At 70.9% G+C, this 44,797-nt stretch carries 41 protein-coding genes and 1 pseudogene; 15 read left to right on the forward strand and 27 right to left on the reverse strand.

Annotation, left to right across the window (positions count from 1 at the left end; translation table 11 throughout):
- Positions 1-1,427, forward strand: a 1,427-nt coding sequence (locus GXP76_RS11105) for an MFS transporter (RefSeq protein WP_374360571.1), incomplete at its 5' end; no start/stop codon positions are given.
- Between the two features lie 250 nt (positions 1,428-1,677).
- Entirely contained in the window at positions 1,678-2,385 is a 708-nt protein-coding gene (locus GXP76_RS11110; RefSeq protein ID WP_374360574.1) for an alpha/beta hydrolase, read from the forward strand.
- Between the two features lie 99 nt (positions 2,386-2,484).
- On the opposite strand, the gene GXP76_RS11115 is transcribed toward GXP76_RS11110, so the two are convergent.
- Both GXP76_RS11115 and GXP76_RS11120 read right to left on the reverse strand, forming a co-directional pair.
- Positions 2,485-2,856, reverse strand: coding sequence for a VOC family protein (locus tag GXP76_RS11115; RefSeq protein ID WP_242571306.1), 372 nt, complete (start codon positions 2,854-2,856; stop codon positions 2,485-2,487).
- 139 nt (positions 2,857-2,995) lie between these two features.
- A complete protein-coding gene (locus GXP76_RS11120) occupies positions 2,996-3,253 on the reverse strand; it encodes a type B 50S ribosomal protein L31 (RefSeq protein ID WP_242571307.1) in 258 nt (85 codons plus the stop codon).
- A 177-nt stretch (positions 3,254-3,430) separates the two neighbouring features.
- Here GXP76_RS11120 and GXP76_RS11125 point away from each other — a divergent pair, with 177 nt between their 5' ends.
- On the forward strand, positions 3,431-4,024 hold the full coding sequence (locus GXP76_RS11125) for a GNAT family N-acetyltransferase (protein ID WP_242571308.1): 594 nt from the start codon (positions 3,431-3,433) through the stop codon (positions 4,022-4,024).
- Here GXP76_RS11125 and GXP76_RS11130 read toward each other — a convergent pair.
- From GXP76_RS11130 to GXP76_RS11140, 3 genes are all read right to left on the reverse strand, one after another.
- The gene (locus GXP76_RS11130; RefSeq protein WP_242571309.1) at positions 4,021-4,401 is read right to left on the reverse strand and encodes a DUF397 domain-containing protein; all 381 of its coding nucleotides are present in this window, start codon (positions 4,399-4,401) and stop codon (positions 4,021-4,023) included. The two genes, GXP76_RS11125 and GXP76_RS11130, sit on opposite strands and share 4 nt — an antisense overlap.
- Before the next feature lie 259 nt (positions 4,402-4,660).
- Complete coding sequence (locus tag GXP76_RS11135; RefSeq protein ID WP_242571310.1) at positions 4,661-5,050, reverse strand: hypothetical protein; 390 nt, start codon at positions 5,048-5,050, stop codon at positions 4,661-4,663.
- 162 nt (positions 5,051-5,212) lie between these two features.
- Positions 5,213-6,112: a helix-turn-helix transcriptional regulator gene (locus tag GXP76_RS11140; RefSeq protein ID WP_242571311.1), complete on the reverse strand. Its 900-nt coding sequence runs from the start codon at positions 6,110-6,112 to the stop codon at positions 5,213-5,215.
- 436 nt (positions 6,113-6,548) lie between these two features.
- On the opposite strand from GXP76_RS11140, the gene GXP76_RS11145 reads away from it, so the two are divergent.
- Entirely contained in the window at positions 6,549-7,676 is a 1,128-nt protein-coding gene (locus GXP76_RS11145; protein ID WP_242571312.1) for a lectin, read from the forward strand.
- An 87-nt stretch (positions 7,677-7,763) separates the two neighbouring features.
- The gene (locus tag GXP76_RS11150) at positions 7,764-8,723 is read left to right on the forward strand and encodes an aldo/keto reductase family oxidoreductase (protein ID WP_242571313.1); all 960 of its coding nucleotides are present in this window, start codon (positions 7,764-7,766) and stop codon (positions 8,721-8,723) included.
- 101 nt (positions 8,724-8,824) lie between these two features.
- Here GXP76_RS11150 and GXP76_RS11155 read toward each other — a convergent pair whose 3' ends face one another.
- A complete protein-coding gene (locus GXP76_RS11155; RefSeq protein ID WP_242571314.1) occupies positions 8,825-12,103 on the reverse strand; it encodes a LamG-like jellyroll fold domain-containing protein in 3,279 nt (1,092 codons plus the stop codon).
- A 178-nt stretch (positions 12,104-12,281) separates the two neighbouring features.
- Between GXP76_RS11155 and GXP76_RS11160 the strand changes: the two are divergent.
- The 7 genes and pseudogenes from GXP76_RS11160 to nhaA all read left to right on the forward strand — a co-directional run.
- Positions 12,282-12,839, forward strand: a pseudogene (locus tag GXP76_RS11160) (His/Gly/Thr/Pro-type tRNA ligase C-terminal domain-containing protein); the annotation flags it as partial.
- Positions 12,840-12,919: 80 nt separating this feature from the next.
- A complete protein-coding gene (locus GXP76_RS11165; RefSeq protein ID WP_242571315.1) occupies positions 12,920-13,336 on the forward strand; it encodes an ATP-binding protein in 417 nt (138 codons plus the stop codon).
- An 84-nt stretch (positions 13,337-13,420) separates the two neighbouring features.
- On the forward strand, positions 13,421-13,606 hold the full coding sequence (locus GXP76_RS11170; protein WP_242571316.1) for a hypothetical protein: 186 nt from the start codon (positions 13,421-13,423) through the stop codon (positions 13,604-13,606).
- A 63-nt stretch (positions 13,607-13,669) separates the two neighbouring features.
- A complete protein-coding gene (locus tag GXP76_RS11175) occupies positions 13,670-14,365 on the forward strand; it encodes an ABATE domain-containing protein (RefSeq protein ID WP_242571317.1) in 696 nt (231 codons plus the stop codon).
- Positions 14,366-14,430: 65 nt separating this feature from the next.
- Positions 14,431-15,306, forward strand: a complete 876-nt coding sequence (locus GXP76_RS11180; RefSeq protein ID WP_242571318.1) for an alpha/beta fold hydrolase — start codon at positions 14,431-14,433, stop codon at positions 15,304-15,306.
- Positions 15,307-15,444: 138 nt separating this feature from the next.
- Complete coding sequence (locus tag GXP76_RS11185; protein WP_242571319.1) at positions 15,445-16,176, forward strand: 2OG-Fe(II) oxygenase; 732 nt, start codon at positions 15,445-15,447, stop codon at positions 16,174-16,176.
- A gap of 154 nt (positions 16,177-16,330) precedes the next feature.
- Positions 16,331-18,226: a Na+/H+ antiporter NhaA gene (gene nhaA, locus GXP76_RS11190; protein ID WP_242571320.1), complete on the forward strand. Its 1,896-nt coding sequence runs from the start codon at positions 16,331-16,333 to the stop codon at positions 18,224-18,226.
- A gap of 82 nt (positions 18,227-18,308) precedes the next feature.
- On the opposite strand, the gene GXP76_RS11195 is transcribed toward nhaA, so the two are convergent.
- The 3 genes from GXP76_RS11195 to GXP76_RS11205 all read right to left on the reverse strand — a co-directional run bounded on the left by GXP76_RS11195 (position 18,309) and on the right by GXP76_RS11205 (position 20,758).
- A complete protein-coding gene (locus GXP76_RS11195; protein ID WP_242571321.1) occupies positions 18,309-19,355 on the reverse strand; it encodes a D-cysteine desulfhydrase family protein in 1,047 nt (348 codons plus the stop codon).
- Positions 19,356-19,451: 96 nt separating this feature from the next.
- Positions 19,452-19,901: a DNA-binding protein gene (locus GXP76_RS11200; RefSeq protein WP_242571322.1), complete on the reverse strand. Its 450-nt coding sequence runs from the start codon at positions 19,899-19,901 to the stop codon at positions 19,452-19,454.
- A gap of 80 nt (positions 19,902-19,981) precedes the next feature.
- Entirely contained in the window at positions 19,982-20,758 is a 777-nt protein-coding gene (locus GXP76_RS11205) for a polysaccharide deacetylase family protein (RefSeq protein ID WP_242571343.1), read from the reverse strand.
- 491 nt (positions 20,759-21,249) lie between these two features.
- On the opposite strand from GXP76_RS11205, the gene GXP76_RS11210 reads away from it, so the two are divergent.
- Complete coding sequence (locus GXP76_RS11210) at positions 21,250-21,597, forward strand: YkvA family protein (RefSeq protein ID WP_242571344.1); 348 nt, start codon at positions 21,250-21,252, stop codon at positions 21,595-21,597.
- Positions 21,598-21,619: 22 nt separating this feature from the next.
- Here GXP76_RS11210 and GXP76_RS11215 read toward each other — a convergent pair whose 3' ends face one another.
- The 15 genes from GXP76_RS11215 to GXP76_RS11285 all read right to left on the reverse strand — a co-directional run bounded on the left by GXP76_RS11215 (position 21,620) and on the right by GXP76_RS11285 (position 39,664).
- Positions 21,620-22,363 carry a carbonic anhydrase gene (locus tag GXP76_RS11215; RefSeq protein WP_242571345.1) on the reverse strand — a complete coding sequence of 248 codons (744 nt, stop codon included), beginning with the start codon at positions 22,361-22,363 and terminating at the stop codon, positions 21,620-21,622.
- A gap of 279 nt (positions 22,364-22,642) precedes the next feature.
- Positions 22,643-23,650 (reverse strand): 1-aminocyclopropane-1-carboxylate deaminase, encoded by a 1,008-nt coding sequence (locus GXP76_RS11220; RefSeq protein WP_242571323.1) that lies wholly within the window; start codon positions 23,648-23,650, stop codon positions 22,643-22,645.
- A 23-nt stretch (positions 23,651-23,673) separates the two neighbouring features.
- Positions 23,674-24,351 (reverse strand): GntR family transcriptional regulator, encoded by a 678-nt coding sequence (locus GXP76_RS11225; RefSeq protein ID WP_242571324.1) that lies wholly within the window; start codon positions 24,349-24,351, stop codon positions 23,674-23,676.
- 104 nt (positions 24,352-24,455) lie between these two features.
- The gene (locus GXP76_RS11230; RefSeq protein WP_242571325.1) at positions 24,456-25,097 is read right to left on the reverse strand and encodes an alpha-ketoglutarate-dependent dioxygenase AlkB; all 642 of its coding nucleotides are present in this window, start codon (positions 25,095-25,097) and stop codon (positions 24,456-24,458) included.
- Positions 25,098-25,177: 80 nt separating this feature from the next.
- Entirely contained in the window at positions 25,178-26,116 is a 939-nt protein-coding gene (locus GXP76_RS11235) for an ADP-ribosylglycohydrolase family protein (RefSeq protein WP_242571326.1), read from the reverse strand.
- A gap of 72 nt (positions 26,117-26,188) precedes the next feature.
- Entirely contained in the window at positions 26,189-27,142 is a 954-nt protein-coding gene (locus tag GXP76_RS11240) for a triacylglycerol lipase (protein WP_242571327.1), read from the reverse strand.
- Positions 27,143-27,348: 206 nt separating this feature from the next.
- Positions 27,349-28,632 carry an acyl-CoA dehydrogenase gene (locus tag GXP76_RS11245; protein WP_242571328.1) on the reverse strand — a complete coding sequence of 428 codons (1,284 nt, stop codon included), beginning with the start codon at positions 28,630-28,632 and terminating at the stop codon, positions 27,349-27,351.
- A 153-nt stretch (positions 28,633-28,785) separates the two neighbouring features.
- Positions 28,786-29,244, reverse strand: coding sequence for an Rrf2 family transcriptional regulator (locus GXP76_RS11250; RefSeq protein ID WP_242571329.1), 459 nt, complete (start codon positions 29,242-29,244; stop codon positions 28,786-28,788).
- An 82-nt stretch (positions 29,245-29,326) separates the two neighbouring features.
- A complete protein-coding gene (locus GXP76_RS11255) occupies positions 29,327-30,670 on the reverse strand; it encodes an LLM class flavin-dependent oxidoreductase (protein ID WP_242571330.1) in 1,344 nt (447 codons plus the stop codon).
- A gap of 66 nt (positions 30,671-30,736) precedes the next feature.
- A complete protein-coding gene (locus tag GXP76_RS11260; RefSeq protein WP_374360594.1) occupies positions 30,737-31,240 on the reverse strand; it encodes a flavin reductase family protein in 504 nt (167 codons plus the stop codon).
- Positions 31,241-31,532: 292 nt separating this feature from the next.
- Positions 31,533-32,807 (reverse strand): ROK family protein, encoded by a 1,275-nt coding sequence (locus GXP76_RS11265; protein WP_242571332.1) that lies wholly within the window; start codon positions 32,805-32,807, stop codon positions 31,533-31,535.
- Positions 32,808-33,036: 229 nt separating this feature from the next.
- Positions 33,037-36,072, reverse strand: coding sequence for a carbohydrate binding domain-containing protein (locus GXP76_RS11270; protein WP_242571333.1), 3,036 nt, complete (start codon positions 36,070-36,072; stop codon positions 33,037-33,039).
- A gap of 193 nt (positions 36,073-36,265) precedes the next feature.
- Positions 36,266-37,843: an SDR family oxidoreductase gene (locus tag GXP76_RS11275; protein WP_242571334.1), complete on the reverse strand. Its 1,578-nt coding sequence runs from the start codon at positions 37,841-37,843 to the stop codon at positions 36,266-36,268.
- 82 nt (positions 37,844-37,925) lie between these two features.
- Positions 37,926-38,495, reverse strand: coding sequence for a hypothetical protein (locus GXP76_RS11280; protein WP_242571335.1), 570 nt, complete (start codon positions 38,493-38,495; stop codon positions 37,926-37,928).
- 32 nt (positions 38,496-38,527) lie between these two features.
- Entirely contained in the window at positions 38,528-39,664 is a 1,137-nt protein-coding gene (locus tag GXP76_RS11285) for a DUF475 domain-containing protein (protein WP_242571336.1), read from the reverse strand.
- A gap of 214 nt (positions 39,665-39,878) precedes the next feature.
- On the opposite strand from GXP76_RS11285, the gene GXP76_RS11290 reads away from it, so the two are divergent.
- Entirely contained in the window at positions 39,879-40,748 is an 870-nt protein-coding gene (locus tag GXP76_RS11290) for an RNA polymerase sigma factor SigF (RefSeq protein WP_242571346.1), read from the forward strand.
- Positions 40,749-40,808: 60 nt separating this feature from the next.
- On the opposite strand, the gene GXP76_RS11295 is transcribed toward GXP76_RS11290, so the two are convergent.
- Positions 40,809-42,011: a PP2C family protein-serine/threonine phosphatase gene (locus tag GXP76_RS11295; protein ID WP_374360599.1), complete on the reverse strand. Its 1,203-nt coding sequence runs from the start codon at positions 42,009-42,011 to the stop codon at positions 40,809-40,811.
- Between the two features lie 135 nt (positions 42,012-42,146).
- On the opposite strand from GXP76_RS11295, the gene GXP76_RS11300 reads away from it, so the two are divergent.
- Positions 42,147-42,662 (forward strand): MarR family winged helix-turn-helix transcriptional regulator, encoded by a 516-nt coding sequence (locus GXP76_RS11300; protein ID WP_242571338.1) that lies wholly within the window; start codon positions 42,147-42,149, stop codon positions 42,660-42,662.
- Between the two features lie 102 nt (positions 42,663-42,764).
- On the opposite strand, the gene GXP76_RS11305 is transcribed toward GXP76_RS11300, so the two are convergent.
- Positions 42,765-43,214 (reverse strand): response regulator, encoded by a 450-nt coding sequence (locus GXP76_RS11305; protein ID WP_242571339.1) that lies wholly within the window; start codon positions 43,212-43,214, stop codon positions 42,765-42,767.
- Positions 43,211-44,797: ATP-binding protein (locus tag GXP76_RS11310; RefSeq protein WP_242571340.1), on the reverse strand; the 1,587-nt coding region annotated here is incomplete at its 5' end. The genes GXP76_RS11305 and GXP76_RS11310, both read right to left, overlap by 4 nt.

The raw sequence follows: 44,797 nt of genomic DNA on the forward strand, positions 1-44,797 counted from the left end.
AGGAGATTAGGAGTTACGGCATGAGCGCGAGCAACAGCGCACCCTCCCCGGCCGCCGCCACCGCTCAGGACGGCAGCCGCGGCAAGCTGAGGACCTCCCTCGGCGCCGCCGCGGGAACCTGTGTGGAGAACTACGACTTCGTCGCCTACGGCACGGCGTCCGCTCTCTACTTCGGTGATGTCTTCTTCCCCGAGTCCGACCCCGTCGTCGGCACCCTGCTGGCCTTCGTCACGCTCGGCGTCGGCTTCCTGATGCGCCCCATCGGCGGCGCCGTCGGCGGCCACCTCGGCGACAAGTACGGCCGCAAGCCCGTGCTGGTCACCGCCCTGCTGACGATGGGCATCGCCACGGTCCTGATCGGTGTGCTGCCCACCTACGCGCAGGCCGGCATCATCGCGCCGATCCTGCTGGTGCTGATCCGTATGGTGCAGGGCCTCGCGTTCGGTGCCGAGTGGGGCGGCGCGGTGATGATGGCGTACGAGCACGCGCCGCGCAGGCGGCGCGGTCTGTACGCGGCGATACCCCAGGCGGGCAATCCGCTGGGTATCGCGCTGGCCAACATCGTCTTCCTGCTGTCCGTGAACTTCGACAGCGACTGGGCATGGCGCGTGCCGTTCCTGGCCAGTTCGGTGCTGATCGTGGTCGGCCTGGTCGTCCGGGTGAAGCTGACGGAGTCGCCGGAGTTCGAGGAGACCAAGGCCAGCGGTGAGACCGTCAAGAACCCGCTCGCGACGGTGCTGCGCAACGACTGGCGCAACATCCTGCGGATCATCGCGCTGCGCGTCGTCGAGTCGTGCGCGTACTACCTGACGGCGACCTATCTGCTGTCGTACATCACCGACCGCGACGAGAACGACCGGGGCATCGCCCTCGCGGGCATCGTCATCGCGAGTCTTCTCGCGGTGGGCACGACGGTGCTGTCCGGTGCGCTGACCGACCGGATCGGCCGCCGGAAGCTGTATCTGGCCGGGTGTCTGATGGCGGTCGCCTTCGGCTTCCCGATGTTCCTGATGGCCAACACCGGCAATCCGCTGCTCGTCGTGCTGATCTATCTGATCGCGATCGGTGTGATCCACGCGGCGCTGACCGGTACGCAGGCCGCGTGGTTCGCCGAGCTGTTCAAGACCAACACCCGTACGTCCGGCGCCTCGCTGGGCTACCAGGTCGCGGCGTCGGTCGCCGGGTTCGCGCCGTTTCTGGCCGTGCTGCTGGCCGAGTCGTTCGACTGGGTGGGCCCGGCCGGTTTCTATGTGGTGATCGGACTGGTCGGACTGATCGGCGTGGCGACGACGAAGGAGACCTGGGGGGCGCGGGAGCGCGCGGCGGCCGAGGCCGCCGACAGGGCCGAGCAGTCGGAGGGACCCTCGCGGCCTCGCGGAACGAACGAGGCGGCGGCCGGGTCGGAGGGGACGGCTCGCCGGTCCTGAGTCCGCGCTCCCGGGAGTCCGCGCTCTCGGGGCGGGGGCGGTGGTGCGGTGAGGGTCCGGGGGCCGTCACCGCACCACCGCCCTTTCCGTGGCCGCGTGTTCGGGAATGTTCCGGCCCGTGCCACCCCGTTGCGAGATCGCGGAATCGTTACGTGCGACGGGCCATCCGCGACGGCGCCGGCGCCGAATATCTTCTGTGGTGGGTGGGGCCCCATTCACCACGGAAGACAGAAGAGAGGTCAGGCACCACGTGCCCGTCAGCGACCCCCGTGCCCCGGTCCCGCCCGCCCTCGCGCTCGACAGGTCGGCCGCGCGGCCCCGAGCCGCCGTGCTCCTGCTGCACGGCGGACGCTCGGAGGGCGTGGAGCCACCACCCCGGTTGGGTCTGGCCGCCGCGCGGATGCGGCCGTTCACACGGGCGGTGCTGCGCGCGACCGAGGGGCACGACGTCCTGGTGGGACGGGTCCGCTACCGGCACCGGGGGTGGAACGGCGCGCGTGCCGACGCCGCGGTGGACGCCCTGCGGGCGCTCGACGAGCTGGAACAGCTCGCCGGTTCGGTACGGGTGGTGCTGGTCGGTCATTCGATGGGCGGGCGCGCCGCGCTCGCCGTGGCCGGGCACGACCTGGTACGCGGCGTGGTGGGGCTCGCCCCGTGGTGCCCGACCGGGGAGCCGGTGGACCAGTTGCTGAACCGGCAGGTCGTCCTCGTGCACGGTGACCGGGACCGTACGACCGACCCGCGGGGCAGCCGCGATGTCGTGCGCCGCGCCCGTGCGGCGGGCGCCGACGCGTGCGCGGTGCTGATGACCGGCGGGGACCACGCGATGCTCCGGCGTGCCGGCGAGTGGCATTCACTCACCGCCGAGCTGGTCTCGGGTCTGCTCGGTCTCGCTCCGCTGCCCGGTCCGGTACGGCGCGCGTTCGACGAGGGCTGGGACCCGGCTACGAGAGACTGACACGGCGGCGGAGCCGCCCGGCAGCCGTCGCGCCGGTGATCAGGGCGACCGCGGTACGTGGTCGGACGCTCACCCGTGCGCCGTGCTCGCGGGTCGCACTCAGCCGCGGCCGGTGTCGATGACGCAGAAGCGGTTGCCTTCGGTGTCGGCGAGGACGACGAAGTCGGGGTCGTCGGGGTAGAGGTCCCAGTCCACGCGTTCGGCGCCGAGGGACATCAGGCGCGCCACTTCACCGGCCTGCTCGGCCGCGTCGCTCGCGTAGAGGTCGAGGTGGACACGGGGGTGCTCCTGCACCGGCGTCCCGCTGAGCCCGAGGGACAGCCCCGGCCCCGTACCGTCGGCGGGGACGAGGACGACCCAGTCGTCCGCCACCTCGCCGTCGCGGGGGACGTAGTCCAGCGCCCGGCTCCAGAATTCGGCCGCGCGCCGCACGTCGGAGGCGCCCATCACGATCGTCCCGATGCTGATCATCCGGCGATGGTGCCAGATCCGCCGGCGTTCGCGCGCGGGATATGCGCGGCGGCATACGGAAACCCCGGCGGCGTGATCCGTCGATCCCGCCTCCGGGGCTCCTGGTCTCCGTCTTCGCGCCGACGCTTCCCGGCGCCGCTCATCCGCGTTTCGGGGCGTCGCCGTAACGGCGCTCGAAGCGCTCCACACGGCCCGCGGTGTCAAGAACCTGCGAGTTACCGGTGTAGAAGGGGTGGCTCGCCGATGATGTCTCGACGTCGACGACGGGGTACCTCTTCCCGTCCTCCCACTCGATCGTCTTGTCCGACTCCGCGGTCGAGCGCGTCAGAAACGCGTAATCGGCTGCGCGGTCCCGGAAAACCACCGGACGGGATACGGGGTGTATACGAGGCTTCATATGTGATCCCTTCCTGTCGGCGCGCCCGGGGTCTTCTCGACCCCCGGTATGTCGTTCAACGGTGGGAGGGGGACGGTTATTCCACTGAATTCGACGGGTCCACGAGTGGCCGACGAACAGGCAGTTGGCCCCGTACCGGCCCCGACCGGTCAGGTGTTCCGGTGATATTCTCAATGTATGGCTGACCGAATACATCGGGTCGTTATCGAGGGCTCCCGGATCAGTACTCCCCGGTTGACCCTTCGACCGTGGGCACGAGGTGACGCCGAGGCCGCCCTGCTGGTCTACGGCGTGGACGAGGTGTCCCGATGGCTCGCGCCGGCTCTGGAGCCGGTGTCGGACCTGGCCGCGATGGAGCGCCTCGTCGAGCGGTGGGTGAGCGAGTCGGCCACGCTCGAACCGCCCCAGGGCCGGTGGGCCATTTCCCTGCGCGAGACCGGTGAGGTGGTCGGTGGGGTGGCTCTGCTGCCGCTCCCCCCGTTGGGCAGCGACCTGGAGATCGGCTGGCAGCTCGCTCCCGGCCTCTGGGGGCAGGGTCTGGCCGCGGAGGCGGGCCATGCGGTGGCGCATCAGGCCTTCGAGTCGGACGCCGGGGTCGAGGAGCTGTTCGCCGTGGTGCGCCCTCGGAACGTCCGGGGCGCCGCGACGGCACGGCGGGTCGGGATGGAGTGGGTCGGCGAGACGGAGAAGTATTACAACCTGCAGTTGCAGGTCTACCGTCTGCGCAAGGGCGATCTCGACGCGGGCGGTCCCACCGCGGCCTTTCCTTAGACCCTGTCCGGCGGATCGTCCGCCCGGGGGTGGGACGTGTGGCGGGTGTGGTCGAAGAAGGCTTTCCAGTGCGCACGGGAGAAGCCGAGTACGGCGCCGTGCGGAGAGCGCGAATCACGGATCATGACCCGGTCGGTGTCCCAGGCGAGTTCCACGCAATCGTCGGCGCCGGCATCGCTGAAGCTGCTCTTGCGCCATGCCCATGACTCAGTCACCCACGCCTCCTTGACGATGTGTGCGGAAAGCCTGGTTGGGGCAGCTCGCTGCGGCGGTGCGACTCCCGGCCCGACGAATTCGATCAAGTACGCGGAAACGTCGGCACGTTGCTTCAGGATAACAATCGCGCACGGGAAAACGAACATGCCGGATTCCGCCATGATCGCGGATGCTGCGTTCACGCCAGATGGCCGTGTGCGCGGCCTTGCGGCGTCGGGTGTGAGGGATACGCTGGCGGCGCAGACGTACCTCAAGGGGGATGACCGATGACGCGTTCGATGCTCTCGCGCTCACCTCGCACCACGGGCTGGTTCTGGTCCGGGTACGCCCTGTTGACGGGAATCCTCGCGTTCGGCGCCGGTTACGGCGCGGCAAGTGCCGCCGGTACGGCGGTGGTCGGCGTCGTCACGGCGCTGGTTCTCACGGCGGCGGCGGGCTGGTGGGCGCCTCCTCTTCTCCGGTCGGCTCGGCGGGTGCCGCCCCGGCCGGCCGGGTAAATCCGGCCCCGGCACCGGGCGTTGCCTCGGACGGACTGATCGCCCCGCGTCCGCCCGACATGAGGTTCAGCCGGGTCCGCAACCGGGCCACGAGCAGAACGCCCGCCCCGCAGCCCGCCACGCCGAACCAGCCCTGCGGGTTCGGGACCAGGACCGAGAAGACGATGTAGAAGGATCCGCCGAGCACCACCGGCGGGATCGTGACGACCCACAGGAGATGGACCGTCCGCGCCCGGAACGGCAGTACGTGGTGAATGATCTCGTTGCAGATGTGCACCCAGGTTTCGACACCGGGGCGTTTACGTCCTGGCATGCCCGTACCCCCGTACCCTCCACCGGCGGCGACGGACACCGCCGCCGGTGAGAGCCCCCGACCTGTTCATCAGCCACCTCGGTGATCACTCGTCAGAAACCGCGGCATCGGGCGTGGCCGCGGGTGGCGCGTCGCTCAGAGGTAGCGGATCGGTCCGGTCTTCTACGGCTCGCCGGCCTCGGCCGGGAGCGTCAGGTCCTCGCTCCCTTCACCGATGCGCTCGACGACCTGGCGCAGCACCCGCTCCATGTCGCCGCCGAGTGCCTGGTCCTCCAGTTCGTAGAAGGCTTCGATGTACTTTCCCGTCACCTCCGGGGCGCTGCTCGCGAACGAATCCCCGCGCGGGTTCTCCAGATAGACGGAGTCGGGCATGCCCTCCTCGGAGAATTCGAACAGGGTGAAGGGGCCGAGGATGCCCTGGTGCGCGCCCGCGCTGAACGGCATGACCTGGATGGTGATCCGGGGGTGGGCGGCCAGGTCCGCCAGCCGTTCGAGCTGAGCGCGCATCACGCCCGGTCCGCCGACCTGCCGGCGCAGGACCGACTCGTCGAGGACCATGAGCAGCTTCGGCCCTTCGTCGCCCTCCAGCAGGTCCTGCCTGGCGAGGCGTGCTTCGACGAGGCGGTCGAGCCGTTCGGGGGAGGTCGCCTGGGAGGTTCCCGCGACGAGCGCCCGCATGTACTCCTCCGTCTGGAAGAGACCGGGCACCACGAAGAAGTGGAAGCCCCGGATGATCGAGGCCGAGGACTCCAGGGCGAGGAAGGAGAGGAATTCCTTGCTGAACACGTCGCGGTACTCGCTGAAGGGCATTTTCCGGCTGCCCCGGGCCAATTCCAGCAGCCCTTCGGTCTTGCGTCGCTCTGTCACCCCGTATTCGGTCAGCAGCGCCTTGAGGTCGTTGACGGTGACCGCGACCTCGCCCGCCTCGATTCTGATGAGCTTCGACGGGCTCCATTCCATCTTGATGGCGACCTGACGCTGGGTCAGCCCCGCGTTGCCCCGGGCCCTGCGGAGCTCGGTCCGCAGGCGCAGTCGCTGCACGGCGGCACTCGGCGTGCTCACGATTGCCACCTCCCTGCCGCGATGGTCCCATATGCAAGGTAGCAGATAGTCATATTGCCGTAACAGACCTTACCGATAGATGGTTGTCGATCAAGAAATACCAGGTCAGCGCCCTGCCCTCGATGGAGCGGTACGCGGTACGCCAGGTTTGATGTGCGAACACGCAGATCGCCACCTGGCCGGCAGGTGGGAGGCGCGTCGCGGGATACCGTATCGGATCTCACACGGCGTCATATGCCGTTCGGTCACGCGTCGCCGGGAACGTGCCGAAGAGTCGGCGTGGCGCCCTGACACCCCGTTCGCCATGTGCTTGACAAGGTCTAGACCTTCCTTTTCAATCCAATCGACACACCACCCATGCGCATCTCCTCCTTGGCCCTGTCGGCGAACCGACAGGGCTCCGTGCGCCGTCGGCGCGAAGGGAAAAGATTCAGAGATGTTGAGCAGATCCGGCAGAGGCATTTCCCTCGTACGGTCCGCGATCCTCCTCGCGGTCGCAGCCCTCGTCGCTACTCTCTTCACCGCTCCGGCCGCCCAGGCGGCCGACGGCCAGATCACCGGTCTGGCCGGCAACTGCGTCGACGTCGCCGGGGCGAACAACGCCAACGGCACCCCCGTACAGCTCTACGACTGCAACGGCAGCAATGCCCAGCGCTGGTCCAACTCGGGCGACGGCACGCTGCGCGCGCTCGGCAAGTGTCTGGACGTCTCGGGCAACAGCACCGCCGACGGGGCGCTCGTCCATCTGTGGGACTGCACCGGCGGCGCCAACCAGCGCTGGGTGGTCTCCGGCGCGAACGACATCGTCAACCCACAGGCGAACAAGTGCCTGGACGTCCAGGACCGCAACTCGGCGAACGGCGCCCGGCTCCAGATATGGACCTGTTCGGGGCAGTCGAACCAGAAATGGAACGCGCCGCCGAGCGGTGGAGGCGGCAACCCGGGCGGATTCGTGGTCAGCGAGGCGCAGTTCAACCAGATGTTCCCGAGCCGCAACGGCTTCTACAGCTACAGCGGTCTCACCGCGGCCCTGAGCGCCTACCCGGCCTTCGCCACCACGGGCAGCGACACCGTCAAACGCCAGGAGGCCGCGGCCTTCCTCGCCAACGTCAGCCACGAGACCGGCGGACTGGTCCACATCGTGGAGCAGAACACGGCCAACTACCCGCACTACTGCGACACTTCGCAGTCCTACGGCTGCCCGGCCGGCCAGGCCGCCTACTACGGGCGCGGACCCATCCAGCTCAGCTGGAACTTCAACTACAAGGCGGCCGGTGACGCGCTCGGCATCAACCTGCTCGCCGACCCGTGGCGCGTGCAGAACGACTCGGCCGTCGCCTGGAAGACCGGCCTCTGGTACTGGAACACCCAGAACGGTCCCGGCACCATGACCCCGCACAACGCGATGGTCAACCAGGCCGGCTTCGGCCAGACGATCCGGTCCATCAACGGCTCGCTGGAGTGCGACGGGCGCAACCCCGCGACCGTCCAGAGCCGGATCAACAACTACCAGCGCTTCACCCAGATCCTGGGCGTCGCGCCCGGCGGCAACCTGTACTGCTGACCCGCCGCGGCGGGACGTACGGAGCCTGTGGCCCCGGGGACGCTTCCCCGGGGCCACACGCGATCAGGGCCGCCGTAGGGTGACCGCGTGACGAAAGAAGCGGAGACGAAGAACGCCGGCCGGCTGCTCTACGGCTGTATGGGGCTCGGCGGCGGCTGGGACACCACCCCCTACGGCCCGGCGGACATCGACGCCGCCGAGGCGGCGGTAGAGGCGGCGCTGGAGAGCGGGATCACCACGTTCGACCACGCCGACATCTACCGGCACGGCAAGTCCGAGGCCGTCTTCGGCGAGGTCCTCAGCCGCACCCCCGGGCTGCGGGAGCGCGTCGTCGTACAGACGAAGTGCGGGATCCGGCTCGCCGACGGCGACCGGCCCGGCATCTACGACCTGCGGGCCGCGAGCATCGTCCGGCGCGTCGAGGAGAGCCTGACCAGGCTGCGTACGGATGTCATCGATGTCCTGCTGCTGCACCGGCCCGACCCGCTCGCCGACCCGGACGACGTCGCGAGCGCTCTGACCTCGCTCCACCAGCAGGGCCTCGTACGGCGGTTCGGCGTGTCGAACATGGGCGGCGCGCAGATCGACACACTGCGGGCGGCGCTCGGACTCCCCCTGGTCGCCAACCAGTTGGAGATGAGCCTGGCACGCCGGGACTGGGTCGAGGCCGGAGTGCTGGTCAACACCCCGGAGGCGGCCGAAGGCGGCTATCCCGTCGGGACGACCGAGTACTGCCGCGCGAACGGGATCGGAATCCAGGCCTGGGGAGCGCTCGCGCAGGGCCGGTACACGGGCCGCCAGGAGACCCCGGACGAGCAGGCGACGGCGCGGCTCGTCGCCTCGCTGGCCGAGGCGAAGAACACCACACCGGAGACCGTGCTGCTGTGGTGGCTGCAACGGCACCCGGCCCGGATCGCGCCGGTCGTCGGCAGCGCGCGGCCGGAGCGCATCCGCGCCTGCGCCGACGCCGCCGTACGGGAGCCGGAACTCACCCACGAGGAGTGGTACGACCTGTGGCTGACGGCGCGTGGCGCGCCGCTGCCCTGACGGAGAGGGCCGTGCCCAGACGGAGAGGGCCGGCCCCGGAGCACGTGTGGTCCCCGGCGCGCCTCTCGGCTCGCCGGGGACCACATCACCGTGGGTCCGGGCTACCCGGGCTGGTCCTCCTCGTGCAGCTGCCGCACCTGACCGTCCGTCAGCGCCTTGTCGTAGACGCGTACCTGGTCGATCGACCCGTTCCAGAAGTCGCCCTTGGCGCCGTCGTACTTCGCGCGGCCGAGCGACAGCGGTCCGGTGCTCACATCGGCCGGTCCCGCGGCGACGGTGGCGGCCGGTGCGCCGTCGACGTACAGGGTGATGTCGTCCGAGGCCGAGTCACGGACCCCGACGAGGTGGTACCAGCGGTCCGTCTCGGGCCGGATCTCCAGGCGTGCGCGGTTTCCGCCGGGGGTGCTGAACGCGAACGCGCCCTGCCCGTACTGGAGATAGAACGGATTCTCCGTGCGCCGTCCGTCCTGGCTCACCGCCGTGGCGTAGTTGACGGGCAGTTCGCCGAGGGTGACCCACGCCGAAACCGAGTAGCTCCCGGTCGTGTCCACCACTGGTCCTTCGGTCTGCGCGTACTGGCCCTTGCCGTCGAAGGCGAGGGCCGTGCCGCTGACGCCCGGTGTCCAGCCGGCACCGCCGACGAGGCTCAGTGAGCTGCCGTTCGGGCCCTTGTCCGCGGCCGTGGTGCCCTTGCCCTCGTCCAGCGGCCAGTGCCCGCCGCCGCTCAGCTCGTCCCGTTCGCCGGCTTCCGCGCCGGCCTCGATGACCTTGCGGTTGATGGCGCGCACGGGTGCCGGGTCGACCTTGATCTGCCGGCGGTCGTAGGTGTAGAAGCCGTTGAGTTCGTTCTCCAGGTCACTGACCTGTGTGTACACGGAGCCGGAGAGTTCGGCGCCCGCCGCTTCGAGATAGAAGTCCGTGGTGTTCTGCACGTACTTCGCGGTGAGCGCGTCCTTGTCGGCCACTCCGCTGTAGATCGCGGCGGGCGGGCCGGGCCACATGTGTCCGGGGGTGCGGAGGGTGAAGCCGCCGTGCTCACCGTCCATCGCGGCGCGGTGGTCGGGGAAGGGCGCGTCGTTGTTGACGTAGTCGTGGTGGTCGATGATCTCGCCCTTGCCCGAGTCCCCCTTGGAGGAGCAGCAGTTGACACCGCTGTGGGCGTTGACGATGCGGGAGGGGTCGGTGGCCTTCACCGACTCGGCGATGCGGCCCGTCTCCTCGCGGTTCCACTCGCCCCAGCCCTCGTTGAAGACGATCCAGCCGATGATCGAGGGCGAGTTGTGCAGCTGCCGCATCATCCGCTTGCCCTCGTCGACGAAGGTCCGCTGTCCCGCCTCGGTGGTGATGTCGCTGGAGACGAAGTCCTGCCAGACGAGGAGACCGAGCTTGTCGGCGTGGTGATAGAAGCGGGCGGACTCGACCTTGATGTGTTTGCGTACGGCGTTGAAGCCGAGCTCCTTCTGGGCTTCGAGGTCGAACTTGAGCGCCGCGTCGCTGGGCTGGGTGTAGAGGCCGTCGGGCCAGAACCCCTGGTCCAGCATGGCGAGGGAGAAGACCGGCTTCCCGTTCAGCACGAGCTTCTGGTAGCCGCCGACCTTCTCGATTCCGACAGAGCGCATACCGAAGTAGCTGTCGACGCTGTCGGTGGAGCCGCCGTCGGTGAGGGTGACGTCCAGGTCGTAGAGGTAGGGGTCGTCCGGGGTCCAGAGCCGCTGGTTCTTGATCGGCAGGCGCAGTTCGGTGCCGGGGCGGCCGCTGACCGCCGAGACGATCCGGCCCCTGTCGTCGCGGGCGACGGCCCTGACCTTGGCGTCGGGTGTGGCCTTGGCGGAGTTGACGGTGACGGCCAGGGTGCCGGAGTCGATGTCGGGCGTGGTGACGAGTTCGTCGACGGCCGCCGTCGCGACGGGCTCCATCCAGACGGTCTGCCAGATGCCCGACGACTGGGTGTAGACGATGCCGCCGGGGTCGGTGGACTGCTTGCCCATCGGCTGGTCGGGACCGTTGGTGTCGGTGACGGCGACGACGATCTCCTGGGGGCCCTTGCCGCCGTTCTTGAGCGCGTCGGTGATGTCGGCGCCGAACGCCGTGTAGCCGCCGGTGTGTTCGGTGACCTGGGTGCCGTTGACCCAGACGCGGGTCGCGTAGTCGACGGCGTCGAAGTTGAGCTTCAGCCGCTTGCCGCTGCCGACCTTCCAGTCCTGGGGCACGGTGACGAGCTTGCGGTAGAACATGTGGTCCTCGTGGCGTTCGAGGCCGGAGAGCTGGGACTCCACCGGGAACGGCACGATGATCTTCTCGTCGAGGTCCCTGCCGAAGACGGGACGTTCGTCCTTCTCGGCGCCCGCGAACTGCCAAGGACCGTTGAGGTTCTTCCAGTTGTCGCGCACCTGCTGCGGGCGGGGGTACTCGGGCAGCGGGTTGTCCGGGTCGAGCCTGTCGCCCCACTCGGTGGTGAGGCGGTGCGTGGAGTCGTTGGCCGCGGTGCGCATGATCTCCGGCACCGTCTCGCCGCCGGCCTGGAGGCCGCCCTCGCCGTCGTATCGGAAGCCGACCCGCTGGTCCTTCTGGACCGGCGCCTTCAGCGTGACGGTCAGGGAGTAGGGGTCGCCGGGTGTGCGGGCGACGGAGGAGACCGGCATCGGCGTGGTGTCGACCTCGATCCTCAGATGGTCCCTGAGCTCCGCGACCGTGCCGCCGACCTTCTCCTCGAACGTCGCGCGGAGCCGGCGGCCGTCCTCGCCGACCGTCAGCGAGACCGGATAGATCTCGAAGTCGGCGGGCGGGGTGAACGCGGACTCGGGGACGATCTGCTTCTCGGTCCCCGCGCCCGACCAGCGCAGGAACATGTTCGCTCCGCCGGTGTCCTGGAACATCTCGACCCGGACGTCCCTTGGCTCGCCGGCGGTCAGCGCGACCGGTTCACTGGTCTGTTCCTTGTCCCAGTCCGGCTCCCAGTGGTCGATGACCACCTTGTCGCCGATCCACACCCGGAAGCCGTTGTCGCCGGTCGCGTAGAAGGTGTAGTCGCCGCTCGCCGGGGCCTCGATCCGGCCCGTCCAGCGGGCGGTGGTGTGCTCGGTACGGCCGGTCATGGACTCGAACGTCGAGGCCAGGCCCGGGAATTCGATCTGCGGGTCGAGGGCCACTCCCCCGAGGTCGGCGAAGTCGCGCGCACCCGGCGCGGACATGCTGAAGTACTCGCCCTTGAGACCGTGCACGTCGTCCGCGGCCGGGGCGGCGGCGGACCGGGCATCGGCGGACGCGGTGTCGGCGGCCGTCGCGGCCGGGACGAAACCGCTCGCCGGCAGCAACAGGGCGACGGCGAGCAGCAGCGACCGGAGCAGTGGTCGGGAGCGGGTGGCGGGCTTTCGTCTCATGGTTGTCCTCGGTGTCCTCGCGCGGGCGGGGGCGGAACGAGCGGGAGCGGAAGGTTCCGTCCCTGGCATTACAACGTTGGAAAAGGTGCGCAGCGGAATGACAGCACGCCCGCTCGGCGGGTGTCCAGAGTTACGACAGAAGGTATTCGCGGGCGCGGAGCGGAAATGGCGTTGCCCCGGGCGCGGGTCGACCCTGTCGACCGTCCAGGTCGACTTCCACCAGCCCGAACAGTTCGATCTGCGCTACGTCGGCGCCGACGGCGCCAGGCACCGGCCGGTGATGATCCACCGCAGCGTCATCGGGAGTGTGGAGCGGGCGGTCGCGCATCTCGCGGAGCGGCACGGCGGCGCCTTTCCCGGCTGGCTCGCGCCCACCCAGCTCATGGTCCTGCCCGTCTCCGGCGCCGAACTCCCGCAGGCGCGAGCACTCGTGGAGCGATGCGCGGCGCGAGGACTGCGGGCCGCGGTCTCGGGGCCGGAGCAGGGCACCCTGGGCGCCCGTGTCAGGGCGGCGAGGCTCGTGCCGTACCAGGCGGTGATCGGAGCGAGGGAGGCCGCAGGGGACCGCGTCGCGCTGCGCCTGCGGGACGGCCGGCGCGTAAACGGCCTGCCGGCCGCCGAACTCCTGGACCGCGTCGGGGCACTTGCCGGCGCGCACAGCACCCGTCTCTGGGACGAGGGCAAGGCCCGGGACGAGGACAGGGAGGGGCCGCAAGGGGCTGGAGGACACGGCTGAATCCGCTGGGCCTGAAGTCGGACCGAGCGGGAACGCTTGCCCTGAAAGCGGTACAAGCGATGCACGTGAGGTGAACACGCATGAACGGCACGAGGATCACCGACGTGATGCCCGAACCGGGCGTGGTGCGGGGCGACAGCCCGGCCGGGATCCACGAGGCCCGCGACACCGCCAGGGCCTTCACCGGCGGCCTCACTCCGGCACCGGGCTCCGGCGCGGTCGACACCATCGTCCTGGTGGTGTCCGAGCTGGTCACCAACGCCCTGCGGCACGGCGGCGGCAGGTACACGCTCGAACTGTCCGCGGCGCCCGACTCGGTGACCGTGGCCGTCAGCGACCCGAACCCGGCGCCGCCACGCGAGCGTGCCCCCGATCTCGACGGCGGGGGCGGCGGGTTCGGCTGGCACATGGTCCGCAGGCTGGCCGCCCGGCTGGCGATCGCGCCCGGTCCGGGGCCCGGTCCCGGAAAGACGATCTACGCGGTGCTCCCCCGGTAGCGGACGCCGGGGCTCTCCCGCCGCTTCCCGGGGCCGGGTGCGGCCGTCGCGTGTCCGGCTCATGATCTTGGGTATCCGGGTCTCATGTTGAAACACCGACGTATCCGGATCCTGGTGGTTCTGCTCGTGAGTTGGGCCGCGACGGCCGGAGTGGAGCGGTTCGGCGGGGAGCTGTCCTGGCCGTCGGCCGCCGGGCAGGCGCTGCTGTGGGCGGTGCTGGTCGCGTTCGTCTGGTGGTTCGCCGAGTGGACCCAGGTGCGACGACGCTGACATCCTCAATTCACATGCTTACTCCGGTCGACAACCATTAGATCCAGTATTACGGTTGCCGGTATGGAGAGCACTGAGGACGGCCCGCCCGCGGCCCCGACAGCGGCTCCGCTGCTGGGGGAGCCGCTGCCCGTCGAGTTCATGAACACCATCTGGGCCGGCCGGGACGGCGTGCACGACGAGCTCGCACGTCCCGGGGGCCTCGCGGCCTGGCTGCGGGGCATCCGGCCGCGCCTGCCGCGGGCGGAGGGTCTGTCTCTCGCACGGCTGCCCGAACCGTCCGCGGACGAGGTCCTGCGGTTTTGCCGACTGCGCGACGCGTTGCGCCATCTCGCGGCCGTCACGACCGGTGGCGCGGGGGACACACGCGACACGGGGGAATCGCGCGACACCGTTTCCGGGTCCGCGTCCGAAGCCGACGCCCTCGCGGCGGCGGTCGCCGCCGTCAACGAGTCCTGCGCGCGGGCACCCTCCTGGTCCATGCTGGAGTGGACCGGGGAGAGCGGCCCGGCCCGCACGGCCGCCACCGACGGCACCCCGACCGATTGGATCCTGTCGCAGCTCGCGGAGGAGGGTGTACGCCTCCTCACCGGGCCCGGCAGGAGCGGGCTGCGGGCCTGCCACGGTCCCCGCTGCGTGCTGTACTTCGTGCGCTCCCACCCACGCCGGGAGTGGTGTTCCGCGGACTGCGGGAACCGCGCCCGCGTCGCCCGCCACTACCGGCGCCACCGCGACGCCGCCGAATCGGCGAAGGCGTGAGCCCCCGGCCCACCGGGCCGGTGCGGGGCAACCAGAGACTCGGGGCCCGAGACAAGGAGACCGCCATGGTCGACGTCCATCACCGCTACGCGACCGTTCAGGGCCGACAGCTCTTCTACCGGGAGGCGGGACCGGCCGGCGCGCCCGTACTCGTCCTGCTGCACGGCTTTCCCACCAGCTCGTTCATGTTCCGCCACCTCATCCCGGAACTGGCGGACCGCTATCACGTCATCGCCCCCGACCACCTGGGCTTCGGCCTCTCCGACGCGCCGCCCGTCGGGGAGTTCGACTACACCTTCGACGCCCTCGCCGACCTCACCCGGCAGCTTCTCGCCGGGCTCGGGGTGTCCCGGTACGCCATGTACGTCCAGGACTACGGCGCCCCGGTCGGCTGGCGCCTGGCGCTGCGGGACCCGGACGCGATCACGGCGATCATCACCCAGAACGGGAACGGCTACGAGGCGGGGCTCGTCGAGAGTTTCTGGGCGCCCGCCCGCGCGTACTGGCACGAGCAGACCCCCGAGACGGTGGGCGCCATCCGCGAGGCCTTCAGCCTGGACGCGATCAAGTGGCAGTATCTGCACGGCGTGGCTGACCCCAGCCTGGTCAGCCCCGACACCTGGCTCCACGACCACGCCCTCGTCTCGCGCCCCGGTAACGACCGCGTACAGCTGAAACTGCTGCTCGACTACGCGAGCAATCTGCCGCTCTACCCGCCCCTGCACGCCTACCTGCGGGACCGCCGGCCTCCCCTGCTGGCCGTCTGGGGCGAGAACGACGAGATCTTCGGCCCGGACGGCGCCCGCGCGTTCGCCGACGACGTACCCGACGCGCGGGTGCGCCTTCTCGACGGAGGTCACTTCCTGCTCGAAAGCGCGCTGGACGAGGTCGCCGAGCTGATCCGCGAGTTCCTCGCGAAGGCGGATCTGCCCGCCGGATAGCCGTTCGGCCGCCAGGCCGGGGCGCGGACGCCTGCGTCACGCCCCGGCCTGGCGCGATGTCCGAATCCCGCCAGCGGGAGGGTTCTCGGGGCGGCACTCTCGACAGTGCACCGAGAGCGACCGAGAGGCGGAGAGACGATGCGGACCATCGGCACGGCGGACAGGATCGGTGACCGCGTCCGCGCGCAGGACTGGGACGCGATCACCGGCGACCTGGACACATACGGCAACGCCCTCACCGCAGAGCCGCTCCTCTCCCCCGCCGAATGCCGCGCGCTCAGCGCGCTGTACGGCGACGGAGAGCGGTTCCGGACGACGGTCGACATGGCCCGCCACCGGTTCGGGTCCGGACAGTACCGCTACTTCACCCATGAACTCCCCGATCCCGTAAGGGAGTTGCGGGCAGCGCTCTATCCGCGTCTGCTGCCCGTCGCCCGCGACTGGGCGGAGAAGCTGGGCAAGGACGCGCCCTGGCCGGACACGCTGGACGAGTGGCTGACGAGGTGTCATGAGGCGGGGCAGTCCAAGTCCGCGCAGATCCTGCTGCGTTACGGCGCCGGCGACTGGAACGCCCTGCACCGGGACGTGTTCGGCGAGATGGTCTTCCCGCTCCAGGTCGTCGTCGGCCTGGACGTACCGGGAACGGACTTCGACGGCGGGGAATTCATCATGACCGAGCAGCGTCCGCGCGCCCAGTCACGGGGCTCGTCGGCCACCGTCCCGCAGGGGCACGGGCTGGTCTTCACCACTCGCGACCGGCCGGTGCGCTCCGCGCGGGGCTGGTCGAACGCGCCCATGCGGCACGGGGTCAGCACGGTGCGCACCGGCCGCCGGCACACTCTCGGGCTCGTCTTCCACGACGCCGCGTGAGCCTTCCCGGCCACCGACGGCGGCAGGCGGGTCCCGGCGGTCCTCGCGGTGCCGGTGGTCGCGGCCTTGCTCGCGCGGTGGCGTACGGGAAGAGCGGCGTCCGACACACTCCTCGCTGCGGGATCCACCCGCCCGGCGAGTGGAGAATCCGGTAATGACCGATTCCTCCCCGGACGCCGGCTACCTCGGGCAGACACGGAGCGGTGAGCGTGCGCGCACACCCTGGCGGGAGTTCCTGCGTACCGAGACGGGCAGTGCGGCCGTCCTGCTGGTCGCCGTGATCGCCGCGCTCGCCTGGGCGAACGCCGACCTCTCGTCGTACGAGCGCTTCTGGCGGACGCATGTGGGGCTGTCCTTCGGGTCGCGGAGCCTGTCCCTCGAAGTGCGGGAGTGGGTCAACAGCGGCCTGATGGCGGTGTTCTTCTTCGTCGTCGGCCTCGAAGCGCGCCGCGAGCGGGACATGGGCGAGCTGCGCGACGGACGGCGTATCGCCCTGCCCGTCTTCGTCGGGGTCAGCGGCATGCTCGTACCCGTCGCGATCTATCTGCTGGTCAACGCCGGGAACGGCACGGCGTACGGCTGGGGCGCCGCGATGTCCACGGACACGGCCTTCGCGCTGGGCATGCTCGCGCTGCTCGGCAGGCGCCTGCCCACCGGACTGCGTACGTTCATCCTGGCCGTGACCGTCGTCGACGACTTCGTGGCACTCGCCGTCATCACCTTCGCCTACAGCGAGAGCGTCGCGCCCCTCGCGCTGCTGGTGGCCCTCGGCGTCCTCGGCGTGATCATGGTGCTGCGCCGGGAGGGTGTGCGCCGGGGCGCCTGGTACGTGGCGCCGGCCGTCGCGGCATGGGTGGCGATGCTGGAGTCCGGTGTGGATCCTGTTGTCGTCGGGCTGGTGATGGGGCTGCTCACGTCCGCGTACCCCGCCGCCCGCGGTGATCTGGAGCGCGCCACCGGCCTGTTCCGCCGGTTCAGGGAACAGCCGACTCCGGAGCTCGAACGCTCCGCGCGGCTCGGACTGGCGTCGGCGATCTCGCCCAACGACCGGCTCCTGCGGATGTACCACCCGTGGTCCAGTTATGTGATCGTGCCGGTGTTCGCGCTGGCCAACGCGGGGATCAGCACCTCCCCCGACGAGCTGTCCGAGGCCTTCACCTCTCCCGTCACGCTGGGCATCGTGGGCGCCTTCGTCGTGGGCAAGCCGATCGCGGTACTCACCGCCTCGTGGCTCACCCACCGCTTCAGCCACGGCCGGCTGCGTCCCCCGGTCGGCTGGGGCGCCGTCGCCGCCGGCGGGACGATCGCGGGTGCCGGGTTCACCGTGTCGCTGCTGATCGCCACCCTGGCCTTCGACGGCGATCATCTGGAGGAGGCGAAGATCGGCACGCTCACGGCGCTGCTCTGTTCGTTCGCGGTGACCTGGGCCGTCAGCGCGGTGATCGGGCTGCTGCCGAGGCGGCGCCGCAACCGGGCCCTGCTGGGCACCGCCGAATCGATCGTCGACCTCGCGGTCCCCGTCGACTCCGAACGGGACAAGATCCGCGGCCCGTTGGAGGCGCCGGTGACGGTCGTGGAGTACGGCGACTTCGACTGCCCGTACTGCGGGAAGGCCGAGCCGGTCATCCGGGAGCTGCTGGCCGACTTCGGGGACGTCCGCTACGTATGGCGGCACATGCCGCTGACCGATGTGCACCCCGGGGCGATGCTCGGCGCCGAGGCGTCGGAGGCCGCGTACGACCAGGGTGCGTTCTGGGAGATGCACGATCTCCTGCTCGCGCACGAGGGCACGCTGCGGTTCGCCGACGTGCTCCGGTTCGCCGCCGATCTCGGTCTGGACACCGAGCGCTTCGAGCGGCATCTGCGGCGCCACAGGGGCGCGGCGTATGTCGCCGACGACGTGGACTCGGCCGATCTGAGCGGGGTGTCGGGGACGCCGACCTTCTTCGTCAACGGGCGGCGCCACCACGGGGCGTACGACATCGGCAATCTCTCGGCGGCGGTGCGCACGGCCCGGCAGCAGGTCGCGCTCGCCGAGCCGGATGCGTGACCCGGGCCGACTCGTCGCCTCGGACGAACCGTCACCTCCGCCGGTCCGTCATTCCCGCCGGTCTGTCATTTCCGCCGGTCTGTCATTCCCGCCGGTCCGTCACCTCCGGCGAGGGCTCCCAGGTACTCAACGGGTCGCCGTCCACGGCCAGTTCGGCCGCCGCCCGTTCGAGGGCCGGCCGGTGGCCGAAGAGGCCGGGCAGGCCGCCCGAGTGCAGGAAGACCGTGCGCCGGCCGACTGTGATCTCACCGGCCTCGACCGCGGCCGCCAGCCCGGCCATCGCGCGGCCGGTGTAGACCGGGTCGAGCACCATGCCCTCGGTGCGGGCCGCCAGCGTGAGGGCGGTCATGACGGGTTCGGTGAGCGCCGAGTAGCCGGATCCGACCTGGTCGAGGCGGATCCGCAGGGACTCCGGCGGGCAGTGCGTGCCGGAGACACCGGAGACCAGGCGCGACACGACACGGCCGGGATCGGCGACGGCTCCGACGTCGACGCCCAGTACCCGCTCGGGTCCCAGTGCCGCGACCAGTCCGGCCATGGTGCCGCCGGAGCCGAGGGCGACCACCACGGTCGCCAGGTCGGCCGCCTGGGTGAGGAGTTCCTGCCCGCATTCGACATAACCACGGGCGCCGAGCACGCTGGATCCGCCGAAGGGGATCAGCGCGGGCACGGCGCCCCGGTCCTTCAGTGTGCCCGCCACATGCCGGGCGATGGAGGCGAGTTCCTCCTTGCCGACGCCGCCCGCCCACACCACCCGCGCGCCGAACAGACCGTCGAGCGTGAGATTGCCCGACTCGGAGGATCCGGGTTCGCCGGCCAGGACGAGCACGACGTCGAGCCCCAGGCGGGCGCCCGCCGCCGCGGTGAGCCGCGCGTGGTTGCTCTGCGGCGCCCCGGTCGTCACCAGGACGGTGGCGCCGTCGGCCAGCGCCGCCCCGCAGGTCCATTCCAGTTTGCGCACCTTGTTGCCACCGCCGCCGAGACCGGTGAGGTCGTCGCGCTTGACCCAGAGGTCGTCGTCGCCGAGGCCGAGCGCGCGGGCCAGCCGCGGCATCGGTTCGAGCGGGGTCGGCCAACTGCCGAGAAGAGTGCGGGACGGCTGCCCGTCACCCGGAGAAGTGGTCACCATGGCTCCACTCTGCCTGCCGGCCCGCCGGCTCGCCGCACGGGACGTGCCGTCGGAAGGCTCCAGGCGACCACCTCGTGCGGCCGCCGCCCCGCCGCCCTACTCGGCGTCCTGGTCGCCGGCCGTACGGCCGACCAGCCGTTCGTAGCGCTGGCGGGCGGCCTGCGGGGTGCCGAGTCCGAGCCCGAAGGCGACCTCCTGCCAGGTCATGCCCCGGCCGCGCGCCATCTGGAGGAGTCCCGCCTCCAGTTCGTCCATGTCCCCGCGGGCGCGCGGCACGAGGCTCAGTGCGGCGGTGATGTCGGCCCGGTCCACCTCGGGCTCCCCCGCTTCCGGCTTCGCCGCCCCGCTGAGCAGGAACGCCACGAGCCTGACGGCTTCGTGCGGTGCGATGACGGACGGATGGGCCTGCCGCCGGCGCTGCGCCTCCGTGGCCGCGTGCCGCTCGGCGATACGGAACAGGGACGCGTGCACGCGGTGCGCACGGGCCTGGTCCGGGTGAGGTGGGGTGAAGGGGTCGGAGGAGTCCTGGCCGGAGGTCGATGACATGTGCACCAGCATGATCCGACACACAGACCGATGTCAACAGTTCATGTTGAACACTTTGTTCACCTCTGCCGTCCGGCTCCTCAGGGGCGGTACACCTCGCCGGGCTTCGGGACCGCCGGCGCGAAGAGCTGCGGAACGGTGACGAAGGTGTAGCCGCGCTCCTTGAGCCGCTTGATGATCCCGGGCACGGCGGGGACCGTCCCGTCGTAGATGTCGTGGAGCAGGATGATCCCGTCGGCGGACGCGTCGTCGACGATGCGCTTCTCGATGAGGCCGGAGTCGGTCGTGGAGTAGTCCTTGGCCGTGGCGCTCCAGAGGATCTGCGAGAGGCCGAGTTCGCGCGAGATGTCCGTGACGTCGCCGTTGGTACGCCCCTGGGGCGGGCGCATCAGCGTGGGCTCGCTTCCGGTGATCTCCGCGATGGCGTCCTGGGTGCGGGAGAGTTCCTCGCGTATCCCGGCCCGGTCGAGATCGGTCAGTATCCGGTGGCTCCAGGTGTGGTTGGCGACCTCGTGCCCCTCGTCGGCGATACGGCGGACGGTGCCCGGACGGGCCAGGACGTGATTCCTGCCCAGCAGGAAGAACGTCGCCGGCACCTTCTCCTCCTTGAGTATGTCCAGCAGCCGGGGCGTGTCCTCGCCGGGCCCGGCGTCGAAGGTGAGGGCGATGCACTTGGCCTCGGCGCAGTCGACGGCGCCGAGGCGCCCCTCGCCGTCACCTCCGGCGTCCGCCCTGACCGAGGCGGGCGAGAGGGTCTGCGTGCCGCAGCCGGTGAGGGCCAGGGCGAGGGCCGCGACAGCGGCGAGTGCGGTGGTGGCCGTACGGCGCACACGTCCGGTCGGGGCGTTTTCGGGCATGGCGGAGCGGGGTGTGGCGATTGCGGGCATGACGGTGCTCTCTCTGTGCTCGCGGGGCGCGTTCGGCGCTCGGCGTCGGCCGCTCGGCGCCTACCGGCCACCGGCTCGCGGGTGTGCGGGCACGACGGGGCCCGCCCCGGGCCTCGCGGCGGTGCGTGCGAGCGGGGTCGTACGGAAGGTGGGGTCGCGCCGTGTCGCGCGGAGACGGCCCCCGGAAGGGCGGGGTCTTACATCCGGTACCCGTCACCGCGAGCGGGCGCGGGATCGGCCGGGCGGAGCCGGGCAGGGCGGAACATGCCAGGCCAGGCGGGGTTCCATGACATGCCAGCCACTATACACGCGATGTATACGCGGAGTGTATAGAGGTTCGGGGGCCGGCCCCGGCGGGGAGGCACCACGGTGAAGCCGCTCGATTCGTCCGCTGGAGCGCCCCGTTACGGGAACACGCTCCGGGACAGACAAGGCCCGCGCCGCAGGAGGCCATGGAAACGATGGACGCCAACCTCACGGTCGCCCTGATCGTCGCCGCCGTCGCGGTGGTCGCGATGCTCGCCACGACGATCGTTCTGTTCGTCAAGGTCTTCCGGACGCGTGCGCTGCTGCGTGAGGCCGGGGTGCCGCTGAGCAACCGCGCCGCGTACTGGGGCGCCCTCATCTATGTGGTGAGCCCCGTGGACCTGCTGCCCGACCCCGTCTACCTCGACGACATCGGCGTCCTGCTGCTCGCCCTGCGGTCCCTGCACGCGGCGTCGGCCGGTGCGAAAGGCCGCGCCCGGGGCCGTGAACGCGAAGAATCGCGGACGAGAAGCACTCGTCCGCGATCCCTCCGTGCCCCGTGAGAGCCCGTGGGCTCCGACCGGGTCAGCTGATCCGGTGGACCAGCTGGGTGTTCAGTTCGTAGCGCGCGCCGATGATCTCCAGCTCACCCGCGGCCACCTTCGCCGCGAGGTCGGGCTCGGCCGACAGACGGGAACGGACCAGGTTGACCTGGGCGCTGACCGTGGCGTCGACCCGCGCGTCGCCCTGCTGCGAGTGGTCGATCGCGGGCTTGATCTGGTCGGCTATGTACTGGAGGGAGGCGGGCAGGTGCGCGCCCGTCTCGTCCGCGTGGACGGCGGCGGCCACGGCGCCGCACGACTGGTGCCCGAGGACCACGATCAGCGGGACGCCGAGTTCCAGGACGCCGTAGGTGGCGCTGCCGAGCACGGCGTCGTCCAGGACCTCACCGGCGGAGCGGACGGTCATGAGGTCGCCGAGCCCCTGGTCGAAGGCCAGCTCCGGCGGAACGCGGGAGTCGATGCAGCCGAGTATCACGGCGAAGGGGGCCTGGCCGGACACGAGCGACTGCCGCACGCTCTGAGACTCGTGCGGGTGCTGCTGGTTGAAGGTGCGCCACCGGCGGTTACCGGCGGAGAGCTCCGCCAGCGCCGCGGCGGGGGTGCTGGGCCTGGGACGTGTCGTGGGCTTCCGGGTGGCGGCCCCCACCGGCGTGGCGCCGGCGATGAGTCCGCTTCCGGCCGCTGTGGCGACCGCCGCGGTGGCGACGGAGGCGCGGAGCAGTGCGCGGCGGCTGGTCGCCACCGGCATCTGAGCATGCGTGGTCATTTTCACGCACGGACGTTAACTCTCGCATTATTAAAGAACTTTCATACATACGAAGTCTTGGCGGCGCCTTGAATATCCCTTGGCCATAGATGAGCCGAGCGTGACCATCGCCGATCACTTCGCGACGTCCAGTGATGACCGCCGAGCACTCCCGGGACTGGTGTGCGGGATGGTACGAACGACCCGAACTGCGCTGCTGACAACGGGAGTTCACGCCCGCTTCAGCCACCGTTCACCTGATCCGCGCACACCGTTGCGCGCCTGGTCCCCGCATCCCGATCAGCGGAAGACACCGCTGTAGGCGTTGAGAGCGGGCTGGCCGCCGAGATGGGCGTACAGCACGTTGGAGGTCGCGGGGATGTCCCCGCCGCGTACGAGATCGATCAGCCCGGCCATCGACTTCCCCTCGTACACCGGGTCGATGATCATGCCCTCCAGCCGGCCCGTGAGACGGATGGCGTCGAGCGTCGACTCCACGGGGATGCCGTACTCGTCCCCGGCCCAGCCTTTCAGGACCGTGATCTCGTCCTCCCTCAGATCCCTTCCGAGACCGATGAGTTCGGCGGTGGCGCGGGCGATCCTCCCGACCTGCGCGCGGGTCTCGCCGATCTTGGCGGAGGCGTCGATGCCCAGGACCCTGCGGGGCCGGTCCTGTCCGGCGAAGCCCGCGATCATGCCCGCGTGTGTGCTGCCGGTGACGCTGCACACCACGATCGTGTCGAAGAAGACGCCCAGTTCCCGCTCCTGACGCGCCACCTCCCGGGCCCAGTTGGCGAAGCCGAGTCCGCCGAGCGGATGGTCCGAGGCCCCTGCCGGGATCGCGTACGGGGTGCCGCCGCCGGCCTCGACATCGGCCAGGGCCTGGTGCCAGCTGTCCTTCGCCCCGATGCCGAACCCCGCCTCGACCAGGCGTATTTCGGCGCCCATGACACGGGACAGCAGGATGTTGCCGACCTTGTCGTTGACCGCGTCGGGCCAGTCGACCCAGCTCTCCTGGACGAGGACCGCCTTCAGCCCGAGCCGGGCGGCGACGGCCGCGACCTGCCGTGTGTGGTTGGACTGGATGCCGCCGATGGTGACCAGGGTGTCCGCTCCCCGCGCGAGGGCGTCGGGGACCAGATACTCCAGCTTGCGGGTCTTGTTCCCGCCGTACGCGAGACCGCTGTTGCAGTCCTCGCGCTTGGCCCAGATACGGGCGCCGCCGAGATGGCCGGAGAGACGGTCCAGCGGATGGACGGGGCTGGGACCGAAGAGGAGGGGGTGGCGCGGAAAGCTGTCGAGGGACATCTCGGGCTCCTTGGGATTCAGGGTCAGTCGTCGCTGTCGCCGTCGGCCAGCGCGTCGAGAAGCGGGGCGAGCGTCTGCCAGTTGGCGCGGGTGGCTGCCGCGGCTCCCTCCACGTCACCGGCGGCGCACAGCTCGATGATCCGGTCGTGCTGGGCGACCGAGCCCCGGCCGCTCAGCGAGGAGAAGCGCACCCGTTCGACACGGCGCAGCACCGGCGTGAACTGTTCGAGCACGGCGCGCAGCGCCTGGTTCGCGGCGGCGGTGACGGCGACGCCGTGGAAGGCGTCGTCGGCGGCGAGCGCGGCGTCCACGTCGTTGCCGACCAGCGCGTCGGCGAAGCGGGCGTTGGCGGCGCGCATGGCGTCGAGTTCGGCGGCGGAGAGGTTGGGGAGGGCTTCGCGTACGGCCAGTTCGTGCATGGCGGCGGTGACGGACTGCGCGCCGCGGGCCGCCCTGAGATCGAGCGGGCTGACGATCGTGTAGCGGCCGGGCTTGGTCCGTACGAGACCGGTCTGCTCCAGACGCCCCAGCGCCTCGCGGATGGGTGTGCGGCTGATGCCCAGCCATTCCACGAGGTCACTGTCGTTGAGCCGCTCCCCCGGCGTGAGCGTGCCGTCGACGATCGCGTCCCTGAGCGCCTGGTAGGCGTTCTCCCGCAGGAGCGATCTGGAGACGAGCCCTCGGCTCCGGGGTACCGGCATGCAATATATTGCACATCGCCGCAGTGGGTCCGTCAAGGCCGGGTGCCGGATCCCGGTGCAGTGCGGGCACGGGTTTGCTCGGCGCACGCCCTCGGCGCACTCCCTCAGCGCACGCCGCGCGGCCGGAACTGGACGCTGATGCGCGCGCCCACGGACCGCGCCGTCTTGGGGACGGCGTGCTCCCAGGTGCGCTGGCAGGAGCCGCCCATCACGATGAGGTCGCCGTGCCCGAGCGGTCTGCGGACGGTGGAGCCGTGCCGCTCCCGCGGCCGTAGCAGCAGATCCCGCGGGGCACCGACCGACAGGATCGCGACCATGGTGTCCTCGCGGGAACCCCGGCCGATGCGGTCGCCGTGCCAGGCGACCCCGTCGCGGCCGTCCCGGTAGTAGCAGAGTCCTGCGGTGGCGAACGGCTCGCCCAGTTCGGCGGCGTAGTGGGCGCTCAGCGCGTCGCGCGCCTCGTCCAGGACGGGGTGCGGGAGGGTGTCCGGCGTCCCGTCGCGCTCTCCGTAGAAGGCGAGCAGTCTCGGCACGGCCACCTCCCGCTCGTACATCCGCCGGCGCTCGGCACGCCACGGCACGCCGGAGGCCAGCTCCTCGTACAGGGCGTCGGCGCCGCCGAGCCAGCCCGGGAGCAGATCGATCCACGCCCCGTCGCCGAGCTCGGTCCGCCGGACACCGGTGAGCGGACCGAGCCGGATCTCGTCGGTCTGGTCGAAGAGGGAGCCCTGCGCGTGTGCTGCCATGCGTTCAGCATAACCACATATTCGAACGCTTGAACGATTACGTGTGCGGGGCCTCACGGGCAGGCGTGCCCTGCGGGCTCTCAGCCCAGTGGCTCCCGCCGGTCCAGCCACTCGCGCGGGACGCCGTCCACTCCCGTACGCGCGCCCACGACGCCGCCCGTGATGGCACAGGTCGTGTCCACGTCGCCGAAGGCCTCGGCCGTCGCCCACAGCGCGGCCTCCAGGTCGTCCTGGTGCCGGACCGCGGTCCAGAGGGCGAACGGCACCGTGTCGTCGGCCCGGATGCGCTGTCCGTTGCCGAGGATGTCCGACGCCTTCCACGGCTCGGTGTCGAAAGGGACGTCCACCGCCCGCGCGAGGCCGTCGCGTACCGGCCCCGGCGGAGTCGCCTCCGCGACCGCCGCGAGCGACAGTTCGCCGCGGACCGAGAGCGCCGCCGCGACTGCGACGGCCACCGCCCCCGCGATGCCCTGCGGATGGGCGTGGGTCACCTCGGCGGACAACGCGGCCTGTTCCACCACGCGTTCGAGGTCGTCGGCGAACCAGGCGCCGAGCGGCGCGACGCGCATCGCCGCCCCGTTGCCGAGACTGCCACCTTCGAAGAGGGTGGGCGCGAGGGTCCGCCAACTCGCCGGTTCCGCGAGGAGTCGGGGCAGCAGGATGTGCATGCCGTGCCCGTAACCGCGCCCCTGGTCGGCGTCGAAGGTGAGCGCGAAGCAGCCGGCGAGGCGGTCCTGATCGATGGTGCCGCACTGGTCGAGGACGCGCCGGACGGCCAGCGCCATCGCCGTGTCGTCGGTCCAGTGCCACTGCGGCTCTCGGGGCGTGACGCGGGCCCTGATCTCCGCGTACGCCCGCGACCGGTCGCGGAAGAGCGGGAACCAGCGCTCGCCGAAGGCGTCGCCGAGCGCGAGCCCTTCGAGACTCGCGCGCGCGGCGGTGGCGGAGCGAGCCGATGGTGCGGGGGTTCCGGACGGGGCGGTACCGGACCGGGCCGGAGGTCGCGTCGGTGAGGTCATGCGCCCCATGGTGCCGCCGACGTCCTCCGGCCGTACATCCGTTTTGCGCGCCCTCCCGGCCGGTGACCGCACTCAGCTGAGGCAGTTCGCGGGGCTGGTGTTCGCCGGGTCGAGGGCGTTGAGGACCAGCCGGTACATGACCGGGCTGTAGGCGATGCCCAGATGGGCGCTCATGTCCACCGGACACGCGTCCTGGAGGTCAAGATTGTCCACCGGGGCGTCGGTGCCCGCCTTCAGGTACTGCTGGCGGTAGGGGGTGACCACCTCGTCGGTGCGCGTGACGACGGTCGTGTAGCGGACGCCGGGCACGGTGTCGCCGCCGGCGTCCAGCCGGGCGTTGACGTCGGAGCCGATCGTCTGGTCCTTCGCCGCCAGCCCGGCCATCTGCGCCGCCGTGTCCAGCACACGCAGCGACCTGGCGAGGGACGCCATGCCCGACGCCGTGGTGCCGTGGTTACTCGGGGCGATGCCGACGAGGCGGTGGGTCTTCGCCGCGCCGCCTTCGAACTTCAGGTACCAGCGCGGCAGCAGCCCGCCGCCCTGCGAGTGCCCGACGAGATCGGCCTTGTCGGCGCCGGTGGCGTCCAGGACCTTGTCGACGAAGGCGGCCACCTCCTTGGCGGACTCGGGGACATGGCCCCTCCCCTTGAACACGTCGCCGTCGGGTGCGCCGAAGTTGAGGGCGAAGACGCAGTAACCGGCCCGCTTCAGGACGGGCGACAGCCCCGACCAGTTGGCGTAGGCGTTCGCCCAGGTGCCATGGATCAGCACGACGGGCCGCGGATGCGCGGCGCCGGGCTCGCACGCCCAGTCGTTGGCGCCGGGCGGCGACATCTCGGGGGCGGCCTGCGAACGGGCGAACGCGGCGGAGAACTGCGCCAGACCGGCGTTGGGGGCGAGGGCCGCGGTACGGACGGAGTCCGCCGTGACGGAGATGGACGCAGACGACGAGGACGAGGGCGCCGCCGCCGCGACGGCGATCGCTACGGATCCGACCAGTGCGGCGGCGGCATGTCTGAGCTTCAACGGGACTCCCGTGTGTGTGAGTCCCCCGCCCGTACGTGTCCCGGCCCCGGCTCCGGAGTCCAGGGACGCCACGCCGGCGACGGGGGGCGTCTGTCGATGACGCCCGCCATCCGACCCCATGCGGACCCGCACCGGCGGGATTGCCCCATCGGTGGGCGCGGAGCGCGGGCCCGGCCGTGCGCCCGCCGGGGATCGCGGGGCGGTCCTCAGGGACGGGCCGTGAACGGCGGGTGCGTTCCGTTGAGGTAGTGGTCGCCGATGTCGCGCAGGCGGTGGGTGGGTGAGCTCCGCGCGGTCAGCGCGCGGGCGTTGCGCCAGAACCTGTCGAGCGCCGGTCCGCCGTCGAACGACGTGGCCGCTTCGGTGAGTTCGAGGATGCGGGTGGTGATGTCGACCGCGGACCTGGTGGTGACGGCCTCGGCCGCCGCGACCCGGACGGCGATCTCGGCCCGCTCGTCCATGCCGAGATCGCGCCCGGTGGCCAGGCCCTGTTCCAGTGCGTCCGTCGCGCGTTCCACGACGGCGGCGGCGGTCTGCGCGGTGGTCGCCAACTCCCCGTACGCGAGCAGGAGATACGGGTCGCCGCTGGGCCGTACGGCGTAGGTGGTGGCACCCGCGGCCCCGGAGCGCGGTGCGGGCGGCACCGCTCTGCTGACGTCGCGGGCCTCGCCGAGGGCGCCCTCGGCGATGCCCAGGGCGACGTGGCTCAGGACGAGCCGCAGGGCGAGCGGCGCGAGCGCGGTGAACGCCGAGACCGCGTGTTCGTCGCGTGTCGTCGCGCCGAGGATCTGGCCCGCGTCCACGGGCACGTTGTCGAAATCGACGCTGCCCGCGCCGGTGAGCCGCTGGCCGAGACGGTCGTTGTCGGTGCTCGCGAGTACGCCGGGGTGGGCCGGGTTCACCAGTGCGATCAGCAGGTCGCCCGTGTGGGTGGAGGTCGCGCCGACGACGAGCAGGTCGGCGACGGTGACACCGGTGGCCACGGTCCTGCGGCCGTTGAGGAGATGGCCCGGGCCTGCCGGGGAGAGGGTGAGGCCGGGGCCGCTCTCGGGGTCCGGCAGGTCGGTGCCGCCGCCGAGGAGCGGACCGGCGGCGAGGGCGGGGACCTCGTGCCCGGCCGCGTCGTCGGACGCGCCGAAGAGGCGGCTGCTCCAGGACAGCACGTAGTGCCGGGCGACGAGTTCGCCGATGGAACCGTCGGCCGCCGCGATCTCCCGGATCACGGCGGTGGCGGTGCGCCAGTCGGCGCCGCCGCTGCCGGAAGCCGTACCGGCCCGGCCGGGGGGTGCGGGTGGTGTCAGGAGCGCGGGCAGTCCGGCTTCGCGCAGCCGTGCCACCTCGTCGTACGGCGGCTTGCCCGCCCGGTCGCGGGCGATCGCGTCGGCGGCGAGGTCGTCGGCCACCTCCCGCGTGACACGTGGCCACATCGCGTCGTCGACCACGGGGGGCTTGAGCGGGGCAGCGGTTCGGACCACGGGTTTCGTCGGCACGGTGCCGGCCACCTCCAACATCCCTATGTTTCCCACTGGATTGGTAGGAATATTGGCACGCACTCATCCCCGCCCCAAGTGCGTGTTCATATGGTGGACTCGCGTTCCGGCCGGCGGAACCGGTGGGCCGGCGCCCGGGCCGCCCCCGCCGGGTCAGGGGTTCGTCCAGGCCTCCGGGTCGGCCGCGAGGGCGGACACGTCGTCCGGCAGCCCGGCCGAGGCCACGTCCGCCAGCGTCACCACGTCCAGGATCTGGCGGACGTTCGCCCGCACCGCGATCCACAGCGGCAGCAGCGACTCGGCGGGTCCGGTGTAGGAGAGCTCCGGCGGGCGGACCCCGCGCACCGAGACGAGGGGTCCGTCCACCGCCCGGATGACGTCGGCGACCGTGATGGCGTCCGCGGGCCTGGCCAGCCGGTATCCGCCGTTGCCGCCGCGCCGGCTCACCACGAGCCCGCCACGGCGCATGTCGTTGAGGATGCCTTCGAGGAACTTGTGAGGGATGTCCTGGGCGGCGGCGATCGCCTCCGCCTTCGACGGGGCGTCGTCGGGCGACACGGCGAGCTCCAGCGCGGCCCGTACCGCATAGTCCGCCCTGGCTGAAATGCGCATGTGCGCAGTATCGCGTACGGCTCCGGCCCCCGTCGTGCCCGAGGAGTTCCGGCCTCCGCCGGTGGGCCGTCCCGCCTCCTGGTCAGCCGCCCACCGGGTCGAACAGCCGGTTGGCCGGGCGCGCCAGGCCGTAGTGCTCGCGCAGCGTCGTCCCCGTGTACTCGGTGCGGAACAGGCCACGCTCCTGGAGGATCGGCACGACCTGGTCGACGAAGACCTCCAGACCGGAGGGAAGCAGCGCGGGCATGATGTTGAACCCGTCGGCCGCGCCGCTGTCGTACCAGTGCCCGATGGTGTCGGCGACCTGCTCGGCGGTCCCGGCGAAGGTGCGGTGCCCGCGGCCGCCGCCGAGTCTGCCGATGAGTTGACGTACCGTCAGGTGCTCGCGCCTGCCCAGCTCGACGATCAGGGTGAAGCGGCTCTTGGCCCCCTGGATCTCGTCCTCGGTGGGGATGTCGTCGGGCAGTTCCTGGTCGAGGGCCAGCCGTTCGGCGGGGACGCCGAGGAAGTTCGCCAGTTGGCGTCTGGCGTACTCGGGGACGATGTGCCGGTCGAGCTCCGCGTCGAGTTCCAGGGCGTCGGCCTCCGTGTCGCCGATGACGGGCACGATCCCCGGCAGGATCTTGATGCCGTCCGGGTCGCGCCCGAGGCTGGCCGCGCGCTGCTTGACGTCCTTGTAGAAGGCGACGCCCTCCTCCAGGGTCTGCTGTGCGGTGAAGACGGCCTCCGCGTAGCGCGCCGCGAAGTCCTTGCCGTCCTCGCTGGATCCGGCCTGCACGAGGAGGGGGTGGCCCTGCGGGGAGCGGCGTACGTTCAGGGGCCCGTCGACCCGGAAGTGGGGGCCGCGGTGGTCGATCCTGCGGACGCGTTCGGCGAGCGCGTGCACACCGCGCGCCTTGTCGGCCACCACCGCGTCGTCGGCCCAGCTGTCCCACAGCTTCGTGGCCACGTCGATGAACTCGGCCGCCCGCAGATAGCGCTCGTGGTGGGGCGGGGTGTCGTCCAGACCGAAGTTGCGGGCGGCGTCGGCGCCCGCCGTGGTGACGATGTTCCAGCCGGCGCGACCGCCCGACACGTGGTCGAGGGAGGCGAACCTGCGCGCGAGGTTGTACGGCTCGTTGTAGCTGGTGGACGCGGTGGCGATGAGGCCGATCCGGCTGGTGACGCCGGCCAGGGCGGTGAGCAGCACGGTGGGTTCCAGAATGCTGGCGGGCCTGCGGCCCGGGTCGCCGTGCAGGGCGGGGCCGTCGGCGAGGAAGAGCGAGTCGAGTCTGCCGCGCTCGGCGATGCGGGCCAGGTTCTTGTAGTGCTCGACGTCCGTGCCGTCCTCGGGGCTCCGCGGGAGCCGCCAGGCGGCCTCGTGGTGGCCGGCGGTCATCAGGAAGGCGTTGAGGTGCAGGGGTTGGCGGTCCGGATCGCGTGACATGGGTCTTCTTCTCCTGGGCGGGGTGACGGGTGCTCGGGGTGACGGGCGCCGGGGTGTTCGCGACGCTCAGAGCGCGAGGTAGCGGCCGTCGTGGAACAGCAGTGGGCTCCGGGCGTCGTCGTGCGCGGCGTCCTCGACGCGTCCCACGACGATCCGGTGGTCACCGGCGGGAACGATCTGCTGGATGCTCAGCCGCAGCCAGCCGGCGACGCCGTCGAGCACGGGCTCCCCCTCCGGCAGCCGCCCCCAGTCCGTCGGCGCGGCGAACCTGTCGATGCCGCTGGTGGCGAACGTCCTTGCCAGCGGCTCCTGTTCGGCACCGAGGAAGTTGACGACGGCCGAGGACGCGCGCTCGATCGTCGGCCAGGACGAGCCCGTGAGGGCGATCCCGAACGACACGAGCGGTGGGGAGAGGGAGAGGGACGTGAGTGAGGTGGCGGTGAAACCGACCGGACCGTGGCCGGCCTCGGCGGTGACCACGACCACTCCCGCCGGATATCGGCGGAATACTTTCCTGAAGCGCTCCGGGGCGATACCCGGAGCGAGATGCGACGACACGGTGACAGTCAACGTCTCCCCCAGAAAGAGAGGTGGAAAGAACGGGAAAAGGGCATGCGGTGGCGGCATACGGAGCCGTGGGACGAGCGGGGACTACATGGTCCGGGGCGCGCGGGGCGGGCCGGACGCGATCGCCGGTGAATTCATCGGCGGACCGTGGCGCGAGGAGAATTCAGGCGCGACAACAGGGGCAGGGCACGTGACGCGGAATCCGCTGCCGAATGGTCATGAATTGATTGTCCTGCGCGTGCACGGACCTGGTCAACAATGCAACTTCCTGAATTAACTCGGAACAACTCACCGGTCAGGACGCGTCAGTCAGCGCGGGCCAGGGCCCCAGCGGGTCCCCGTACAGCGCGCCCAGCGCGACGGCCGCTCCCGCAGTGGAGAGCACACTGCCGGTGAAACTGCTTGCCACGACGGCCTGTTCGGGGTCGTCGCAGACGAGGGAGCGGGCCGCGACCTCGCTCCGCAGATCGTCCAGGCAGTGCGGGAACAGCCCGGTGCCCGGCTCGACCACCACCACGACCTCGGGGTCGAACATGTCCATCAGCAGTGCCACGGCCCGGCCCACGAGCCGGGCCCTGCGGCGGAACAGCTCCCGTGCCCGGGGCTCCCCCGCCACGGCGCGTTCCAGCAGGGCGGGGAACGACGGTACGGGAGCGCCCTGTTCGGCCGCGAGCCGCACCATGGCCTGTTCGGAGACCTCCGATTCGAGGCTGGCGTCACCGCCGACCGGCAGATGCGCGATGCTTCCCGCGCCGTGCCGGGGCCCGAGGTGCACCTCGCCGCCGGTGGCGAACGCGGCGTCCACCACGGCGCCGACGAACAGCAGGACGGCGCTCCCGCGCGTGGACGCCTCGCCGATCAGCTGCTCGGCCCGCGCCAGTGCCCGTGCGTGGCTGTCCACATGGACCGGCAGCCCGGTCGCGTCGGAGAGATGGTCCCGTACGGCCACGTTCCGCCAGCCCAGTTGCGGGTGACGCACGATCACCCCGGCGCCGGGGTCGACCCGGTGGCCGGTGGCCACGCCGAGGGCCAGGACCGAACGGCCGCCCGCGTGGGCGGACACCAGCCGGGGCAGCCGCTCGGCGAGAGAGTCCAGCACGGTGCCCGGCCAGGGACGGATGTCCGGGTGCGGTCGCCGGTCCTCGGCGACGATCCGGCCGCGCAGATCCATCAGGGACAGCGTCGAGTTGGTGACGGCGATGTGCGCGCCGGCGACGAGATGGCGGCCGGTGTCGATGTCCACGGGGACATGGGGCCGGCCGAGACCGCGCGGCCCGGTGGTCTCCGGGCTCTCCCGGATCAGCCCGCGGGCGAGCAGGTGCGCGCTGTGCCCGGTGACGGACGCCGGGGACAGCCCAGTGAGGCGTGCCACGGTGCTGCGGGCGACCGGGCCGTGGTCGAGGACGGCGTTCAGCACGGTCTTCGTGCCGGGCGCGCGGCGTGGTGGTGCGGTGGCCGGCGGGATGTCCGCGCGGCGTAGCGGTGTGGGTCGGCGAGGGGCGGGCACCGGCGGCTTCTTCACGGGTGTCTTCCAGATCCTGGACGGCAGCGGCGGCGGCCTCGGGGACATGTCCCGACGAGGGCCCGGCCGGTCGCGTGGGCGCTGTGACGTCAGCCCTGGTGACACGCCGCGGAGCACACACGCTTGAGGTCGATGTGACCTCGCGTCGTCAGGTGTGCGGATCGCTGCATGCGGGGCAACGTAACCGCGGTGGCCGAACCGGGTCAATGACCGGCCGCATCCTGGACGGGCGCGGTGTGCCCGGGCGGGCCGTGTCCGCGCCGCCCGGGCATGACGCTCACTTCAGATACGGACCGGGAGTACCGATCCTGCCGGGCGCCGCGTTCTTCCCGCCGAGGTCGAGGACGTACACCCGCAGATTGCCCTTTCCGGGTGCCGGCACGTCGAGCCTGCCGCCGGTCACCGTGCGGGTGTCGCCCGTGACGGCGTCCCGGTAGGTGCCGTTGGGGATCCCGGTGTACGTCGCCGCGCCGGTGACCGTGACGAGGGCGAAGCTGTCGGTTCCCGAGGCGGCGTCGGTGTAGCGGCGTTTGAAGGCCATCTGGCCGGTGATGCCGTCGGTCGAGTACTGGCCCATCTGGAGGGCCGGCACGCCGCGCCTGATGTCGCCGAGGCGCTGGAGGTGCTTGACTAGCGGCTTGGCCAGGGTCGTGGCGACCTCGCCGGTGGCGGAGTCGGCCTTGCCGAATTCGGATGCCCTGACGTCACCGGCCAGATGGCCGCCGAAGTAGGCGCGGCCGGTGGTCGCCAGCGGGCAGGAGGGCCCGCAGTCGATCCGCTGGCCCTTCTGGAACTCGATCTCCGATCCGTAGTAGAGGGTGGGGATGCCGCGGAAGGTCCACATCAGGGACATGTTCTCGGCCCAGGCGTCCGTGCCGCCGGTGTAGCGTTCGGCGCTCTTGTTGGGCCCGTAGTCGTGGCTGTCCACATAGACGACGTTGTAGGTCGCGTCGTTGGTGGAGTCGTCGGAGTCCTTGCCGTTGTGGAAGGCGTTGGCGGCGTCCCCGAAGTTCATGTGCATGCGCATGTCGATGATGTTCATGCCGGAGAACCGGCTGCGGTCGGGGGTGTGGTACGCGTTGCCGTCGAGGAACGCGTTGGTGGAGGTGGGCTGTGCGGCGACGCCGGCCTGGTTCTCGTACTCGTACATCTCTAGTGCGGCCTTCGCGTCGTCCGCGGCGTACTCCTTGCGTTCCTTCCAGGTGAAGAACTGCGCGGAGTGGTTGACCGAGCCGCGGTTCCACTTGTCGTTGACGAACGCGCCGACCTCGCCGAAGACGAAGAAGTTCCTGGCGGCCTCGGCGCCGTGCCTGCGTGTGACGCGCTCCTGGATGGCGGGCAGGAAGCGGCGGTTGAAGGTGGTGCGCGGGATGTGTACGGCGGTGTCGACGCGGAAGCCGTCCACGCCCATGTCGATGTACTTGTCGTAGGCGCCGATCAGATAGTTCTGGACGGGCGCGGACTCGGTGTTGAGGTCGGCGAGGTCGTCGTGCAGCCAGCAGGAGCGGGAGTCCTCGCCCTCCCAGTTCCCGAGCCAGCAGTTGTGGTAGTACGCCTTCGGGAACATGCCCGAAGTGGGGCTGGGCCACTGGCAGTTGTAGATGCGGTAGCCCTCGGGCGAGGTGTGCTGCGTGGGCTTGCCCCAGTCGACGCACGTGTTGCCGGACGGTTCGGCCGTCGACCACAGGTCGCCGTTGTAGTAGGACTTCCCCGACTTGGGCTCGACGGTCAGGCCGTCGTACTCGAACCCGTCGCTCCTCTCGTCGTAGTACCAGGACCAGTCCTGGTCCCGGACTCCGTACACGGTCGGGGTGTACAGGCCCTTGGCGCCCCAGCGCGAGGAGTGGTTGTAGACGACGTCCTGGTAGATCTTCATGCCCTTGGCGTGGGCCGCGTTGATGAGGTCCTGGTAGGAGGCACCGGCGGACTCCAGTCGCGGGTCGACCCGGTAGAAGTCGTATCCGTGGTAGCCGTGGTAGTCGTAGTCGGACCGGTTGAGGACGACGGGGGTGATCCAGATCGCGGACATGCCGAGGGCCTTGATGTAGTCGAGTTTGTCGACGAGCCCTCTGAAGTCACCCCGGAACATGGGGTCGTTGTTGGCGGCGTTGCCTGACTTCACGTGCTGGCTGCCGCCCCGGTTGTTGCTCGCGTCGCCGTCGTTGAAGCGGGCGGTGAGGACGAAGTAGATGGGGTCCTTGCGCGGGTCGGTGCCCAGTGGCCTGCCGGGATCGGCGGCGGGTGGCCTGTTCCCTGTGGTGGCCTCGGCCGCCGTGGACGCCGCCGAGATGTTGCCGGCGGCGTCGGCCGCCCTGACGGTGTAGCGGTAGGTGGTCCGCTCCTCCAGGTTCGCGTCGGAGAGCACCGTGGACCCGACGTCGGTGACGACCGTGCCCTTCGTGCCGCCGGTGCGGATGACCTGATACTTCGTCACTCCCCGGTCGTCGTCGGACGGTTCCCAGGTGACGACGACCGCGACGCCGTCCGCCTTGGCGGTCACCTTCGCCGGTACGGTCGGGGCCCGGGTGTCCGGGGTCTCGGCGGCGCAGGGGTCGTCGGCGTCCTGGGTGACGGTGCCGTTCCTGACGGTGCTCAGCCCGGCCGGGACGGTGTAGTTCCTCCCGTTGTTGTTGTCCCAGACGCCGTTGCCGTTGTTGAACGTGGCCAGCATCCCGGTGGCGGCGCCGAGATCCACGGTCCTGCGCACCCAGCCGGTGCAGGCCGGCTCCATGCCGACGCCCGGGACCTGCGTCCAGGCGCCGCCGTCCGGCCGGTAGTGCAGGTTGGTGGTGGTCCAGCCGACGCCTCCGGTCGCGTAGTAGACATCGGCGGTGTTTCCTCCGCCGGGGTCGGGGTCCGGATCCGGGCCGGTGTCGGCGCACGGGTCGCTGTGAGCCACCACGCCGTCCTTGACGGTGATGTTCCCGCTGCCCAGGTCGTAGTTCTTCCCGGCGTTGTTGTCCCAGACGCCGGCTCCGTCGTTGAAGGTCGCCTTCAGACCGGGCGCGGCGCCGAGGGTGACGGTCTTCTTCACCCAGTCCGTGCAGGCGGCCTCCATCCGGACACCCGGTACGGCCGTCCAGGCGCCGCCGTCCGGGGCGTAATGAAGGTAGTACGCCGACCAGTTCTTGGTCTTCGTGTAGTAGAAGACCGTCGCCGTGGTCTCGGCGGCGGCGACGGGCGCCGATGCCGTGTCCGCGGTGTCGGGTACGGCGGCGAGAAGCCCCAGCAGACCGGCGGTGGCGGTCGCCGCGGCCAAGGGGCGTCCGAGTCGATGGGATCGGGGGTGCAGCGGGTACGGGTCGCGCGTCATCCAGGACTCCTGGGGAGAGATGCCACGGTCACCACCGCGGCGGCCGGGACCCTGACGCGCCTCAGGGGTCGGCTGAACAGCTCTGTCCGGCATGGAAGTTGTGCCGGAATGTTGCTGCAAGCTCTTGCGGGAAGGAAGTTACCGCCGTGCGGCGGACCCGTAAAGCCTTCGCGCACGGGCGAGATGGGGCCGCCTACCGGGCCGGACGGACCCCGCCCGCGGCCTGCGCGATGTTGCGCGCCATCCCGCCGAACACGACGGCGTGGAACGGCGCGACGCTCCACCAGTACGCGTGTCCCAGCAGCCCGCGCGGATGGAACACGGCGCGCTGCCGGTAGCGGGTACGGCCGCCCTCCCCCCGCTCGACGCGCATCTCCAGCCAGGCGAGTCCCGGCAGCCGCATCTCCGCCCGCAGCCGCAGCAGCCGGCCCGGTTCGATCTCCTCGACGCGCCAGAAGTCCAGCGAGTCGCCGACCCGCAGCCGTGCGGCGTCCCGGCGGCCCCGGCGCAGCCCGACGCCCCCGACGAGCCGGTCCAGCCAGCCGCGCACGGCCCAGGCCGGCGGGAAGGAGTACCAGCCGTTCTCACCGCCGATGCCTTCGATGACCCGCCACAGGGCCTCGGGGCTCGCGTCGAGGTCAAGTTCGCGGTTGTCTGTGTAGAGGCTGCCGCCCGCCCAGTCGGGGTCCGTCGGCAGCGGGTCGCTCGGCGCCCCGGGGACGGCGGCGGAGGACCAGCGGGTCGTCACCTGGGCGTCCTGGATCCGTTTGAGGGCCAGGCGCAGCGCCTCCTCGAAGCCGATGGGCCGGCCGGGCAGGTCGGGCACATGACGTGCGATGTCGTGCTCGTGGCAGACCACTTCATGACGCAGCGACTCCGCGAGCGGCCGGGCGATCGAGCGGGGTACGGGGGTGACCAGGCCGATCCAGTGGCTGGAGAGGGTCGGTGTCAGGACGGGCACGGGCACGATCAGCCGGTGCCGCAGCCCGGCGACGGCGGCGTACGTGTGCATCATGTCGAGGTAGGTGAGGACGTCGGGGCCGCCGATGTCGAAGGAGCGGTTGACGTCGGCGGGCATCCGGGCGGCGCCGACGAGGTAGCGCAGGACGTCCCGGACGGCGATCGGCTGGATACGGCTGCGCACCCAGCTCGGTGTGACCATCACCGGCAGGCGTTCGGTGAGGTAGCGCAGCATCTCGAAGGACGCCGAGCCCGACCCGATGATGACGGCGGCGCGCAGCACGGTGGTGGGGACCCGCGAGTCGAGCAGGATGTGTCCGACCTCGGCGCGCGAGCGCAGATGGGGTGAGAGGTCCCGTTCGGGTACGCCGGCCGGGGTGAGACCGCCGAGATAGACGATGCGCCGGACGCCCGCGGCGTGGGCCTGTTCGGCGAAGATCCGGGCGGCCTCGCGGTCGGTGCGCTCGAAGCCCGATCCGGTGCCGAGCGCGTGGACGAGGTAGAAGGCGACGTCGATGCCGCGCATCGCCTCGCCGACGGACTCCGCGTCGGTGACGTCGCCGCGTACGGCCTCGGCCCGGTCGGCCCAGGTGTGGTCGCGCAGTTTCCCGGGCGTACGGGCGAGGCAGCGCACCCGGTGCCCGGCGTCCAGCAGCTCCGGTACGAGCCGGCCGCCGATGTAGCCGGTGGCGCCGGTGACCAGACAGTGGAGCGGGGGTGTCGCGTCCGTGCCGTTCGCCGGAATCGGGTCCTTCGCCGCGCCCGTGCCGTCCGCGGGACTCGTGCCGTTCGCCGCGTCGCCGTTCGTCATGGAATCCTCCGTCGGCCGTGTGCGTAGCGTCCACCTTGCCCCGGCGGGAGCACTTGTGCCCGTTCGGTGGCCGGGACAGCCCCTACAGCGGCAGGAACGCGGCCGCCGTCGCCGCGCCGAGCGAGGCGCCCGCCGCCGTCTGGGCGATGGAGTGGTAGCCGAGCCGTACCCGCGACCAGCACACGGCGCCGACGAGGCCGTACGCCGCGAGCCACCACGGGTCGTGGACGGCGGCGAGCATCGCGACGACCGCGGACGCCACCGCGGAGTCGACGCTGATCTTCCATACGGTGTTCACCGCCAGCAGGACGACCGTCATCACCCACAGCGCCGTCATCGCGATCAGGATGCCGGTGGGTGCCCGTCCGGCGGTCATCGCCAGCGCGCCGGCGCCGATCGAGCCGAGGATCACCAGGAAGATCGGTGCCCGCTGGGTCCGGTCCACGACATGCCGGTCGCCCCATCTGCCGCGCCCGCGTTCCCACTCTATGTACGCGGCCGGCACCACCCCGGCGCACAGCGCGCCCAGCAGCCCCCAGGGGACGCCCGTCCAGTCGCCCGCCGCCGCGGCGCCTATGCCGACCATCCCGGCGAGCAGGGTGTTGCGGGGCTGGAGCACGTCGGTCGTCCGGCGGGCCGTCTCCGTACTCACGTACGACTCCCGTGACACGCGGCTCACGCGGCTCACGCGGCGTCCGACACGCGCGCCTCGCCCGCCGCGATCCGCCGGTTGCGCCGGACCGACGACCAGAAGGACCAGCCGATCAGGACGACCCCGACGAGTCCGGTGATGATCTCGCTGATCTGGTACTGGATGGTGACGAGCAGGATCACGGCGAGCGCGCCGATCGCGTAGTGCGCGCCGTGCTCCAGATAGACGTAGTCGTCGAGGGTGCCCTGGCGGACGAGGTAGACGGTCAGCGACCGGACGTACAGCGCGCCGATACCGAGACCGAGCGCCATGAGCACGATGTCGTTGGTGATGGCGAAGGCGCCGATCACGCCGTCGAAGGAGAAGGACGCGTCGATGACTTCGAGGTAGAGGAACATGAAGAACGCGGCCTTGCCGGTGACGGCGACGACCGATGGGCCGCCCCCGCCGCCGCGCGCCGACGCCGTCCGCGCCTCGGCCTCCTTCGCGGCCTGGGCCTCCTCCTCGTCGGCCAGCCGGTTCTCGAAGAAGCTGGAGAGCCCCCCGACGATCAGATAGGTGACGAGACCGGCGAGTCCGGAGGTGAGCACCGTCTGGGCCTTGTCGGCGTGTGCGCCGCCGTGCTGGTGGGCGTGTGTCGCCACCGTCATGGAGGCGATCAGCAGCACGATCAGCGCGAGGCAGACGGACAGCATCTCGACCTGTCCGAGCCTGGCCAGCGGGCGTTCGATCCAGCCCAGCCACTTGATCTCGCGGTCCTCGAAAATGAAGTTGAGGAAGATCATCAGCAGGAACATGCCGCCGAAGGCGGCGATCGACGGGTGCGCGTCGGTGACCAGTTGCTGGTAACGGTCCTTGTCGTTGACGGCCAGCTCCACCGCCTTGACGGGGCTGAGCTTCGCGGTGACCGCGACGATGACGACGGGAAAGGCGAGTCTCATGCCGAACACGGCGATGAGGACACCGATCGTGAGGAAGATCTTCTGCCAGAAGGCGCTCATCTTCTTCAGGATCCCGGCGTTGATCACCGCGTTGTCGAAGGACAGCGAGACCTCCAGCACTGTCAGGATCGCGACGACCCCGAGTGCGGCCCAGCCGTCGTAGAACACCGCCGCCGCCAGACCGAGCGCGGTGAAGCCGAACGCCCAGCCGAAAGTTCTCAGTACCACGAGTCACCATGCCTTCCGCCGACACATGCTAGGCGATCTTCGGTCACGCACCCCGTTAGAAGAACGGATTCCGGGCAACACTTGCCAGGCGGCAACTATTAGGCCACGGTGGGACCGGACGGGTCCTCAAGCAGTGGCAACGCGGCAGAGCGCCCACACCAGCGAAGGCGATGACGTGACGATGAGTACGCACTCCCCCGCCGCTCCGGCCCCCATGGGCTCCGGAGCGGCCGGCACCTGTACGGAGACAGACACACCGTCAGGCGAGCTCCCGTGGATCGAGGACACGGGGAAGGTCTCCCCGAAGGACGCGCGGGCGCTGTCCAAGCTCTTCTTCGACCGGCTCCAGGTCCTCGAAGAAGGCACGCGGGAGTACCAGTACGCCCGCAACACACTGATCGAGATGAACCAGTCGCTGGTCAGATACGCGGCGCGGCGCTTCCGCAATCTGGGCAGCGGCGACATGGAGGACATCCTCCAGGTCGGCACGATCGGTCTGATCAAGGCCATCGACCGGTTCGACCTCTCCCGCGAGGTGGAGTTCAGCTCCTTCGCGGTGCCGTACATCCACGGGGAGATCAAGCGGTTCTTCCGGGACACCACCTGGGCCGTGCATGTGCCGCGCAGGCTCCAGGAGTTGCGTACGGACCTGACCAAGGCGCAGGACGAGCTGAGCGACAGGCTGGGCCGCGGGCCCACCGTGGCCGAACTGGCGGAGCATCTGGGGCTGACCGAGGCCGAGATCATCGACGGGCGGGTCGCCGCCAACGGCTACACCGCCGGTTCACTCGATCTGCCGAACGACAGCGGGGACGACGCGCCGGCCGCCGTCGGCGGACGCGTCTTCGCCGACACGCTCGGCGCCTGCGATCCGGCCATGGAACTCGTCGAGAACTTCCACGCGCTCGCACCCCTGCTGGGACAGCTGGACGAACGCGACCGGGGGATCGTCGAGATGCGTTTCGGGCGTGAGATGACGCAGTCGGAGATCGGCACCGAGCTGGGTGTGTCGCAGATGCATGTGTCCCGGCTGCTCTCGCGCATCCTGAGCACCTTGCGCACGGGCATGCTCGCCGAGGAGTGAGAAACAGCCGTCCCTGATCCGAGGGGTGCGGACGCCGGAACGGGCGTCCGCACCCCTCGCTCAGTCCTGCGCGGCCGGCATCGGGCCGGCGTCCGACGGAAGGAGCGGCGGAGCCGAGGGCGAGTCGGCGTCCGGCCTGCCGAACCAGTCGAGGCAGACCGCGAGCGCGTCGTCCGTCGTCTCCGCCTTGCGGAACTCCGCCAGCGCGCGCAGCATGGCGCGCGGTACCGTCGCCGCCGGCAGCAGACCGGTCGAGTTGATCGCGCGGGCCAGTGCCCGTTCGCCGTACGACTCGCCCTCCGGCGAGACCGCGTCGTACACGCCGTCGCTCACCATGAACAGCCGGTCTCCCGGCAGGACGTGGAATTCCTGGGCCTCGTAGTGGGACTCCTCGAACATGCCGAGCGGAAGCTGCGCTTCCAGGGGGATGCGCTCGACGGTCCGGCCGCGCCGGCGCCACAGTTGCGGTGAGCCCGCGTCCACGACCTCCACACGGCCGGTCGCCAGTTCGAACCGCATCAGCAGCGTCGACACGTGCGACGCGCCGCGGTGCTGCTCGTAGATCGCCTGGTCGGCGAGGGCGGCCTGACCGGCGATGTCGAGGCCCGAGCGGCGCGCGTTGCGCAGGGCGTTGACGGCGAGATTGCTGAGCAGGGACGCCTGGATGCCCTCGCCCATGCCGTTGGTGACGGCGAGGGTCAGCTGATCCGCGTCGGCCGCCCAGTCGAAGTTGTCCCCGTGGATCGCGTAGGCCGGCTCCAGCTGGGCGCCGATGGCGAACTCCTCGGCGCCGCAGGCGCGCCCGGGGAGCAGCTGCCACTGCATCTCGGCCGCGAGCGTGAGCCGGCTGACCCGCCGGGCCCGCTGGTAGGCGTCGGTGTCCCGCTCGGCGACCAGGATCTCGTGCCCGAGCAGATCGGCGACGTGCGCCAGATCTTCGACGGCCTCGGGGGTGGACCGGTCGCCGGGCAGCCGGACCGAGAGGATGCCGATCCGTTCACCGCGGACGGTGACCGGCAGATGGTGGTCCACGGCGTCGCCGTGCCGCACCTGCTGCTCGCGTGGTTCCTGGCTGCCGAAAGCCCGCCCCTCGGGGCTGTTGTAGAGCGAGAGCGGCTGCTCCTTGCCCGGCAGCGGGTCGTACGGGGTCAGGACCGTGAACCCGTAGTCGGCGAGGAACAGCTGCACGCGCCTGGCACCGTGGGAGGCGGCGAGCACGTCGCGGAGCCTGTCCACGAGCGCGTACGGCGCGGCTGCCCGCACCGATCTTCCGAGTACATCGTCGCGTTGTGTCACGGTCTCTCAGACATTCCTGGTAGGGGCGGGGACGGCCGCACGAGCGGAGTCGTCCGTGGGGCAGAGCTGACAGGGGCCGCCGTCGGGTGACACAGTGGAGGGATGTCCCCCCTCACCGGTCAGCCGCGTCCGCGCGAGAAGATGGCCGAGGCCGCTCGTACAGCCTCGGAGCTGCTTGAGGTGCTGTGGGGACGCGGGCAGGAGGCCGCGCCGTCGGGAACGGTGTCCCCCTCGCAGCTCAGGGCCCTGCTCGTGCTGGAGAAGTACGACGGGACGAACCTGCGCTCGCTCGGCAAGGCACTGGGCTCCCGCCCCCCGTCGGTGAGCCGCCTGTGCGACCGGATGGAGGCCCTGGGCCTGGTGGAGCGGCGCACCAGCGCGACCAGCCGCCGCGAGGTGGAGCTGCGGCTGAGCCCGCGCGGACGCAAGGTACTGGACGAGCACCGGGCGATCCGCGCCCGTGAGGTCAGCGCCGTGCTGGACGGTATGAGCCCCGCGGCCGTGGCCGCGCTCACGGAGGGGCTGACCGCGTTCCACGAGGCGGCGTCCGCCCGGCTCGACGCGGCGGCGGGGACGAGTTCCGCGGACGGCCGGGGCACCGCGGTGGACAGCGCCTGACGTCATAGCGCCCCATTTCCCCGTGTTCCGTGTGCGACCGAGAATGTTGCCGTAGGGAAACATTCGTTTACGTGTGGAAGCCTACCGCGCGGCGCCCCGGTCTCAGAACGCGCGAGGCAGCTTGACCACGGTCACGAAGAAATCGTCGATGTCGCGGATCGCCTTGATGAACTGGTCGAGATCGACCGGCTTGGTCACATACGCGTTGGCGTGGAGTTTGTAGCTGCGCAGGATGTCCTCCTCGGCCGCCGACGTCGTGAGGACGACCACCGGGATATGGCTGAGGTCCTGGTCGGACTTGATCTTCTCCAGCACCTGCCGGCCGTCGTACTTGGGCAGATTCAGATCCAGCAGGATGAGATCGGGGCGCGGCGCCTCCGTGTACTCCCCGCGCTGGTAGAGGAAGTCCAGGGCCTCCAGACCGTCCCGGACGACATGGAGGGTGTTGCCGATCCTGTTGTCCTCGAACGCCTCACGCGTCATGAGCTCGTCACCCGCGTCGTCCTCGACCAGCAAGACTTCGACGGGGTGGGGCTGGGGAGTGGTGCTCATGCGGTGCTTCCTTCGATGGTGGCGGTGGCCGGCGAGGGCGGCTCGGCGGCGGGCGGCGGCTGGACGGGGAGGGTGAAGACGATACGGGCGCCGCCGGTGTGGGCCGTGTCGATCCAGATCTGGCCGCCGCTGTGCTCGACGACCTTCTTGCAGAGTGACAGACCGATGCCCGTACCGGCGTACGCGTCCCTGGCATGCAGCCGCTGGAAGATGATGAAGACCTTCTCGGCGAACTCCTCGGGGATACCGATGCCGTTGTCGGTGACACTGAACGTCCAGGAGTCGGCGCCCTCCGTGCGCTCGACGGCGATCGTGATGTGCGGGGCGCGGTCGGGGTGACGGAACTTGACCGCGTTGCCGACGAGGTTCTGCCAGAGCATCGTCAACAGCGTCGGATCGCCCATCACCTGCGGCAGCTCCGCCGGGCGCTCGACGACGGCGCCGGTCTCCTCGACGGTCACCGAGAGATTGCGTACGGCGCGGTCCAGGGCCACGTCGAGGGCGACCTCCTCCTGGGCGTCCTGGACCCGGCCGACGCGGGAGAAGGTGAGCAGGTCGTTGATGAGGACCTGCATGCGCTTGGCGCCGTCGACGGCGAAGCCGATGTACTGCGTGGCGCGGTCGTCGAGCTGGCCCGCGTAGCGCTTCTCCAGAAGCTGGCAGAAGGAGGCGACCTTGCGCAGCGGCTCCTGGAGGTCGTGCGAGGCGACGTACGCGAACTGCTCCAGCTCCGCGTTGGACCGCCGCAGTTCCATCGCGGCGGCGTCCAGGTCGGCGGCCTGGCGGGCGAGTTCGGCCTCGTTGCTCCGGGAGGTGGCGAGCTCGCTGACCACCCGCAGCCGCATGCCCTCCACGGCCTCCGCGAGCGTCCGCACATCGGCGGGTCCGTGTGCGGGGATCGCGTGGTCGAAGTCCCCGGCGGCGACGCGGCGGGACGCGGTGCGCACGGTGTCCAGCGGCCGTACCACCGTGAAGTGCACGAGGACGGTGATCGCCACCCCGGTGAGCAGGAACGCCACCAGGGCCGCGACCAGCGCCCGGTCACGGTCCGAGCGGGCATCGGCGAACGCGGCCCGCGCCTTGCGCTGTTCGTCGCCGAGATGCTCCTGCTGGGCGTCGAGCGCCGCGCGGACCCGGTCGAACGCCTGCTTCGCCCCGGTCACCGAGGCGGCCTCGTCGCTCCCCCCGCCGCTCCCCCGGCCCGCGAGCGCCGGGGCGGCGAACTCGGCACGCCACTGGCGCGCGGCCCGGTCGACCGCGCGCAGGTCGGCGACCGGCCGGTCGAGCCCTTCGACCAGGTCACCGAGGCGTTCGCGCGCCACGGCCTCGTCGGCGAGACCGCGCCGGTACGGCTCCAGCACGTCCTCGTCCTTCGTGAGGAGGTAGCCGCGAATGCCCGTCTCCTGGTCGAGAAGGGCGGCCTGGAGCCGGAACGCCTGGGTACGGGCCGGGGAGACCTCGTCGATCAGATGGTCCCCGGTGTCGGTGGTGCGGGCGAGCATGGCCGCGGCCACTCCCCCGGCGACCAGCGTCATGACGCAGAGGGCGGCGACCGCCAGCAGGAACCAGCCCTGGACGGTCAG

Source organism: Streptomyces sp. NP-1717, from assembly GCF_022695985.1.
GTDB lineage: Bacteria > Actinomycetota > Actinomycetes > Streptomycetales > Streptomycetaceae > Streptomyces.

Excerpts from the sequence above, each read along its gene's own strand:
- GXP76_RS11265 (WP_242571332.1), bottom strand. The coding sequence starts at position 32,807 with ATGTCCCCGAGGCCGCCGCCGCTGCCGTCCAGGATCTGGAAGACACCC.
- GXP76_RS11180 (WP_242571318.1), top strand. The coding sequence starts at position 14,431 with ATGGTCGACGTCCATCACCGCTACGCGACCGTTCAGGGCCGACAGCTC.
- GXP76_RS11145 (WP_242571312.1), top strand. The coding sequence starts at position 6,549 with ATGTTGAGCAGATCCGGCAGAGGCATTTCCCTCGTACGGTCCGCGATC.
- GXP76_RS11270 (WP_242571333.1), bottom strand. The coding sequence starts at position 36,072 with ATGACGCGCGACCCGTACCCGCTGCACCCCCGATCCCATCGACTCGGA.
- nhaA (WP_242571320.1), top strand. The coding sequence starts at position 16,331 with ATGACCGATTCCTCCCCGGACGCCGGCTACCTCGGGCAGACACGGAGC.
- GXP76_RS11120 (WP_242571307.1), bottom strand. The coding sequence starts at position 3,253 with ATGAAGCCTCGTATACACCCCGTATCCCGTCCGGTGGTTTTCCGGGAC.
- GXP76_RS11200 (WP_242571322.1), bottom strand. The coding sequence starts at position 19,901 with ATGTCATCGACCTCCGGCCAGGACTCCTCCGACCCCTTCACCCCACCT.
- GXP76_RS11185 (WP_242571319.1), top strand. The coding sequence starts at position 15,445 with ATGCGGACCATCGGCACGGCGGACAGGATCGGTGACCGCGTCCGCGCG.
- GXP76_RS11215 (WP_242571345.1), bottom strand. The coding sequence starts at position 22,363 with ATGACCACGCATGCTCAGATGCCGGTGGCGACCAGCCGCCGCGCACTG.
- GXP76_RS11115 (WP_242571306.1), bottom strand. The coding sequence starts at position 2,856 with ATGATCAGCATCGGGACGATCGTGATGGGCGCCTCCGACGTGCGGCGC.
- GXP76_RS11220 (WP_242571323.1), bottom strand. The coding sequence starts at position 23,650 with ATGTCCCTCGACAGCTTTCCGCGCCACCCCCTCCTCTTCGGTCCCAGC.
- GXP76_RS11255 (WP_242571330.1), bottom strand. The coding sequence starts at position 30,670 with ATGTCACGCGATCCGGACCGCCAACCCCTGCACCTCAACGCCTTCCTG.
- GXP76_RS11235 (WP_242571326.1), bottom strand. The coding sequence starts at position 26,116 with ATGACCTCACCGACGCGACCTCCGGCCCGGTCCGGTACCGCCCCGTCC.
- GXP76_RS11210 (WP_242571344.1), top strand. The coding sequence starts at position 21,250 with ATGGACGCCAACCTCACGGTCGCCCTGATCGTCGCCGCCGTCGCGGTG.
- GXP76_RS11250 (WP_242571329.1), bottom strand. The coding sequence starts at position 29,244 with ATGCGCATTTCAGCCAGGGCGGACTATGCGGTACGGGCCGCGCTGGAG.
- GXP76_RS11125 (WP_242571308.1), top strand. The coding sequence starts at position 3,431 with ATGGCTGACCGAATACATCGGGTCGTTATCGAGGGCTCCCGGATCAGT.
- GXP76_RS11290 (WP_242571346.1), top strand. The coding sequence starts at position 39,879 with ATGGGCTCCGGAGCGGCCGGCACCTGTACGGAGACAGACACACCGTCA.
- GXP76_RS11305 (WP_242571339.1), bottom strand. The coding sequence starts at position 43,214 with ATGAGCACCACTCCCCAGCCCCACCCCGTCGAAGTCTTGCTGGTCGAG.
- GXP76_RS11130 (WP_242571309.1), bottom strand. The coding sequence starts at position 4,401 with ATGGCGGAATCCGGCATGTTCGTTTTCCCGTGCGCGATTGTTATCCTG.
- GXP76_RS11300 (WP_242571338.1), top strand. The coding sequence starts at position 42,147 with ATGTCCCCCCTCACCGGTCAGCCGCGTCCGCGCGAGAAGATGGCCGAG.
- GXP76_RS11230 (WP_242571325.1), bottom strand. The coding sequence starts at position 25,097 with ATGGCAGCACACGCGCAGGGCTCCCTCTTCGACCAGACCGACGAGATC.
- GXP76_RS11165 (WP_242571315.1), top strand. The coding sequence starts at position 12,920 with ATGAACGGCACGAGGATCACCGACGTGATGCCCGAACCGGGCGTGGTG.
- GXP76_RS11175 (WP_242571317.1), top strand. The coding sequence starts at position 13,670 with ATGGAGAGCACTGAGGACGGCCCGCCCGCGGCCCCGACAGCGGCTCCG.
- GXP76_RS11170 (WP_242571316.1), top strand. The coding sequence starts at position 13,421 with ATGTTGAAACACCGACGTATCCGGATCCTGGTGGTTCTGCTCGTGAGT.
- GXP76_RS11155 (WP_242571314.1), bottom strand. The coding sequence starts at position 12,103 with ATGAGACGAAAGCCCGCCACCCGCTCCCGACCACTGCTCCGGTCGCTG.
- GXP76_RS11205 (WP_242571343.1), bottom strand. The coding sequence starts at position 20,758 with ATGCCCGAAAACGCCCCGACCGGACGTGTGCGCCGTACGGCCACCACC.
- GXP76_RS11195 (WP_242571321.1), bottom strand. The coding sequence starts at position 19,355 with ATGGTGACCACTTCTCCGGGTGACGGGCAGCCGTCCCGCACTCTTCTC.
- GXP76_RS11275 (WP_242571334.1), bottom strand. The coding sequence starts at position 37,843 with ATGACGAACGGCGACGCGGCGAACGGCACGAGTCCCGCGGACGGCACG.
- GXP76_RS11225 (WP_242571324.1), bottom strand. The coding sequence starts at position 24,351 with ATGCCGGTACCCCGGAGCCGAGGGCTCGTCTCCAGATCGCTCCTGCGG.
- GXP76_RS11135 (WP_242571310.1), bottom strand. The coding sequence starts at position 5,050 with ATGCCAGGACGTAAACGCCCCGGTGTCGAAACCTGGGTGCACATCTGC.